59 protein-coding genes (2 of these 59 running past the window's edge) are annotated in these 57671 nt (G+C 42.0%); 33 read left to right on the forward strand and 26 right to left on the reverse strand.

Annotation, left to right across the window (positions count from 1 at the left end; all coding sequences use genetic code 11):
- The 5 genes from A391_RS0111135 to A391_RS0111155 form a co-directional block, all read right to left on the reverse strand.
- Positions 1 to 332 carry the 5' portion of an ExbD/TolR family protein gene (locus A391_RS0111135; RefSeq protein ID WP_019899388.1) on the reverse strand. It extends 94 nt beyond the left edge of the window, so 332 of the gene's 426 nt are visible here — the first part of the coding sequence; the start codon lies at positions 330 to 332; its stop codon lies off the left edge, out of view.
- A gap of 29 nt (positions 333 to 361) precedes the next feature.
- Positions 362 to 967, reverse strand: coding sequence for a MotA/TolQ/ExbB proton channel family protein (locus A391_RS0111140; protein ID WP_019899389.1), 606 nt, complete (start codon positions 965 to 967; stop codon positions 362 to 364).
- A 147-nt stretch (positions 968 to 1114) separates the two neighbouring features.
- On the reverse strand, positions 1115 to 2722 hold the full coding sequence (locus A391_RS13990; RefSeq protein ID WP_081621933.1) for a DNA internalization-related competence protein ComEC/Rec2: 1608 nt from the start codon (positions 2720 to 2722) through the stop codon (positions 1115 to 1117).
- 144 nt (positions 2723 to 2866) lie between these two features.
- On the reverse strand, positions 2867 to 3526 hold the full coding sequence (locus tag A391_RS0111150) for a hypothetical protein (protein ID WP_019899391.1): 660 nt from the start codon (positions 3524 to 3526) through the stop codon (positions 2867 to 2869).
- 74 nt (positions 3527 to 3600) lie between these two features.
- A complete protein-coding gene (locus A391_RS0111155; RefSeq protein WP_157261356.1) occupies positions 3601 to 4344 on the reverse strand; it encodes a hypothetical protein in 744 nt (247 codons plus the stop codon).
- Positions 4345 to 4487: 143 nt separating this feature from the next.
- Between A391_RS0111155 and A391_RS0111160 the strand changes: the two genes are divergently transcribed.
- Positions 4488 to 5402 carry a 3'-5' exonuclease gene (locus A391_RS0111160; protein WP_019899393.1) on the forward strand — a complete coding sequence of 305 codons (915 nt, stop codon included), beginning with the start codon at positions 4488 to 4490 and terminating at the stop codon, positions 5400 to 5402.
- A gap of 23 nt (positions 5403 to 5425) precedes the next feature.
- On the opposite strand, the gene A391_RS0111165 is transcribed toward A391_RS0111160, so the two are convergent.
- Genes A391_RS0111165 through A391_RS0111175 form a run of 3 tightly spaced genes read right to left on the reverse strand, consistent with a single transcriptional unit; the run spans position 5426 to position 8216 of the window.
- Entirely contained in the window at positions 5426 to 6265 is an 840-nt protein-coding gene (locus A391_RS0111165; protein WP_019899395.1) for a ComEC/Rec2 family competence protein, read from the reverse strand.
- Positions 6266 to 6268: 3 nt separating this feature from the next.
- Positions 6269 to 6955 (reverse strand): lipoprotein-releasing ABC transporter ATP-binding protein LolD, encoded by a 687-nt coding sequence (lolD, locus tag A391_RS0111170; protein ID WP_019899396.1) that lies wholly within the window; start codon positions 6953 to 6955, stop codon positions 6269 to 6271.
- Complete coding sequence (locus A391_RS0111175; protein ID WP_019899397.1) at positions 6948 to 8216, reverse strand: lipoprotein-releasing ABC transporter permease subunit; 1269 nt, start codon at positions 8214 to 8216, stop codon at positions 6948 to 6950. The genes lolD and A391_RS0111175 overlap by 8 nt, the downstream gene beginning before the upstream one ends.
- Positions 8217 to 8275: 59 nt before the next feature.
- Here A391_RS0111175 and A391_RS0111180 point away from each other — a divergent pair, with 59 nt between their 5' ends.
- From A391_RS0111180 to A391_RS0111210, 7 genes are all read left to right on the forward strand, one after another.
- A complete protein-coding gene (locus A391_RS0111180) occupies positions 8276 to 8938 on the forward strand; it encodes a riboflavin synthase (RefSeq protein ID WP_029144142.1) in 663 nt (220 codons plus the stop codon).
- Positions 8935 to 10056, forward strand: coding sequence for a bifunctional 3,4-dihydroxy-2-butanone-4-phosphate synthase/GTP cyclohydrolase II (gene ribBA, locus A391_RS0111185; RefSeq protein ID WP_019899399.1), 1122 nt, complete (start codon positions 8935 to 8937; stop codon positions 10054 to 10056). Before A391_RS0111180 ends, ribBA begins: the two co-directional genes overlap by 4 nt.
- 5 nt (positions 10057 to 10061) lie before the next feature.
- Positions 10062 to 10643 (forward strand): YqgE/AlgH family protein, encoded by a 582-nt coding sequence (locus A391_RS0111190; RefSeq protein ID WP_019899400.1) that lies wholly within the window; start codon positions 10062 to 10064, stop codon positions 10641 to 10643.
- Positions 10644 to 10660: 17 nt separating this feature from the next.
- A complete protein-coding gene (gene ruvX, locus A391_RS0111195; RefSeq protein WP_051089125.1) occupies positions 10661 to 11131 on the forward strand; it encodes a Holliday junction resolvase RuvX in 471 nt (156 codons plus the stop codon).
- Between the two features lie 140 nt (positions 11132 to 11271).
- Positions 11272 to 11829: a bifunctional pyr operon transcriptional regulator/uracil phosphoribosyltransferase PyrR gene (gene pyrR, locus A391_RS0111200; RefSeq protein WP_019899402.1), complete on the forward strand. Its 558-nt coding sequence runs from the start codon at positions 11272 to 11274 to the stop codon at positions 11827 to 11829.
- Between the two features lie 4 nt (positions 11830 to 11833).
- Positions 11834 to 12796: an aspartate carbamoyltransferase catalytic subunit gene (locus A391_RS0111205; RefSeq protein ID WP_019899403.1), complete on the forward strand. Its 963-nt coding sequence runs from the start codon at positions 11834 to 11836 to the stop codon at positions 12794 to 12796.
- Positions 12793 to 14067 carry a dihydroorotase gene (locus tag A391_RS0111210; RefSeq protein ID WP_019899404.1) on the forward strand — a complete coding sequence of 425 codons (1275 nt, stop codon included), beginning with the start codon at positions 12793 to 12795 and terminating at the stop codon, positions 14065 to 14067. Before A391_RS0111205 ends, A391_RS0111210 begins: the two co-directional genes overlap by 4 nt.
- A 95-nt stretch (positions 14068 to 14162) precedes the next feature.
- Here A391_RS0111210 and A391_RS0111215 read toward each other — a convergent pair whose 3' ends face one another.
- Positions 14163 to 15299, reverse strand: a complete 1137-nt coding sequence (locus tag A391_RS0111215; RefSeq protein ID WP_019899406.1) for a PilT/PilU family type 4a pilus ATPase — start codon at positions 15297 to 15299, stop codon at positions 14163 to 14165.
- Positions 15300 to 15370: 71 nt separating this feature from the next.
- Positions 15371 to 16414, reverse strand: coding sequence for a type IV pilus twitching motility protein PilT (locus A391_RS0111220; RefSeq protein WP_019899407.1), 1044 nt, complete (start codon positions 16412 to 16414; stop codon positions 15371 to 15373).
- 73 nt (positions 16415 to 16487) lie between these two features.
- On the opposite strand from A391_RS0111220, the gene A391_RS0111225 reads away from it, so the two are divergent.
- The 4 genes from A391_RS0111225 to A391_RS0111240 are packed head-to-tail and all read left to right on the forward strand — an operon-like array spanning position 16488 to position 20754.
- Positions 16488 to 17207: a YggS family pyridoxal phosphate-dependent enzyme gene (locus tag A391_RS0111225; protein ID WP_019899409.1), complete on the forward strand. Its 720-nt coding sequence runs from the start codon at positions 16488 to 16490 to the stop codon at positions 17205 to 17207.
- 59 nt (positions 17208 to 17266) lie between these two features.
- Positions 17267 to 18073, forward strand: a complete 807-nt coding sequence (proC, locus tag A391_RS0111230; protein WP_019899410.1) for a pyrroline-5-carboxylate reductase — start codon at positions 17267 to 17269, stop codon at positions 18071 to 18073.
- An 18-nt stretch (positions 18074 to 18091) separates the two neighbouring features.
- Positions 18092 to 18667 (forward strand): YggT family protein, encoded by a 576-nt coding sequence (locus A391_RS0111235; RefSeq protein WP_019899411.1) that lies wholly within the window; start codon positions 18092 to 18094, stop codon positions 18665 to 18667.
- 14 nt (positions 18668 to 18681) lie between these two features.
- A complete protein-coding gene (locus A391_RS0111240) occupies positions 18682 to 20754 on the forward strand; it encodes a dynamin family protein (protein WP_019899412.1) in 2073 nt (690 codons plus the stop codon).
- A 111-nt stretch (positions 20755 to 20865) separates the two neighbouring features.
- Here the strand turns inward: A391_RS0111240 and rng are convergent, their stop codons facing one another.
- Together rng and A391_RS0111250 are read right to left on the reverse strand one after the other, a co-directional pair.
- Positions 20866 to 22317, reverse strand: coding sequence for a ribonuclease G (gene rng, locus A391_RS0111245; protein ID WP_019899413.1), 1452 nt, complete (start codon positions 22315 to 22317; stop codon positions 20866 to 20868).
- A gap of 27 nt (positions 22318 to 22344) precedes the next feature.
- A complete protein-coding gene (locus A391_RS0111250; protein WP_019899414.1) occupies positions 22345 to 22947 on the reverse strand; it encodes a Maf family protein in 603 nt (200 codons plus the stop codon).
- 74 nt (positions 22948 to 23021) lie between these two features.
- Between A391_RS0111250 and A391_RS0111255 the strand changes: the two genes are divergently transcribed.
- From A391_RS0111255 to A391_RS0111270, 4 genes are all read left to right on the forward strand, one after another.
- Positions 23022 to 23654: a YchE family NAAT transporter gene (locus tag A391_RS0111255; RefSeq protein WP_019899415.1), complete on the forward strand. Its 633-nt coding sequence runs from the start codon at positions 23022 to 23024 to the stop codon at positions 23652 to 23654.
- An 82-nt stretch (positions 23655 to 23736) separates the two neighbouring features.
- Positions 23737 to 24180 carry an NUDIX hydrolase gene (locus A391_RS0111260; RefSeq protein WP_019899418.1) on the forward strand — a complete coding sequence of 148 codons (444 nt, stop codon included), beginning with the start codon at positions 23737 to 23739 and terminating at the stop codon, positions 24178 to 24180.
- Between the two features lie 26 nt (positions 24181 to 24206).
- Positions 24207 to 25316 carry a tRNA 2-thiouridine(34) synthase MnmA gene (gene mnmA, locus A391_RS0111265; RefSeq protein ID WP_019899420.1) on the forward strand — a complete coding sequence of 370 codons (1110 nt, stop codon included), beginning with the start codon at positions 24207 to 24209 and terminating at the stop codon, positions 25314 to 25316.
- Positions 25317 to 25331: 15 nt separating this feature from the next.
- Positions 25332 to 25661: a hypothetical protein gene (locus A391_RS0111270; protein ID WP_019899421.1), complete on the forward strand. Its 330-nt coding sequence runs from the start codon at positions 25332 to 25334 to the stop codon at positions 25659 to 25661.
- Between the two features lie 110 nt (positions 25662 to 25771).
- On the opposite strand, the gene A391_RS0111275 is transcribed toward A391_RS0111270, so the two are convergent.
- On the reverse strand, positions 25772 to 26386 hold the full coding sequence (locus tag A391_RS0111275; protein WP_019899423.1) for a glutathione S-transferase N-terminal domain-containing protein: 615 nt from the start codon (positions 26384 to 26386) through the stop codon (positions 25772 to 25774).
- An 83-nt stretch (positions 26387 to 26469) separates the two neighbouring features.
- Here A391_RS0111275 and nadC point away from each other — a divergent pair, with 83 nt between their 5' ends.
- The 6 genes from nadC (at position 26470) to asd (ending at position 33962) form a co-directional block, all read left to right on the forward strand.
- A complete protein-coding gene (nadC, locus tag A391_RS0111280) occupies positions 26470 to 27369 on the forward strand; it encodes a carboxylating nicotinate-nucleotide diphosphorylase (protein ID WP_019899424.1) in 900 nt (299 codons plus the stop codon).
- A 95-nt stretch (positions 27370 to 27464) separates the two neighbouring features.
- Complete coding sequence (locus tag A391_RS0111285; protein WP_019899425.1) at positions 27465 to 29249, forward strand: GspE/PulE family protein; 1785 nt, start codon at positions 27465 to 27467, stop codon at positions 29247 to 29249.
- 172 nt (positions 29250 to 29421) lie between these two features.
- Positions 29422 to 31146: an acetolactate synthase 3 catalytic subunit gene (locus tag A391_RS0111290; protein WP_019899426.1), complete on the forward strand. Its 1725-nt coding sequence runs from the start codon at positions 29422 to 29424 to the stop codon at positions 31144 to 31146.
- Entirely contained in the window at positions 31146 to 31637 is a 492-nt protein-coding gene (gene ilvN, locus A391_RS0111295) for an acetolactate synthase small subunit (RefSeq protein ID WP_019899427.1), read from the forward strand. Before A391_RS0111290 ends, ilvN begins: the two co-directional genes overlap by 1 nt.
- A 262-nt stretch (positions 31638 to 31899) precedes the next feature.
- On the forward strand, positions 31900 to 32916 hold the full coding sequence (ilvC, locus tag A391_RS0111300) for a ketol-acid reductoisomerase (RefSeq protein ID WP_019899428.1): 1017 nt from the start codon (positions 31900 to 31902) through the stop codon (positions 32914 to 32916).
- Between the two features lie 242 nt (positions 32917 to 33158).
- Positions 33159 to 33962: an archaetidylserine decarboxylase gene (asd, locus tag A391_RS0111305; protein ID WP_051089127.1), complete on the forward strand. Its 804-nt coding sequence runs from the start codon at positions 33159 to 33161 to the stop codon at positions 33960 to 33962.
- Positions 33963 to 34166: 204 nt separating this feature from the next.
- On the opposite strand, the gene A391_RS0111310 is transcribed toward asd, so the two are convergent.
- The gene (locus A391_RS0111310) at positions 34167 to 34655 is read right to left on the reverse strand and encodes an RNA pyrophosphohydrolase (RefSeq protein WP_019899431.1); all 489 of its coding nucleotides are present in this window, start codon (positions 34653 to 34655) and stop codon (positions 34167 to 34169) included.
- A gap of 34 nt (positions 34656 to 34689) precedes the next feature.
- Between A391_RS0111310 and A391_RS0111315 the strand changes: the two genes are divergently transcribed.
- From A391_RS0111315 to A391_RS14715, 3 genes are all read left to right on the forward strand, one after another.
- A complete protein-coding gene (locus A391_RS0111315) occupies positions 34690 to 35763 on the forward strand; it encodes a YncE family protein (protein ID WP_019899433.1) in 1074 nt (357 codons plus the stop codon).
- Between the two features lie 188 nt (positions 35764 to 35951).
- Complete coding sequence (locus A391_RS0111320; RefSeq protein ID WP_019899434.1) at positions 35952 to 36488, forward strand: SRPBCC family protein; 537 nt, start codon at positions 35952 to 35954, stop codon at positions 36486 to 36488.
- A gap of 538 nt (positions 36489 to 37026) precedes the next feature.
- Complete coding sequence (locus A391_RS14715) at positions 37027 to 37383, forward strand: pilin (RefSeq protein ID WP_019899435.1); 357 nt, start codon at positions 37027 to 37029, stop codon at positions 37381 to 37383.
- Between the two features lie 258 nt (positions 37384 to 37641).
- Here the strand turns inward: A391_RS14715 and A391_RS0111330 are convergent, their stop codons facing one another.
- Both A391_RS0111330 and A391_RS0111335 read right to left on the reverse strand, forming a co-directional pair.
- Complete coding sequence (locus A391_RS0111330) at positions 37642 to 38727, reverse strand: cyclic nucleotide-binding domain-containing protein (RefSeq protein WP_019899436.1); 1086 nt, start codon at positions 38725 to 38727, stop codon at positions 37642 to 37644.
- Between the two features lie 122 nt (positions 38728 to 38849).
- Positions 38850 to 39632 (reverse strand): 3',5'-cyclic-nucleotide phosphodiesterase, encoded by a 783-nt coding sequence (locus tag A391_RS0111335; protein WP_019899437.1) that lies wholly within the window; start codon positions 39630 to 39632, stop codon positions 38850 to 38852.
- A 96-nt stretch (positions 39633 to 39728) separates the two neighbouring features.
- On the opposite strand from A391_RS0111335, the gene A391_RS0111340 reads away from it, so the two are divergent.
- From A391_RS0111340 to folE2, 5 genes are read left to right on the forward strand one after another with little or no spacing between them, the layout of a single operon-like run.
- Positions 39729 to 40442: an alpha/beta fold hydrolase gene (locus A391_RS0111340; protein ID WP_019899438.1), complete on the forward strand. Its 714-nt coding sequence runs from the start codon at positions 39729 to 39731 to the stop codon at positions 40440 to 40442.
- A 46-nt stretch (positions 40443 to 40488) separates the two neighbouring features.
- Positions 40489 to 40761: an exodeoxyribonuclease VII small subunit gene (locus A391_RS0111345; RefSeq protein WP_019899439.1), complete on the forward strand. Its 273-nt coding sequence runs from the start codon at positions 40489 to 40491 to the stop codon at positions 40759 to 40761.
- Positions 40754 to 41665 (forward strand): polyprenyl synthetase family protein, encoded by a 912-nt coding sequence (locus A391_RS0111350; protein WP_157261357.1) that lies wholly within the window; start codon positions 40754 to 40756, stop codon positions 41663 to 41665. The genes A391_RS0111345 and A391_RS0111350 overlap by 8 nt, the downstream gene beginning before the upstream one ends.
- 35 nt (positions 41666 to 41700) lie before the next feature.
- On the forward strand, positions 41701 to 43554 hold the full coding sequence (gene dxs, locus A391_RS0111355; RefSeq protein ID WP_019899441.1) for a 1-deoxy-D-xylulose-5-phosphate synthase: 1854 nt from the start codon (positions 41701 to 41703) through the stop codon (positions 43552 to 43554).
- Positions 43555 to 43596: 42 nt separating this feature from the next.
- A complete protein-coding gene (gene folE2 / locus A391_RS0111360; protein WP_019899443.1) occupies positions 43597 to 44403 on the forward strand; it encodes a GTP cyclohydrolase FolE2 in 807 nt (268 codons plus the stop codon).
- 96 nt (positions 44404 to 44499) lie between these two features.
- On the opposite strand, the gene A391_RS0111365 is transcribed toward folE2, so the two are convergent.
- The 5 genes from A391_RS0111365 to A391_RS0111390 form a co-directional block, all read right to left on the reverse strand.
- Positions 44500 to 45165 (reverse strand): retropepsin-like aspartic protease family protein, encoded by a 666-nt coding sequence (locus A391_RS0111365; protein WP_019899445.1) that lies wholly within the window; start codon positions 45163 to 45165, stop codon positions 44500 to 44502.
- Positions 45165 to 46337 (reverse strand): MFS transporter, encoded by a 1173-nt coding sequence (locus A391_RS0111370; protein WP_019899447.1) that lies wholly within the window; start codon positions 46335 to 46337, stop codon positions 45165 to 45167. The genes A391_RS0111365 and A391_RS0111370 overlap by 1 nt, the downstream gene beginning before the upstream one ends.
- A gap of 79 nt (positions 46338 to 46416) precedes the next feature.
- Complete coding sequence (gene aroC, locus A391_RS0111375) at positions 46417 to 47505, reverse strand: chorismate synthase (RefSeq protein ID WP_019899449.1); 1089 nt, start codon at positions 47503 to 47505, stop codon at positions 46417 to 46419.
- Between the two features lie 194 nt (positions 47506 to 47699).
- Positions 47700 to 48407: a type 1 glutamine amidotransferase gene (locus A391_RS0111385; RefSeq protein ID WP_019899451.1), complete on the reverse strand. Its 708-nt coding sequence runs from the start codon at positions 48405 to 48407 to the stop codon at positions 47700 to 47702.
- A complete protein-coding gene (locus A391_RS0111390; RefSeq protein WP_019899452.1) occupies positions 48404 to 48958 on the reverse strand; it encodes a pseudouridine synthase in 555 nt (184 codons plus the stop codon). Before A391_RS0111390 ends, A391_RS0111385 begins: the two co-directional genes overlap by 4 nt.
- A 15-nt stretch (positions 48959 to 48973) precedes the next feature.
- Between A391_RS0111390 and icd the strand changes: the two genes are divergently transcribed.
- Positions 48974 to 50230, forward strand: coding sequence for an NADP-dependent isocitrate dehydrogenase (icd, locus tag A391_RS0111395; RefSeq protein WP_019899453.1), 1257 nt, complete (start codon positions 48974 to 48976; stop codon positions 50228 to 50230).
- Positions 50231 to 50340: 110 nt separating this feature from the next.
- Here the strand turns inward: icd and A391_RS0111400 are convergent, their stop codons facing one another.
- Positions 50341 to 50544 carry a cold-shock protein gene (locus A391_RS0111400; protein ID WP_015831543.1) on the reverse strand — a complete coding sequence of 68 codons (204 nt, stop codon included), beginning with the start codon at positions 50542 to 50544 and terminating at the stop codon, positions 50341 to 50343.
- Between the two features lie 346 nt (positions 50545 to 50890).
- On the opposite strand from A391_RS0111400, the gene pilB reads away from it, so the two are divergent.
- Together pilB and A391_RS0111410 are read left to right on the forward strand one after the other, a co-directional pair.
- The gene (pilB, locus tag A391_RS0111405) at positions 50891 to 52615 is read left to right on the forward strand and encodes a type IV-A pilus assembly ATPase PilB (RefSeq protein ID WP_019899456.1); all 1725 of its coding nucleotides are present in this window, start codon (positions 50891 to 50893) and stop codon (positions 52613 to 52615) included.
- Between the two features lie 47 nt (positions 52616 to 52662).
- Positions 52663 to 53883, forward strand: coding sequence for a type II secretion system F family protein (locus tag A391_RS0111410; protein WP_019899457.1), 1221 nt, complete (start codon positions 52663 to 52665; stop codon positions 53881 to 53883).
- 97 nt (positions 53884 to 53980) lie between these two features.
- Here A391_RS0111410 and A391_RS0111415 read toward each other — a convergent pair whose 3' ends face one another.
- The 4 genes from A391_RS0111415 to A391_RS0111430 form a co-directional block, all read right to left on the reverse strand.
- Entirely contained in the window at positions 53981 to 54697 is a 717-nt protein-coding gene (locus A391_RS0111415) for a DsbC family protein (protein ID WP_019899459.1), read from the reverse strand.
- A gap of 76 nt (positions 54698 to 54773) precedes the next feature.
- On the reverse strand, positions 54774 to 55970 hold the full coding sequence (locus tag A391_RS0111420) for an FAD-dependent monooxygenase (RefSeq protein WP_019899460.1): 1197 nt from the start codon (positions 55968 to 55970) through the stop codon (positions 54774 to 54776).
- Positions 55967 to 57136, reverse strand: a complete 1170-nt coding sequence (locus tag A391_RS0111425) for an FAD-dependent monooxygenase (protein ID WP_019899461.1) — start codon at positions 57134 to 57136, stop codon at positions 55967 to 55969. The genes A391_RS0111420 and A391_RS0111425 overlap by 4 nt, the downstream gene beginning before the upstream one ends.
- A 3-nt stretch (positions 57137 to 57139) precedes the next feature.
- Positions 57140 to 57671, reverse strand: partial view of an aminopeptidase P N-terminal domain-containing protein gene (locus A391_RS0111430; protein ID WP_019899462.1) — the end only. The gene runs 773 nt beyond the window's last position; 532 of the gene's 1305 nt are visible here — the last part of the coding sequence; its start codon lies beyond the right edge, outside the window — the gene reads right to left on this strand; the stop codon is at positions 57140 to 57142.

The following is a 57671-nucleotide window of genomic DNA, read 5'->3' on the forward strand; positions in this document are numbered from 1 at the left end:
GCATTAGCATCGGCATTAATGACAATTGTTGGTTCTTCATTGCCTGCTTTAGCTGCAGCCTGTAGGGCCGCGCTAATCGCGGAAACTGACACGTCAGCCAACGGCTTGCCATCAATTAGATATTTACCAGTTGCATCAACAGCCACTTCAATCATTAACGGTTTATCCTGAGGCGCATTTGCCTCGGCTGTTGGTAGATTGATTTGCAGTTCGTTAGTACGTGAAAATGTTGCACTGACGATTAAGAAAATAATAATCACCAACAATACATCTATCAACGGGATAAAGTTGATTTCAAGTTCTTCGTGTTTTTTCCCACGTTGAAAATCCATTTGGTGTTCCCTTTATCTATCGTACTAAATTACTGACGCTCGCCGTGAATGATTTCAACTAACTTAATGGCTTGTTGCTCCATCTCAATCAGTAAAGCATCTACTTTGGTACGGAAATAACGGTAAGCAATCATCGCTGGCACTGCTACAACAATACCTGCAGCAGTGTTATATAGTGCAACTGAAATACCGCGTGCAAATTGAGCGACATCATGTCCTTGCGTAGTAAAAGCGCCAAACAACTCCACCATACCAATCACCGTACCGAGCAACCCCAATAAAGGTGATACTGTTGCAATGGTCCCAAGTGTAGAAAGATAGCGTTCCATCTGATGTGCTACCGCACGCGCTGTTTCTTCAATAGATTCTTTCGTCACTTCACGTGAGTTTTTCGCATTGGCAAGTGCTGTTGCAAACACACGACCCAACAATGAGTGCTGCTCCAAGCGATTAATCGTATCTTTTGTGATACCGCCCTTAGCTAACCATGCTTGTAGCTCTGGTAATAAATTGCTAGGGGATACAATATTTTCGCGCAATGCAAAACTACGCTCACCTATAATTGCTACAGCAATAACTGACGCAATAACAAGTGGCCAGATAGGCCAACCAGCAGCTAGAATGATTTCCCACACAGTGAAATTCCCCTTAAATCAATACCAAATAAAATTCTGTCACAAATGCCATAAATCAGGCCCAGCGATACTTTAGCTTGTCATGTGCTTTTGGGCAAGCTTCGACTACAAATGATTAGCGATTGAATCTTCACTTTCACCGCTTAATTAGAACTTATCATGCCAATATCGCTTGCGTTGAGCGCGCCAATTCGTCACTACTATCTGGGATAAATCCCTATGTTTACTAAAGCTCAACTCTATTGCACCATGATAATCTGATTGATACAAACTACTTCCAATCGATTTATATCTATCAGTCACTTCTGGTCGCGGATGTTTAAATCGATTTAAATATCCCACTGTAAAAATAGCGACGCGTGGGGCAACGGCTTCAACAAAGTCTGTGGTAGATGATGTTTTGCTACCGTGATGAGGTACGACTAGGACATCACTTTTCAATATAGCTGCCTCCGAGCTTGAATTTTCCAATACTAATGAAGTCTCTGCATGACGCTCTATATCGCCTGTCAGTAATAAACTCCCTGACTCACTGGTAATTTTCAGCACACAACTTCGATCATTGTCTTTAATTTCAGTGTTTTCATAATCACTTAGATTTGGATAAAGCATTTCAAAATCAACACCATCCCAATGCCAACTCTGGCCAGCATAGCATTTCATACGCTCTGTATCAGTAGGGATGATCACTGCCTCAGGCATTGAACTGGCAAACCAATCTACTGGCATTAAGGCCAATACAGAATCCATACCACCACTATGATCGTTATCGTCGTGCGTCACGATAAAGCCATCAAGCATTTTAACGCCCTCGCCTTGTAAAAATGGAACAACAACACGACTACCAGCATCACTTTGGGCATTAAATTTTGCACCTGCATCATAAAGTAAGGTGTGTTTTGATGTTTGCACAACAACACTTAAGCCCTGCCCGACATCTAGAATTGTTGCCTTCATCTCACCTGACAATGGTCGAATCGGCGAAATTAACATCATAGGCAAAAAACCAAAAACACCTAACCAGCGTAACGGCACACCTCGGGGCAACAACATCCAAAACACACCAATGATCGCTGGAGCTAATGTCCATAATGCAGGCGCATGTTGTTGCCAGACTGAAACAGGCAATTTATTTAGCCAGTTTAGAAAGACAACACAATGCTCTAGCAGGTAATAAGCAAGATGTAATGGCCAATCAATTGGCAGAAAACTACCAAGCAATGCCAATGGCGTGACAAAGAAACTGATCAAAGGGATTGCAACCGCATTAGCCACAGGCGAGATAATAGAGGCTTGGTGAAACATAATTAATAGCAATGGCAACATGCCTATTGTGACGGCCCATTGCGTTTGTATGGCAACTTTTAACCAATGCGGTGGTGCTACTCGCGCACCCATTGCAAAACTGAGAAGTGCAACTGCACCAAAAGATAACCAAAAACCAGCAGAAATCACAGCCCATGGATCAATTAACACCACAATCAATAAAGCCATGGCTAGCACTTGGGCAATCACAAATCGCCGACCCGACCATAATGCAACACCAAACACCATCAGCATATACAAGGTACGCTGCGTTGGTACAGAAAACCCAGCAATCAAGGCATAAATTAACGCTGTCAATACTGCTGCAAAAGTTGCTGCTTTACGTGTTGGTACTTTATTGCCCAGACCTGGAATACGTCTCCAAGCAAAGTTCACTGCAACAAACATCAGCCCTGACAACATTGTGATATGCAAACCTGAGATGCTCATTAAATACTGTTCGATTTTAATGTGTGGTCTACATACTACATATTGCTTTCGAATACCCAAAACGACCCAAATCAGAATTTCGCGTTTGGGAAATAAGCTCTAATATACCTCCGGTGAATAACATGTTTGTTGTTGTCAGTCTGCCTAATGAATAGTTTTGGCCTCTATATTGACAATAAAAAGAGCTATGTTAGTTCTCGGTAGGTAAGGATTGTCTGTGATATTGAGAATATTTAAGTGATGTTCCTCACCCCCATCTTGCGAAATGAAATCCGCCACTAGAGAAAGCTTCTTGCTTATAGGTAACTCGGTATTTAACAACATGATGCTACTTAATGTCCATTTTGAGTTGGCTGGGTAAAAAGCATTGGCATCATCTAAGCTCACGTAGTTTGCTTCAGTGCCAAATAACATAGCTTTTTTTAAATCCATTAAGTCCATCATATGTGTCCCCATCTGACTTGGAGTTCTGATGACCCCCAACAGAAATGTGAGAAATTTAGTGAGCATGGTTGTTTTGTCAGAAGTCGATTCAGAGATGGTTAACCAATGCATATCACTTCTGGTCAGAATTGTTGCCCTTGCATTATCATCTTCAACGGTAAAGAAACCTATTTTGACCTGATTGGCGTCAATGACTTCAATATGTAGATTAGCATTGGGATCAATTTCATCTCCGAAGGTAAGTAATAGCACATCATCTGATTTGTCTGGATTGACCTTGAGCCAAAGCTCCTGTGTGGTCAAAATAGTTTCGTTGATAAAGTCGGATTGACTCTGGCGAGATTTGATTTGAATATGCACGAACTTCCTTCTGTTTTACTGCTTACTTTGATTTTCTAGTAGTTATTGGTTAGGCAAATATTTCGTGTTTGTTATTACCTTTGTGGCAATATTGAAATCAAGTAGTCATGTGCCTGTCTGGTAGAGTTACCTAAGCCTGAAGGGTGTGGAACCCTATAACTTTTGTACTTACCATACAAATCAAACTCCCAAAAATGGGACCGCAAATGCGGATGTGGTATTAATTGGATTGGTTCTATACATACGTTATTTTCACCTTGATAGGGAAATAGTTGATGTCGGAATTTAATCCCTGCTGAACCATGAGCAAAGATGATTATGTCTGGTTTGAAGTATTCAATTTGAAATTTCAAAAGTCGCTCTGAGTATCGCTTGACCACTTCTTCATGCGGGCACCCAAGCGGGCTTCTTTTTTTCCAAGAGAAACAAAAAAGATTCGCATGTATCAAACCTGACTCACCAGATTTCATTTTCACCTTACGCACAAATTTAAAGTAACTTTGGCCTCTTGATTCTTCCTTCTTATTCAATTCTTTGTAAGAGTGATTTTTGTGCGTAGTTATTGCCTTGTCTATATAAGACTCTAAATTAATTAACTTCTCGTCAGGCTTAAGTACATTCCAAGCGCGCGTTTCACGGCCAATGATCATGATCTTATTACGTGACTGCTCATATCCATCAGGAATGCTTGGAAGAAACATACCAGACAACATGTTATTCCCGCACTTAGTGTTGGGATGGGAGCGATCGAGGTAACTAACGTCGATATCGTTGATTAGCCTCAAATAGCATGAAGCCAAGTCTCTATTGTTAATCATATTTTATGCTTCGTTAAGTGCTTATAATATCTTAACTTACGTCACAGCTTGTGTGGTAATAACCAGCTGCTAAAGTAGAGGCTTATTATTGTCGCTCATCATTTGTATTAGAAATTACACTATTTTTTGAAAGCTTGATTAATATGATTAATGATTCAGCTGTTACCGATGCTGTAACACTCTTAGATGAAAATCCTGATTACAAAGTAATTCGGCGGCTCTCTTCTCGAAAATCATTTGCAGAAAATGACGGGCGACCATTGTTAAGGGGGGTGGTTGTAGATACAGAGACTACAGGTACTAATCCAGACCAAGACGCTATTATTGAGCTTGGGATGGTTTTATTCGAGTTCGACCCTCAAACTGGTGTAGCTTACAATGTTCTGGGTTCATTTGATGAGCTGGAGTATCCTGGTTTTCCTATTCCACCAGACTCTATTTCTGTTCATGGCATTACCGATGAAATGGTTAAGGGCAAAAAAATTGATGATAACAAGGTAACTCACTTTCTTGACGGTGTCAGTATTGTCATTGCACACAACGCTAAGTTTGATCGGGTGTTTCTTGAAAAACGATTGCCAATATTTGAGTCTCTACCTTGGGCGTGTACCTTTGCCCAGATCGACTGGAGTGAAGAAGGCGTAGGGTCAGCTAAACTCGATTATATTGCCTATAAATACGATTTCTTTTACGACGCACACCGTGCTGAAGTAGATTGCTTTGCATTACTTGAAATATTACAAAAGCAGCTACCTAAATCAAAAGAGTTAGTCTTAAAACTCTTACTACAATCGCTGCATCAGAAAAGTTATACCATATCTGCACTAGGCTCACCTTTTGAAACAAAAGATACTCTCAAAGCAAAAGGCTATCGATGGAATGGCGATAAGAAGTGCTGGCATAACACCTTAACCGGAGATGATGCTATTAAGGAGGAAGTAGTTTGGTTGAAAGATAATGTCTATGGCGGTAAGCCGGCTAAAGTTGAAATAGAGGTTCTGAATTGTTTGACACGCTTTTCAAATAGATCTGGTAATCGAGGTGTGAGACAAATATAGGGGATGAAAATTAGTCGTACTTATTAATTCAGGCGTATAGATAAATGCTTTTTAAATATATGTTTTAATAGATAACTAACACTCATCAAATGTGTAATGCCTGTGCGTAAAAATAGCTGCCAATCTTTCACTGAAATCTGGCTATCATCGCCCATCACTAGCGCCTGTATCACCCCGCTATATGGCTGATTAGTCAAAACATCAGCAATACGTTGCTTAACTAACTGACGAATACGCTCAACTATATATTGCGGGCGCCAGACAAATTCATCAAGCAATGTAGGCTTACCTTTAATACTGCCAGTTGCTCGAATATTTTCAGCTAACGACCATGATTCAAAATCGAATCCATGAGGATTTTGAACACTGTGAGGGCGCTTTAAACGGACAACTAGTTGCCATCGCTGACCAGCATTAAGCTCTGAAAATTCAGCTGTTTCGTTAACTTGTGGTTGCTGAGTGCGCTTACGATAAACATTTAAGGAAAGATGCTGAGGCACTGCCGCCTCTTTCGTGAGGACGTGTTCAACAGAAAAGTTAAAGCGTAGGCCTTGTTCCGTCATCACAGGAACGCTGGACACAACACCCACTAACTCGATTGGTTTATTTTGCCAATTGACTGGTAGCGCATCAGCAAGCCTGTATGTAGCGAAAGCCGCAGACCAGAAAAAACCACACATCAGTGCGATTAATAACAACAATTGCACCTGAAACAGGCTTATAAATTTAAATTGCGCTTGACGAAGAAAAACATGAATAAAAACAAAAGGTAAGATTGACAATGACCATGTCAGATCTGGCAACACTGGCATCTGTTGCAGGCAAAAAGCACCTAACACAAAACCCAGTGCAAAAAGAACCATGTTTTACAAAGTCACCAACTTACCGTCAACAAGCTTGTAGCGTCGCTGCATTTTTGCCGCAAGCTCCAAGTCGTGTGTCACCACCACCAAGCTTACATTTTGCGTTTGATTCATTTCTAACAACAAATCAAACACCGCATGCGCGGTATGACGGTCTAGATTCCCAGTAGGCTCATCAGCAAGAATACACTGCGGCGAAGTAACCATTGCACGCGCTAATGCTGCACGCTGGCGCTCACCTCCAGACAGTTCACCTGGCATATGCTCCAAGCGATGTTTTAGACCTACTTTCTCCAACATTTCACCCGCGACTGTGAGCGCTTGCTCTCGTGGAGTACGTCGAATCAGTAGCGGCATTGCTACATTTTCAAGTGCGGTAAATTCTGGTAACAGATGATGGAATTGATAGACAAAACCAAGAGACTGATTACGTAAATCACCTTTTTGCGTTTCAGACAATTGTGCAAGATTATGTTCAAGAATATGCACATTTCCACTACTAGGTACGTCTAAGCCTCCGAGCAAATGCAATAAGGTACTTTTACCCGAACCTGAAGCGCCGACAATTGCCACTTGCTCCCCAGTGTTGACACTAAGATCAATACCATTCAGCACGGCCACATCTAAGCCTTGATAAGTTTTATGCAAGCCCTGACAAGCAATAATTGGCTTTGAAATTTGGCTACTCATAACGCAACGCCTCAGCTGGGTTGATTCTACTGGCTTTAAAACTCGGGTAGAGCGTTGCTAGTAAACTTAATAAAAATGAAACCGAAACAATGGTGACTACATCAGACCAAATTAAATCAGAGGGTAAATCACTGATGTAATACACATCTTTTGCCAAAAACTGCACATTAAAAAGACCTTCTATAAACGGGATGATGGTATCTATATTGAGTGCAATCAAAATACCAAAGAGCGCACCTAATGCGGTACCAATAATGCCAATCAATGCACCCTGCACGATAAATATTTTCATAATACTGCTCGGGCTAGCGCCAAAGGTACGCATGATGGCAATATCCGCACGCTTATCTGTCACGGCCATCACTAGTGTTGAAACAATATTAAAAGCCGCAACGGCAACAATGAGCGTAAGAATAATAAACATCACGCGCTTTTCCATCTGCACTGCGCGGAAAAAGTTAGCGTGCTGCCTCGTCCAATCAGACACATAATAGCTGCCACTTTGATTCAGTTGGCTATTTAATTGATCTGAGATACTGGCGGCCACGACTGGTGCATCAAACAAATCATCAAGCTTTAAACGCACGCCAGAAACGTTTTGCCCCATACGGTAGAGTTTTGCCGCATCTTCTATATGAATTAAAGCCAAGCCAGCATCGTACTCGTACATGCCAATCTGAAAAAGCCCAACTAACGTAAATTGCTTTAAGCGTGGCACGACACCAGTGGGGGTAAACTGTCCTTGGGGTGCCATCAACACAACTTTATCCCCAATTTTCGCCCCCAGCGACAATGCCAGATCAACACCTAAAACAATGCCAAACTCGCTCGCACGTAAATCATCTAAGCGGCCAGCTTTCATATGTTTACCCAAATCAGCCACTTGGTCTTCTGCGCTAGGAATGACACCGCGGACAATTGCACCTTGCACACCTTGATCATAGCTCAACATCGCTTGTGCACTAATATATGGCGCACTTGCCTGCACATTTGGCAATTTTGCAGCAAAAGTTGAAACTGACTGCCAATCTGCAAGCTGATTACTAGCACCAGTCACTTCTAAGTGTGAAGCCACGCCTAAAATACGGGTACGTAATTCTTTTTGGAAACCATTCATCACCGAAAGCACCACGATTAAGGCAGCTACACCAAGTGCTATGCCAATCATGCTAGTTAAGGAAATAAATGAAATAAAGTGATTCTTGCGTTTAGCCCGCGTGTAACGCCAGCCGACAAATAATTCATAGGGTAAATATTTCATAAGGCAGATTTTAGCAGGCTTCTAATCGTTATCTAGTGTTATCTGTTAAAATTCTGGTTATGTTTACAGGAATCATTCAATCAGTCGGCGCAATCACGCAAACCAACCCAGTTGGTGCAGATGTGCATCTTTCAATAGCCAGCGAAGCGCTCAATATGAGCGATGTTAAGTTAGGTGACAGCATCGCTGTCAATGGTGTCTGCCTGACGGTAGTCAACATGTCCACATCGCATTTTGAAGCGCATGTTTCTGAGGAAACATTATCCGTAACGGTCGGACTCAACATGACACACCCAGTGAATCTAGAAAAAGCGTTACGCTTATCTGACAGACTGGGTGGACATTTGGTGAGTGGTCACGTAGATGGCGTTGGTAAAGTGCTTAAATTTGAGTCCTTGGGAGAATGCTGGCAGCTTGATATTCGCGCGCCACACGCAATTTCAAAGTATATCTCTATCAAAGGCTCTATTTGTGTCAATGGTGTCAGCCTTACCGTGAATAAAATTAGCGGTGACGACTTCAGCATCAATTTAATACCGCACACACTGGAAAACACCACTTTAAAATCTTTAAGCGAAGGCAGCACTGTCAACCTAGAGGTTGACCAGATTGCGCGTTACGTAGAGCGCATGACGCAATGGTCTACTGAAGACACCGCCACATTAAACCAAATTAAAAAAGATAATCAAGCATCTCCAGAAATGCAAGGGCAATCGTCATGAATTACACAGAAGCACCTATCAGCAACATCAGCCCAGCCAAAGAAATTATCGAAGAGATTAGGCTCGGGCACATGGTGGTACTTGTTGATGATGAACATCGAGAAAATGAAGGTGATTTAGTACTTGCGGCAGAGTTTGCCACTGCAGAACACATTAATTTTATGGCTAAATATGGCCGAGGCCTAATTTGCTTGACGCTGACAGAAGCACGTTGTCATCAGCTGAACTTAAGCAAAATGGTGCAAAAAAACGGTGCTCGCATGGGTACCAACTTTACGGTATCTATTGAAGCAGCTGAGGGTGTCACGACAGGTATCTCAGCAGCTGACCGTGCCAGAACTATTCAAGCAGCAGTCGCAAAGACTGCAAAACCACAAGATATAGTAAGCCCAGGCCACATTTTTCCGCTTACGGCAATGGATGGTGGTGTACTGGTTCGCGCAGGCCATACAGAAGCAGGCTGCGATTTGGCAGAACTAGCTAACTTAGAACCAGCAAGTGTCATTTGTGAAATTCTAAAAGATGATGGCAGTATGGCGCGACTGCCAGACTTAATGAAGTTCGCGGCGGAACACAAACTTAAAATTGGCACAATAGCGGATTTAATTCATTATCGCGCTGAGACTGAAAGTCTGATTGAACGCTCTGCCGAACGTACGGTGCAAACGCCTTACGGTGAAATGAAGCTGATTGCTTATCAAGACAAAATTGCCAAAGAAACGCATCTAGTTTTAATTAAAGGTACGCCTACACCAGAGCAAGAAGTATTGGTGCGAGTTCACGAACCACTTTCTATTTTTGATCTATTAGATAGCTCAAGCTGCACCCATAGCTGGAATACGCTGCAAGCCATGAAAACCATTGCAACTGCTGAAGCTGGCGTCATGATATTGCTACACCATCAAGAGTCTGGTGAAACCATTGTTGACCGCATTAAAGGTGCGGACGAGCCTATTCGTGTGAATCAAGAGCTTCGCACTTATGGTATCGGTTCGCAAATTCTGCTGGACTGCAATGTCAGAAAAATGAAACTGATGGCTAATCAACGAAAAATGCCAAGCATGGCAGGATTTGGTCTAGAAGTAACAGGTTATTTGGAAGCACCTAAAACTACTTAACGTATATGTCTTTAGATAACATGAATCTCACAGGTCACTTTCTAATTGCCATGCCAAATTTGACTGACCCTTATTTTGCGAAGTCAGTCACGTTCATTTGCACCCATAACCAAGATGGCGCAATGGGCATTGTTATTAACCGTCCGACAGATATGTCGTACGAAACCTTGTTTGAAAAAATCAATATCAAACTAGAGGATACAGCGATTGCAAACGACCCTGTACTATATGGTGGTCCAGTACAACCTGAACGTGGATTTGTGCTACATGAGCCGTTCGGTGACTGGGATAGCTCAATTACCATCAACGACAAAACATCGCTCACCACGTCAAAAGACATTCTAGAAGCAGTGGCAGTTGGTGCTGGCCCAAAGAAACTGATTTTTTCACTAGGCTATGCCGGATGGACACCTAATCAACTTGAGCAAGAGATTGTGCAAAATAGCTGGCTTTCAGTGCAAGCCAAAGATATAGAGACTCTTAATAAAATCTTATTTGATACTCCGCATGAAGAACAACTCAATGCTGCGATCTCACTGCTAGGATTTGATCCTGCCATGCTGTCAGATGTTGCTGGGCATGCTTAATGTCAGTAACATCACACATGCAACTGATTGATAACGAGAAGGTTTACAGCAAAGAACATGTGCAATCAGGCACTGTGCTGGCGTTTGATTTTGGTGAAAGACGAATTGGCATTGCCGTTGGTGAGCACCTATTAGCCAGTGCAACCCCACTCATGACGATTGATAATGAAAGTAATGAAATACGCTTTCAAATCATTACAAAACTTGTGAGCGAATGGCAGCCAAGGCTGTTAGTAGTTGGATTGCCGTTAAGCTTAGACGGAACAGAACACGCAGTGACTCAACTATGCAAAAAATTTGCGCGTCGCCTAAACGGCAGATTTAATTTACCTGTTATGTTGATTGATGAACGCTACAGCTCTGTTGAAGCAAGCCAAAGGTTAAATGAAGCTGGCATTAGAGGCCGAGCTCAGAAAGAAATGTTAGATCAGGTCGCGGCACAGACGATATTACAAAGTTATTTTGATTATGGATCAAAGCAAGATTAAGTTTTGAGTCTATTTAAACTATCAACATCTGATCAATCAACATTTTGATAAGTGCGCTACTTTTACGGACATTCAGTTTAAGTTTAAGTGCATTCAATTAAGAGTTACAAGTAACTAGGAATATTCAGTAAAATAACAACATGACTGATGCTAACACTCCACTAGATAACAGCCAACTGCCAAATGCAGAAACGCTCCTTCACACGCTTGCTACCAAGCTCACGCCATTGCTTAAACCCAATACAGCCTTAGTCGGCATCCACAGTGGTGGCGTATGGATAATGCAAAAACTATTAGTATTGCTAGAAGATGCCATTCAGTTACATCATATTGAACATGGCACTCTAGACGTTTCTTTTTACAGAGATGATTATGCACAACGTGGCTTAAAAGCAGAAAATCGACCAAGCCAAATTCCGTTTGATGTAGAAAACAAACATATCATTCTGATTGACGATGTGTTTTATACGGGCCGCACTACACGAGCAGCGATGAACGAACTATTTGATTACGGCAGGCCTGCCAGCATTACATTAATCGCGCTGATTAACCGTGGCGGTCGTGAATTGCCAATTACCCCACAAGTTGTTGCGGCTGACCTGCTATTAAACGCATCACAACACCTACAGTTAACTCAGTTAGCTGACGGCAGTTTAGCCTTAGACCTTACCCCTCAACACAACAGTGCGAGACCATAACAGCATGAATAACCCTCAACTTGATACTGACGGTCAACTGCGACACTTGCTTTCAATTGAAGGCCTACCAAAAAAAATATTAAACCAAATTTTAGACACTGCGGAATCGTTTGTAGGGGTTGCTGAACGTGAAGTAAAAAAAGTGCCATTACTACGAGGTAAAACCGTATGTAACCTATTTTTTGAAAATAGCACCCGCACTCGCACCACTTTTGAAATTGCGGCAAAACGCCTCTCTGCGGATGTCATCAGCTTAAACGTAAGCACTTCATCTCAATCTAAAGGCGAAACGATATTAGACACGGTGGATAACTTAATCGCCATGCATGCTGACATGTTCGTCGTACGCCATGCTCAGTCAGGGGCCGCTCATTTAATTGCTAAACATGTACCACCGCACATACACGTCATTAATGCTGGTGATGGGCGTCACTCTCACCCTACACAAGGCTTACTGGATGTATTTACCATTCGCAAATACAAGCCAGAGCTACACAACTTAAGAGTGGCGATTGTCGGTGACGTTTTACATTCACGCGTAGCACGTTCAGAGATTCATGGGCTCACCACACTAGGTGTGCCAGAAGTACGTGTGATTGCACCAAAAACACTACTGCCAGCACAAGTGGAGAAACTTGGCGTGCACGTATATCACGATATAGATGAAGGGCTAAAAGATGTTGATGTCATCATGATGCTACGCTTGCAAAATGAGCGTATGAATGGCGCAATGTTACCTAGCTCAGAAGAATACTTTAAAACCTACGGACTCACTCAAGAAAGACTGGCGCTAGCCAAACCTGACGCAATTGTGATGCACCCTGGCCCAATGAATAGAGGCGTGGAGATCGATTCAACGGTAGCCGATGGCAAACAATCCGTGATATTGCCACAAGTGACTTATGGTATTGCGATTCGCATGGCGGTCATGGCAATTCTGGGTGGCGGTGCAGGAGCAACACTATGAAAATCCATATTAAAAATGGGCACGTGATTGACCCAAAAAACAACATCAACGACAAACTAGATGTCTTTATTGCCGCAGGGAAAATCGTCAGTATCGGTGCCATGCCAGATGGGTTTATTGCGACCAAAACGATTGATGCAACCAACCTGACAGTATGCCCTGGCTTAGTTGACCTATCTGCCAGACTACGTGAACCTGGCGATGAGTACAAAGCCAGATTAGCGAGTGAACTACAAGCCGCGGTTGCTGGTGGCGTCACTAGCCTAGCCTGCCCTCCTGATACAGACCCAGTGCTAGATGAGCCTGGCTTAGTAGAAATGCTTAAACATCGTGCAAAACAGCAAGGGTTAGCGCATGTATATCCATTAGGTGCAATGACTAGGCAATTAAAAGGGTCAGCGCTTTCAGAAATGAACGAACTGCATACCGCAGGCTGTGTCGGCTTTTCTCAAGCCAATGTTGCTGTCACTGATACACAAGTATTATGGCGCGCAATGGAATACGCTGCGACTTTTGACTTCACGCTGTTTTTACATGCTGAAGAACCATTCTTAGCTGCAAAAGGTGTAGCACATGATGGCGAAGTCGCCACCAGAATGGGCCTAAAGGGCATTCCTAGCGCTGCAGAAGCACTGGCATTAGCTAGCATATTACGCATCGCCCAAGAAGCAGGTGCTCGCATACATATTAGCCGTTTATCCACTGCGGAAGGCGTTGCGATGATTCGCACCGCTAAAGCAAAAGGCTTAAAAGTGAGTTGTGATGTGAGTGCGAATCATCTGCACCTAACAGAACACGACATTGCGTACTTTGACGCAAACTGTCACTTAAAACCACCACTGCGTACTCAGCGAGACAAAGCCGAACTTAGTGCTGGCCTAAAGGACGGTACGATAGATGCTATTTGCTCAGATCACACACCAGTTGACGATGACGCTAAATTGGCACCGTTTGCCGAAGCCGAAATTGGCGCAACGGGTCTAGAGCTTCTTCTGCCATTGACACTCAAGTGGGCCAAGCAAGAGAAAGTAAGTTTGCCACACGCAATTGAGCGCATTACTAAAGCATCGGCTAATATTTTGGGGGTTGCAGCTGGCGACCTAAGCCCAAACAGCAATGCGGATTTGTGTATTTTTGATGCAAATGAGTACTGGAAAGTTAGCCCTAAGACACTGAAAAGCCAAGGAAAGAATACGCCATTCACAGGATTAGAGCTCGCAGGTAAGGTGAAATTCACGTTGGTGAATGGACAAGTTGTTTATCATGATTAGATAGCATCAGTAGCATCAACTTCAACAAAGTAAATAAAAAAGGGGCTGATTTATCAGCCCCTTTTTTACTACTAAAACTAAACAATTGCCTAAGGTTAAACAATACCTAATGCATCTAGTCCTGCAGATAAATCTTTATTATGCGCACCCTTACCTTCAAGTTTAATTTTGAGACGCAAGTCATTCACTGAGTCAGCATTGCGTAAAGCATCCTCATAGGTAATTGCATCAGCCTCATACAAATCAAACAATGATTGGTCAAAGGTTTGCATCCCTAACTCACGTGATCTAGAAATAATCTCTTTAATTTCATGCACTTCACCTTTGAAAATTAGGTCTGAGATTAATGGTGAGTTAAGCATCACTTCCATTGCCGCAGTTCTACCTTTACCCTCTTTTTTAGGAATCAGTCGCTGTGAAATAAATGCACGTACATTTAGCGACAAGTCCATCAATAATTGGTGACGACGCTCTTCTGGGAAAAAGTTAATAATACGGTCTAGTGCTTGATTCGTGCTGTTAGCATGCAAGGTCGCCATACAGAGATGGCCTGTTTCAGCAAAAGCAATCGCATAGTCCATGGTCTCTCGGTCGCGAATCTCACCAATCAAAATGACATCTGGTGCCTGACGTAAGGTATTTTTCAAGGCAATGTGCCAATTATCAGTATCTACCCCCACTTCGCGCTGGGTAATAATACAGTTCTTGTGCTCATGTACGAATTCAACAGGATCTTCAATCGTAATAATATGCCCGTAGCTGTTTTGATTACGATAACCAACCATTGCCGCTAAAGAGGTTGATTTACCCGAACCTGTGCCGCCTACAAAAATAACTAAACCACGTTTAGTCATGGCAACATCTTTGAGTACAGAGGGTAAGCCCAAGTCTTCGAACTCAGGAATTTTAGTAGTAATCGTTCTAAACACTAATCCAACAGAACCTCTTTGAATGAAAGCATTTACGCGGAAACGTGCAACACTTGGTATCCCAATGGCAAAGTTACATTCATTGGTAGCATCAAACTCTGCAGTTTGCTTATCATTCATAATCGCGCGTGAAATTTCACGCGCCTGCTGAGCTGATAACACCTGACTGCTGAGTGGCGTTACTTTACCATCCACCTTAATTGCAGGTGGAAAACCAACTGTAATGAACAAATCAGAAGCATTTTTAGCTAACATTAGCCTTAATAAGTCGAACACAAACTTTTCAGCTTGTCCTTTTTCCATTTGTCCTTGCACGATGACTCCCTTTACTAAACCCGATATTAATGCGATTACCTAGATAAATACAAAGTTACCTAGCCCATAATTGCATCTTTGTTTGCCGCTTTGGAGCGTGCTTCACTTGCTGAAACCACACCGCGTTTGACTAGATCCTGTAAGTTTTGATCTAAGGTCTGCATCCCTACATTTTGGCCTGTTTGAATCGCTGAGTACATTTGTGGAATCTTATTTTCACGAATCAAGTTACGAATCGCAGGTGTACCAATCATAATTTCATGTGCAGCAACGCGCCCTTGTTCATCTTTTGTTTTTAGCAGTGTTTGAGAAATCACTGCGCGCAAAGACTCAGACAACATTGAGCGTACCATTTCTTTTTCTGCTGCGGGAAACACGTCAATAATACGGTCTACCGTTTTAGCCGCAGAGCTTGTATGTAAGGTACCAAACACCATATGCCCAGTTTCTGCTGCAGTCAGCGCCAAACGGATAGTCTCCAGATCACGTAACTCACCAACCAAAATCACATCAGGGTCCTCACGCAATGCTGAGCGTAACGCATTGTTAAATGACAATGTATGTGGCCCAACTTCACGCTGGTTGATTAAGCACTTCTTAGATTGATGCACAAACTCAATTGGGTCTTCAACCGTCAGGATATGTCCAAATTCTTTATCATTAATATAATCAATCATCGCTGCCAAGGTAGTGGATTTACCAGAACCAGTAGGTCCAGTGACTAAACAAATACCGCGAGGTGTGTCTGCAATATCTTTAAAAATAGCTGGGCAATTAAGTTGCTCTAAGGTTAATATTTTTGAAGGAATCGTACGGAATACCGCTCCTGAACCACGGTTATGGTTAAAAGCGTTGACACGGAAACGGGCTAAGTTAGGAATTTCAAATGAGAAGTCACACTCCAGCGTTTCTTCATAAACCTTACGCTGACCATCGTTCATAATATCGTAAACCATATCATGCACTTCACTATGATCCATCGCTGGTACATTAATTTTTCTAATATCTCCGTGAACACGGATCATTGGAGGCAGGCCTGCAGATAAATGCAAATCTGAGGCTTTATTTTTAACTGAAAATGCGAGTAAATCCGAAATATCCACAACCTGCTCCTGATATAATTCCAATGGTTAATTTTCAATTATTACATGCTCGAACTTCTAGGCTTAGTGAATTATGACCACAATTAGCAATCGCTTGCAAGATATTCTAGCAACTATTCAATCGGCAGAAGCTGCCAGCGCTTATCACCAACACGTGGAATTGCTGGCAGTCAGTAAAGCGCAACCAGCGTCTGCAATCAGGGAAGCTTATACAGCAGGGCAAACCATCTTCGGTGAGAACTATAGCCAAGAAGCACTAGAGAAACAAAAACAGTTAACTGACCTAGCCATAGAGTGGCACTTTATTGGACCGATACAGAGCAATAAAACACAGCTTATTGGGCAAAACTTCAGCTGGGTTCATAGTGTAGATCGTCTGAAAATCGCCCAGCGCTTGAATGACGCAAGAGCATCAATCAAAATGCCACTAAATGTCTGCATACAAGTGAATGTAAGTAACGAAGATACTAAAAGTGGCGTTCTACCAGATCAACTGGAAACATTAGCAGAGGCTATCAGCCTATTACCAAACTTGAAACTACGCGGATTAATGGCAATTCCAGCACCTTCAATCGACCCAGCACAACAAATTGCTCAATTTGCGCAAGTAAGAGAATGCTATGATGCGCTTATCCGTAGAGGCTTTGCACTGGACACACTATCCATCGGCATGTCTAACGATTATGAATCAGCAATCAGCCAAGGAGCAACAATTGTACGGATAGGATCTGCTCTCTTTGGCGCAAGAGCCAATGTAAAGAATACTGCTTTATCAACAAACAACGACACCTAACTTATCCGTAAACACTTAATAGAGTAAGATAAATTACATACTAAAATCTAAGGACTTAAATGAAGATTAACTTTATTGGCGGTGGCAATATGGCACGCGCAATCATTGGCGGCTTATCTCAAAATGGTTTTAAGATGTCCGACATTACGATTTTGGAGCTAGACGCTCAAAAACGTATTGAGTTAGCACACGATCTAAATGTTCAAGTTACCGACACTTATGCTGAGTTTCGCAACACAGATGTCATTGTTTTAGCCATTAAGCCACAGCAACTTAAAGAAGTCTGCCATCAATTACGTCCCGTGCTAGAAAGTCAGCTCATTGTATCTATTGCTGCAGGGGTAAGGAGTAAGGATATCTCCGCATGGTTAGGTGAGTACAAAGATATTGTACGTGTCATGCCGAATACACCGGCACAAATTCAAGCGGGTGTTTCAGCACTTTATGCAATGCAGAGCGTGAACCAAACGCAACGTGATCAAGCCAGTACAATACTTGCAGCTGTTGGCAAGACGCTGTGGCTTGATGACGAGACTAAAATGGATGCTGTGACAGCAATATCAGGTAGCGGGCCAGCTTATGTATTTTATTTCATAGAGGCGCTACAAGAAGCAGGCGTGGCACTAGGTCTAAAAGAGGATGAGGCCAAGATGCTCGCATTACAGACATTTGCTGGCGCGAGTTTACTAGCCTCACAAAGCGAAACTGATATTAAAACCCTACGCGCTCAAGTCACATCTAAAGGTGGCACTACTGAGCAAGGCATATTAAGCTTAGAATCTGCTGATATTAAACACATTGTTGCAAATGCCGCCAAAGCTGCAGCCGACAAATCAGTGACACTTGGAGACATTCTAGGTAAGTAATTTACCGGGAAAATAACTATGTTAAATAATGCTATCTTATTCTTAATACAAGCTGTACTAGGCTTGCTCAGCTTTGCATTTTTATTACGGTTCTACTTTCAACTAACAAAGGCGCCGTTCCAAAATCAAATTGCTCAACTGATCGTAACCGTGACTAACTTTGCTGTAAAACCTGTGCGCCGCTTTTTACCTAGTATTGGAAAGTTTGATTTATCAACACTATTGCTCGCATATCTAACACAGATTATTCTCAGCACATGTACTTTGTGGCTAAAAGGCTTTCCCATTCTTGTTGCTGGAAGTACAGTGTGGTTCGTTATTGTTGGCGTAGCCCTCATTGGCATTCTCAATATTAGCCTCTCCATTTTCCTTTATGCTGTTTTAATCCAAGCAATCTTGAGTTGGATTAATCCACATACGCCAATTGCCCCTGTTTTAAATAGCCTGACATATCCCATATTAAATATATTAAGAAAATACATCCCGCCCGCGGGCAACTTTGACCTCAGCCCACTGGTGTTTATCATTACGGCACAGTTATTGCTAATTACTATACTAATTCCATTAGAAAGTAACTTACTTTCCACGTTGTAAGTTAAGATAACATCATGAGTATACCGATATCTAATACTGCACAAGATCAAGCGATTACTGCTGTTTCGAACTTAACTTCGAAAATTACAGAGTACAGCCAGTGGCGAGAAAATCTTATTGCTACGATTGATGAGTATATTGATTGGCCAGGCCATGCTGAATCGCTCAACGCCATTCAAGAGTTACGACTATATGATATTAAGGAAATTTTAAAAAAAGATCAGTTAGTGCTCGCATTTTTAGCAGAGTTCTCGCGTGGAAAAACTGAAACCATTAATGCACTGTTTTTTTCTGACTTTAATCAAAGACTGCTTCCTAGTGAGCCTGGCCGCACTACGATGTGTCCGACAGAGATTTTCTGGAGCGACAAAGAAGAGCCTTGTATTAAGCTCTTACCGATTGAAACTAGGCAGTCAGACGATACACTGAGCTATCTGAAAACAACTCAAGATGTATGGCATAAAATACGCCTAGATATCAATTCTGCTGATGCAATGAAACAAACTTTACGTGCATTGGTTCAAAAAAGAGATGTCGATATTGATACAGCCAAGAAACTGGGATTTTGGAATGAAGACGACTCCAGCATGCAAAGACAACTTGCCGAAAACGGAAAAGTTGAAATCCCTGTTTGGCGTCATGCACTCATCAACTATCCTCACCCCTTACTGAAAAATGGATTAGTAGTTCTGGACACCCCTGGTCTAAACACCATGGGGGCTGAACCAGAGCTCACGCTGAGCATTTTACCTAATGCGCAAGCAATTCTATTCCTGACTGCTACAGATACAGGTATTACCAAATCAGACATGCAGATTTGGACTAATTATGTGCAAAAACGCGTAGCGCATAAATTAGTTGTACTCAATAAGATAGACATTCTTTGGGACGGTCTAGAGTCAGATGCTGAAGTTGAACTCTTAATTCAAAAGCAAATAAGAAACACAGCGCATGAGCTTGGCTTAGATTCACAAAATATTTTTGCCATTTCAGCACAAAAAGCATTAGTAGCAAAAATCAGAAAAGATCCTGCCCTACTTAAACGTAGTGGAATCAATGGGCTAGAAAACTCCCTCGCCGAGCAAATGGTGCAATCAAAACACGAAATTCTTGGTAGAGCCGTGGTCACTGAGTGCTCAAACATGATTAGAGCGTCTCGAAAGCTTGCTCAGATTCGAGTAGACAGCGCAAAAAATCAACTTGCTGAATTGCGTGAACTTCAGCACAAAAGCCATGATGCTTCTAAAGAAATTTTAGCTAAAGTAGTGGCAGAACGGAAACGCTACGAGTCGTCAATTCTTACCTTTAACCAAGGTAGTGAAAAAATTAAACGATTAAGCAGCAAACTATTGCGCCATTTAAGTCTTGGCTACTTAGATACAACGCTAGCTCAAACCAAACAAGATATGGGCGACAGTTGGACAACTGTTGGACTGAACCGCAACATTCGAGAAATTACACGCCTTGCAATCAATCTTGCTGAAGAGATTAGTATTGAAGGCCAGATTATTAAAAAACATGCGGATGATTTATATCAGCTTTTTTCAAGTAAACATGGCTTTGAGAAAACAGAAGCGGTCGAACTCGACATGCGTCACTTTATTGAAAATATTCAAGCTTTAGAGAAAGTGACCGAAGAGTTTTGTACGAGCCCAGTCAACCTGCTAACAGAAAAAAATTTCTTAATTCGTAAGTTCTTCTTAGGCTTAGGTGTGCAAATCCAAGCTATTTTCGAACAAGCCCATTTAGACTGCACCCGCTGGCTCAATCAAGTCATCGGGGAGTTAAAAGATCAAATCAGTGTGCACAAAAGCGCGCTTGATCAACGTGCAGAATCGCTGATGGAATCACATAACAATGCAGACAAGGTGATTAAAAACATAACGAATGCTGAAAAAGACTTGATTAAATTTCAAGAGCAATCTAATCAGCTGGACGCTACGTTACTCAAACTCATGCGTAGCGTTAAGTTCAATACCGATCTATCAGCAGATGGTAAGGTAGTGCAATTAAATATGGGTACTGCAAATCTAACGGGCAGCAGCAACCAGAAGCCGACTACAAAGTTTGATGCACCGTTTATATAGGTATTTAAATAATATGCAATTTAAGTTCGTAGCTCAATGCAAAGCAAAATGATGAAGGCTAGATATAGACACCACTGAAGTTAAGTCTATATCTGGCAGTTAATCAATTAACTACATCAAAATAATATCAAATGACTCTTGCCCATAGCTAGTTTCAACCTGCAATGAAATAGGCTTAGCGATAAAATCCGATAGGTTCGCTAAACTCTGCGACTCTTCATCAAGTAGCATCTCAATTACTTTAGGTGCGGCAAGCACACGCAACTCACGCGCACTAAACTGGCGGGCCTCCCGCAGCAGTTCACGTAAAATTTCATAACATACCGTTTGCGCAGTTTTTAATTCACCACGGCCTTTACATGTAGAGCATGGCTCACAAAGAATATGCGCCAAGCTCTCACGCGTTCTTTTACGCGTCATCTCCACCAATCCTAGCGGCGTAAAACCATTAATGCCAGTTCGCGCCCGATCACGCGAGACTGCTTTTTGTAGCTCTTCGAGCACAGCTGCGCGCTGAACATCTTCATCCATATCGATAAAATCAATAATGATAATGCCACCCAAGTTTCTGAGCCGCAATTGACGTGCAATAGACTGTGCCGCCTCGAGATTGGTCTTGAAAATCGTGTCTGATAGATTCTTACCACTGACAAAACTACCAGTGTTTACATCGACAGTGGTCAACGCTTCAGTCTGGTCAAAAATCAAATACCCACCAGATTTTAGCTCTACCTTACGTGACATTGCCTTTTCAATTTCCTGCTCGATATTATATAAATCAAACAGTGGCCGCTCACCTTGGTAATGCACCAGTTTATCAAGTGCTGCGATTGCATATAAATTAGAAAAATCTACTAACTTTTGATACGTCTCACTCGAATCGACACGCACAACTTCTGTATCAGCACACAACACATCACGCAAGACTCTCATCGGTAAATTCAGATCTTGAAATATCAAGGTTCGCTCTGGAACCGTAATACTCTTGCCTTTAATATGCATCCAAGTTTTATTTAAATAGTCTATATCTGCTAATAACTCCTCATCGGTAGCCGCCTCAGACATAGTGCGAATAATATAGCCTCCAACGCGCTCTGCAGGCAACAAACCTAGCAACCGTGCTTTTAAAGACTCTCGTTCTGCCTCAACTTCAATACGCTGAGAAACACCAATATGCTCTTGTTGAGGTAAGTACACCAAGAAGCGCCCAGCAATACTAATTTGCGTCGTCAAGCGCGCACCTTTGGTGCCGATTGGCTCTTTAATCACCTGCACCATCACAGACTGACCTTCATGCAACACTTCTTGTATCGGCCGTTTCAACTCTGCATCACCGCAAGCCAAAACATCTCCTGCATGCAAAAAAGCGGCTCTTTGCAAACCAACTTCAACAAAAGCAGACTGCATGCCTGGCAAGACTCTGCATACCACGCCTCTGTAGATATTACCCACTAAACCTAATGATGAACTACGCTCAATTTGCAGCTCTTGCACCACACCATTTTCCATCATGGCAATACGAGTTTCTTGCGGCGTTACGTTAATTAATACTTCTTCGCTCAATTTATACTCACTTCATTCATTAATCGTTTAAATCGTAATAATGCGATGTTTTCTTAACAAAGCTGCTGTTTCATAGATCGGCAAACCCATCACGCCAGTATAACTTCCTTCAATTTTTTTAACCCAAGCACCCGCTAGGCCCTGAATGCCATAGCTGCCTGCTTTGTCTCGATGATCTCCGGTGGCAATATATTGTTCAATTTGTTCCGCCGACAACGTCATCATTTCAACATTAGTCGAGCTCAATAACACCTCAAGCTCACCATTAAAACTCAGCGCTACTGCCGTATGCACTTGATGCGTGCCAGCCGATAACTTGCTTAGCATATCACGCGCATCGTCGTCATCTACAGGCTTACCTAGTACAAGGTCAGATAAAGCCACCGTTGTATCTGCGGCCAAGATAGGATAATTAAGATACTCTGTTGGTAGCATAGATGCACAAGCAGTTGCTTTCTCCTGAGCCAACCTCAGCACATATTGCACTGGCGACTCATTGGGCAATTGAGACTCATCGATATCCGCTGGATAGATTTCACAATCTAAGCCAATCTGCTTCAGCAGTTCCACGCGACGAGGGCTGCGTGATGCAAGAATAATGGTTGAATTTTTATGATTATTTTTCCACATATAGGCACTTTAATTTACTATCTAAGAATTAACAACGCGTTAATGGCATTAGATTGCATGAAATGGGAATGAATATGATCGATTGGCCAAGTTTATTTAAAATCAGCCTAGGCTTGTTTGCTATTGTCAACCCTATTGGCAGTGTCCCTATTTTCATTAGTGCGACGAGTGGCTGGAGCCACGCAGAAAGAGCACAAACCGCTAAAACGGTAGCTTTTTCAGTATTTATCATTCTGATGGTGTCGTCACTCATGGGGGATCAAATCTTAGACTTCTTTGGGGTTTCTATCCCATCGTTTCAGGTCGGTGGTGGTATCCTGTTGATGTTAATCGCAATTTCAATGATGCACGGTAAACAAAGTGGCACCAGCCAAACACCAGAAGAAGCCCAAACACTTGCTGAACGGGAAGTTATCGCGATTGTGCCGCTCAGCATTCCATTGCTTGCTGGACCAGGAGCCATCAGTAATATGATTATTGCCGCTCAAAAAAACGCTAGTCTGATAGGCCATCTTTCACTCATCATTCCCATATCTCTTGTCTGCCTGACCATATGGCTAGTACTGAAGCTATCAGTCAAAATTTCGTACAAGCTAGGCACTATCGGCATTAATGTTGTCACAAGGTTAATGGGGTTAATTTTAGCTGCCATGGCTGTTGAATTTATTGCACACGGCTTAACTGGACTTTTCCCTGCGCTGGCATGATATACATTAACTCCTGAAGAGATATTTCAGTAAATGGCATGCTTCAGAGTAAAATAACGTTACATTAACTTAAGACATCATTATGCAATGGAAGCCACATGCCACAGTCGCGGCAATTATCGAAGAAAACGGTAAATTTTTACTGGTAGAAGAAACGACGGATCGCGGAAGCCGATTCAACCAGCCAGCTGGACATCTTGAAGATAACGAAACTTTGCTGGAAGCAGTAATACGCGAAACCTTGGAAGAAACTGCTTATACCTTTCATCCAACCAGTTTACTGGGTGTCTACCACTGGAAACATGAGCACAATGACACAACTTACTTAAGGTTTGCATACATAGGCAGCGTGAGTAATCACCAACCAGCGCTTGGTCTAGATGACGGCATTATTCGCACAGTCTGGATGTCGGCTGAGGAAATTCGCAACAACGCCATGCTCATGCGTAGCCCACAAGTCATTACCTGCATTGAAGACTATCTGAGTGGACAGCATTTTCCACTCTCAGTCGTGACGCACTTATAATCCAAAATACCTGATGAATTTGAATCATGAATTTAAATAAAGCTCAAAAAAAGAAAATAGTGGTCGGCCTTTCCGGCGGCGTAGACTCCTCAGTGACAGCCCTACTGCTCAAGCAACAAGGTTATGAAGTGACAGGTCTTTTCATGAAAAACTGGGAAGATGACGATACTGACGAATACTGTTCAAGCAAGCAAGATTTAATCGATGCTGTTTCCGTCGCAGACAAAATAGGCATCGACATCGAAGCTGTTAACTTCAGTAAAGAATATAAAGACCGTGTATTTGCAAATTTTCTGAGCGAGTATCAAGCTGGTCGCACGCCTAACCCAGACATTCTCTGCAACGCTGAAATCAAATTCAAAGCGTTTTTAGATCATGCCATGAGCATGGGTGCAGATTTAATTGCCACTGGCCACTATGCACAAGTGCGTGAGAACCCACTAAAACCGGGTTTATTTCAACTTATGAAAGCAGATGATGGTAGCAAAGACCAAAGTTACTTTTTATACCGCTTAAATCAAGCCCAATTATCTAAAACATTATTCCCATTAGGCCAACACCTAAAACGCGAAGTACGTGAAATAGCACGTAATGCCGGGCTAATTAATGCAGAAAAAAAAGACTCTACTGGCATTTGCTTTATCGGCGAACGTCCATTTCAGGAGTTCCTAAGTAAATACCTGCCACGTGAGCCAGGTGATATAAAAACGCCAGAAGGCAAACTCGTCGGCCGCCACGAAGGCTTAATGTATTACACATTAGGGCAACGTCAGGGCTTAAAAATTGGGGGGAGTCGCGAGAGTAATGGCGAGCCTTGGTTTGTTGCAGCTAAAGACATGGAAAAGAACGAACTCATCGTCGTGCAGGGCCATGAACACCCATTACTACTTAATGATGGCCTAAAAGCAAGTCAACTTCACTGGATTAGTGATGAAAACCCAATCACTAACTGGGTTTATGCTGCAAAAACCCGTTACCGCCAGCCTGACGCGCCATGTGAAATTGATAGCATCAGCAGCAATGAAGTGGAAATTAAATTTGGACAAAAACAATGGGCAATCACCCCAGGCCAATCAGCTGTCGTTTATGAAAGCAATGTATGCCTTGGTGGCGGTATTATTACTGGTGCAATATAAAATAAGGAAGACATCATGGCATATGTACTTAAAAACCACTTAGGCCAAATTGTCGCATCCAGCGCTACTGAAAAGCTGAGTGACGAATGGGTAGAGATTGTTGCCACAGATAAAGCCTACATTGATTTCTTAGAAAAATCACTGGCTGAAAGTGATCCATTTCGTGAAAGTGACATACATTTAGCAAGGGTATTAGAGGACTTAATTTCGCTACTGATTGAGCGTAACGTGATACGCTTTACAGACCTGCCAGAGCATGCCCAAAAACGCCTGAATCAAAGGCAGTCTATGCGTAGCAAATCACACCTTGCTGGCATTCTTGATGATAGTAGCGAGCTCTTTTAACCGTTAACAAAACCTTAGTTTCACTAAAGTTTTGTTGCTCAATAAATACTGTGTATATTATCAGCAAATATCGAGTGGCATATCTGCTAAACAATACACAATTACTGTCATTAATTAGCCACTGGTAAAGTATCTTTAAATGACTGACGTTGTAGCAAAGTTAACTGCAAGCGCTCCAAGTTTGCATAGTCTTCCGCTAAATTAATCTCTTGGCTAAACCTGAGACCAAGATAACCCAAGGTACAACCTACTGCAATATCAGCCAAACTAAAGGTGTCATCCACACACCATTTATTTTGGCCTAAATCATTATTTAACACAGCTAGGCCACGCGTCACTTTATCCATTTGCTTTACAATAAACGCAGGATCCTGCATTTGCGCTGATTTTCTTTGTTCTAGCATTACCGCAACAGCTGCATCACAAACTCCATCAGCCAAGGCTTCCCATCTACGTACAGCAGACTTAGCACCATTATCTTTCGGAATTAAATGTGCTAACGGTGTCCGGTTATCTAAATATTCGGCAATCACACGAGAATCGTACAAACTGTCACCATCACTTAAAATCAACACGGGGACTTTACCTAAAGGGTTATAGTCTTTAACAGGACAGTCTGGTGCTGACAACACCACCTCTTGTAATTGGACCTCAATATGTTTTTCTGCCGCAACAATACGAACTTTGCGTGCATATGGACTATTTACTGTGTATAAAAGCTTCATAATATTTACTGATGACAATGTTGATGTTTATAGATTCTTTGTTAGCATTATAATTCAATCACAGGCCCTACTTACGATAACTTATGAAGCAAAATAACGAATACCACCCAATCGGGCTAAAAAACCTCAACGCACAAACTGATTTCAACTCAATGGTGCAGTCGCAAGTCAAAAGCGCACTGGCAGAAGACATCGGCAGCGGCGATCTTACTGCCTTATTAGTGCCCGCTAGACAAACAGCTAAGGCAAAAGTGATTGTACGTGAGCATGCTGTTATTTGCGGTATTGATTGGTTTAACGAATGCTTCAAACAAGTCGACGCTAATGTGAAAATTGATTGGCTTGTAACAGAAGGAGAACGGGTTCAACCTAATCAGACATTATGTAACATGACAGGCTTAGCTCGCTCACTATTAACTTCAGAACGATGCGCACTTAATTTCCTGCAAACACTATCTGCGACAGCGACCAAATCTGCTAAATATGTAGATGCTATTGCTGGCACATCTGCAAAAATTCTAGACACTAGAAAAACTATTCCTAATCTGCGATTAGCGCAAAAGTATGCAGTCACTGTCGGCGGAGGCCATAATCAGAGGCTTGCACTATATGACGGCATATTAATTAAAGAAAATCACATTGCGGCAGCTGGCAGTATAAGCAAGGTGATGCAACAAGCTTTTGCACTTAAATGTGATAAAAGCATACAAATTGAAGTCGAAAACTTACAACAACTACAAGAAGCACTGGAGGCCGGCGCTACCAGCATCCTTCTAGATAATTTCAACCTTGATCTACTCCATGAAGCCGTGAGATTGAACAACTCGGCTGTTAAAAAAGCGATACTGGAAGCATCAGGAGGTATTACGTTAAACAACGTTCTCGAGGTTGCCAAAACAGGGGTTGACCGCATATCAATTGGCGCAATCACCAAAGATATCAATGCGATTGATTTATCAATGCAAATCATACCCAATACTTAAAGCTCATCACAAAAAAGAAGTACATGCTAAGATACAAACGAGTTCCTTATATTGCATTTATGTTAAAAGGTCACTTCTAGTTTAAAAGGCAAAAAATGAGTAAAGCTGCAATATCAATCAAACCCACGGGTCGCCTAACGCTAGGTGATACGCTACGTATTTTGGTTAACGATGGCATACTAGATAAAGAGCAAGCTGAAAAACTATACAAAGACCGTAAACTAGATAGCTCCAACCTGCATCCACTGGTAGTGATTGGTGAACAAAAGTGGAAAAGCCTGAACACACCACACAACGCGATCACAGTAGAATGGCTTTCATCATGGCTTGCTACCCATGCTGGCTTAGATTACTACCATATTGATCCACTCAAGTTAGATTTTGGTTCTGCGGCCCAAATTGTTTCCAAAGGATATGCAGAGCGCCTAAAAATCATGCCAATCGCAGTGAAGGACGGCATGGCAATTATTGCCACTACTGAGCCTTTCAATACGGACTGGATCGAAGATCTAGAGCGCGTCCTTAAAATGAAAGTGAAGCTGGTATTTGCCAACCCGCTGGAAGTAAGCCGCTACCTACCAGAAATGTACAAGCTAGCCAGCTCAATGAACGCAGCCAATCTAGCAAAAGCAGGACAGATTGTTGGCGTACAGAACTTTGAGCAGCTAGTTGAACTGGGCAAAGATAAAAATCTAGATGCCAATGAACAGCACGTAGTCAACATCGTTGACTGGCTATTTAAATATGCCTTTGAGCAACGCGCCAGCGATATTCATTTAGAACCTAGACGTAATATGGGCATGATGCGTTTTCGAATCGACGGTGTGCTGCATCAAGTCTATCAACTGCCACCTAACATTATGAACGCCATTACTAGCCGAATTAAGCTACTAGGGCGTATGGATATGGTTGAAAAGCGCCGCCCACAGGATGGCCGCATCAAAACGCTCTCTGCTGAAGGCCAGGAAATCGAGTTGCGTTTATCCACCATGCCTACCGCGTTTGGTGAAAAGCTAGTCATGCGTATATTTTCACCAGATATATCTGGCAAAGACTTTCTCACACTTGGGTTTTCGAAAGACCAAGCAGAGAAGTGGAACTCATGGACCAAAGCACCAAACGGCATTATTCTAGTGACGGGTCCAACTGGCTCAGGAAAAACAACCACCCTTTACTCCACATTAAAACTACTTGCTACTTCAGAAGTCAACGTATGTACGGTCGAAGAGCCTATCGAAATGGTTGAACCTGCATTCAATCAAATGCAAGTGCAACAAAACATAGGTCTAGGCTTTGCTGATGGCATACGCACCCTCATGCGCCAAGACCCAGACATCATCATGGTTGGTGAAATTCGAGATCTTGAAACTGCAGACATGGCAATTCAAGCAGCATTAACAGGACACTTAGTCCTATCAACCTTACACACAAATGACTCTCCATCCGCGGTGACACGATTACTAGACTTGGGCGTACCATCTTACCTCATACACTCCACAGTGCTGGGGATCATGGCGCAACGACTAGTTCGGACACTTTGCCCAAGCTGCAAGACAAAAGAACCGATTGAACAAAGTAAATGGGATGCTCTCGTTGGCAGCTTCAATATTCCAAAACCTGCACACATTTATAAAGCCGTTGGTTGCCTAGAGTGTCGCAATACAGGATTTAGAGGACGTAGCGGTATTTATGAAATGCTTACGATTACTCCAGCACTAAGAAAACTCATCACACCAGAAACAAACTTAGCAAAACTGACTAAATTAGCGCAACAAGAAGGTATGCAACCATTAATAATCAATGGTGCAGAAAAGATAGCAGCAGGACTCACCACCATTGAAGAACTACTCAAGGTAGCGCCCCCGCTAGAACTTGAGTAAAAGCCTTGTTTTTATGATGGTTTTTTTAAAAATCACTTACAAAGTAAAATACAGCGACTTTAGTTAATTTAGTCAATTAAATATGCGCGCTTAACACTTTCTTCCTTGACCAAACACGCTCAAACCGTTATCGTGTAGGGTTACAAATAAATTATTAAAATCAAAAAGATTTATGGCAGAGACTACTCATCCGCATCAAATCACAGGCGCAGAAATTGTTATCCGTTGCCTAGAACAAGAGAATGTAAAGTTCGTGTTCGGCTACCCAGGTGGTGCCGTTCTGCACATTTACGACGCAATTTACAAGCAAGGTCACTTTAAACACATTCTCGTTCGCCACGAACAAGCTGCCGTGCATGCTGCAGATGCATTTTCACGCGCAACTGGTGAAGTAGGTGTTGCACTTGTCACATCGGGCCCGGGCGCAACTAATGCGATTACCGGCATTGCAACGGCCTACATGGACTCGATCCCTCTTGTTGTCATCAGCGGCCAGGTGCCAGTGCCAGCAATTGGTCTAGACGCATTCCAAGAGGTAGACATGGTGGGTGTTACGCGACCATGCGTTAAACACAACTTTTTGGTTAAAGATGTAAAAGACATTGCGACAACACTGAAAAAAGCATTCTATATTGCAAAAACTGGCAGACCAGGCCCTGTGGTTGTCGATATTCCGAAAGATATTACGGCACACTTAGCTGACTTTGTTTACCCTGAGTCAGTTGAAATGCGCTCATACAATCCAGTGACCAAAGGCCATAGCGGTCAAATCAAAAAGGCAGTTAAGTTACTGCTTGAGGCTAAACGCCCGATGGTATACACAGGTGGCGGCTTAGTATTGGGTGACGCATCAGAGTTATTAGTTAAACTTGTTAAAGCCCTAGGCGTACCTGTCACTAACACCTTAATGGGTTTAGGTGGCTACCCTAGCACTGATAAACAGTTCTTAGGCATGCTTGGTATGCACGGTACGTATGAAGCAAACATGGCGATGCAGGACTGTGATGTGCTATTAGCCGTAGGCGCTCGTTTTGACGACCGCGTAATCGGCAACACTGATCACTTCTACAGCAAAGATCGCACTATTATTCATGTGGATATCGACCCATCATCAATCTCTAAGCGCGTCAAAGTGCACGTGCCTATCGTAGGTGATGTTAAATCAGTCCTAGCCGAAATGAACGAACTCGTTGCACTTGAAAAGCCGACGCAATCACCAGCGTTAAAAGCATGGTGGACACAGATTGAAAGCTGGCGCGGTAAGCTTTGCCTAGACTACAACAATAGCAACGGCCTGATCAAACCACAATATGTGATTGAGAAGCTTTGGGAAGTCACTAAAGGTGACGCTTATGTCACATCTGACGTTGGGCAGCACCAAATGTGGGCAGCACAGTACTACAAATTTGACAAACCACGCCGCTGGATTAACTCTGGCGGCCTAGGTACGATGGGTGTCGGCTTACCCTACGCAATGGGCTGTCAATTTGCCGATCCAACTGCACAAGTAGCATGCGTGACAGGTGAAGGCAGTATTCAAATGAATATTCAAGAGCTTTCTACCTGTAAACAATACAGCCTACCAATTAAAGTGATTCTATTAAACAATCGCTACCTAGGCATGGTGCGCCAATGGCAAGAATTCTTTTATGAGAATCGCTACTCAGAGTCATACATGGACAGCTTGCCTGACTTTGTAAAACTTGCAGAGTCTTACGGCCATGTTGGTATGCAAATCACCAAACCAGAAGATGTTGAAGGCGCGCTAAAAGAAGCTTTTGACATGAAATCACGCTTTGTATTTATGGATTTCATTACAGACCAAAAAGAAAATGTATTCCCTATGATTCCTAACGGCAAAGGGTTATCTGAAATGATTCTGGCGGAGGACTTATAATGCGTCATATTGTTTCACTATTGATGGAAAATGAAGCAGGCGCATTATCTCGCGTCGCAGGACTTTTCTCAGCACGCGGCTACAACATCGAGTCTTTAACCGTGGCGCCAACTGAAGACCCAACATTATCACGCATGACAATTGTCACCTCTGGCTCTGACGACGTGATTGAACAAATCATTAAACAGCTTAACAAGCTGGTAGATGTAGTTAAAGTGCTTGATTTGAACGACGGTAAATTTATTGAACGTGAGCTGATGCTGGTTAAAGTAAAGGCGACAGGCGCGTTCCGTGAAGAAATGAAGCGTATGTGCGACATTTTCCGTGGTCGAATTATTGACGTAGCAGATGGCACATTCACCATTGAGCTAACTGGTTCTGGCCACAAGCTAGACGCGTTTATTGAAGGGTTAGACAACGCTGCGATTTTAGAGACCGTACGCACTGGCGCATCCGGTATCGGACGTGGTGATAGAATTTTAAAAGTATAGATTTTGCAACACGAACAACACTACCTACTAGACGCATATGATACAAAAATGTGCTGATAATCACTCAATTTAGATATTGTTCTAAATTTAAGTGCTTCTCAAAGGTAAGTGTTTCTAAGGTAAGTGTTTGATAGACAAATTGTAGTTTTCTTAAACAATGTAGTTGGTAGTATCAAAGCAACAGTGGCAACGAAAGTAACTCAGATGATTTTTCTCTGTGAGTGCAACGTTCTCTGTAGCAAATATTTTTAGAGGAAAAGAAATGAAAGTTTATTACGACAAAGACGCTGATCTTGGCCTAATCAAAGGCAAAAAAGTAACGATCGTTGGTTACGGTTCACAAGGTCACGCACATGCTGCAAACTTAAAAGATAGCGGCGCAAATGTTACTATCGGCCTACGTAAAGGCGGTAGCTCATGGGCTAAAGCAGTTGCAGCTGGCCACAACGTACTAGAAATCGCAGAAGCAACTAAGCAAGCTGACGTTGTTATGTTGTTATTGCCTGACGAAACAATGCCAGAAATTTTCCACGCAGAAGTTGCTGCAAACCTAAAACAAGGTGCTGCTTTAGCTTTCGCACATGGCTTCAATATTCACTACAACCAAATCACACCACGTGCTGACTTGGACGTCATCATGATCGCACCCAAAGGCCCAGGCCACACAGTACGTTCAGAGTACTTAAAAGGCGGCGGCGTACCTTCATTGATCGCTGTTTATCAAGACAAATCAGGTAAAGCAAAAGACATCGCACTTTCATACGCTGCTGCAAACGGCGGCACTAAAGGTGGCGTAATTGAAACTGACTTCCGTGAAGAAACAGAAACAGACTTGTTCGGCGAACAAGCTGTTCTATGTGGTGGCGCGGTTGAATTGGTTAAAGCGGGTTTCGAAACATTGGTTGAAGCAGGTTACGCACCAGAAATGGCGTATTTTGAGTGCTTGCACGAGTTAAAACTGATTGTAGATTTAATGTACGAAGGCGGTATCGCGAACATGAACTACTCAATCTCAAACAATGCTGAGTACGGCGAATACGTAACTGGTCCTAAAGTGATTAACGATGAATCACGTTACGCAATGCAAGAATGCTTAGCGAACATCCAAAATGGTGAATACGCTAAACGCTTCATCTTAGAAGGTCGCACTAACTACCCAGAAATGACAGCGCGTCGTCGCTTGAACGCAGCACACCCGATTGAACAAGTTGGTGGCCAACTACGTGCAATGATGCCTTGGATTGCTAAAAACAAACTAGTTGACCAATCTAAAAACTAGATTTAGCTTAGCTAGTTTTCATTTTAAAAAATTTAAACTAGCTTAAAATTAAAAGGGCAAAACGTTTAACGATTTGCCCTTTTTTATTAGCAGTGTATATAGCACTTTGATAGCCTGATACATTGCATTAAATATCATGCATATTATGTATTGAGTTTAAAAGAATAACGATTATTGGAATTATCGTGCAAACTAACATCACAGTACTCACGCAATATTTATTACCTAAACAAGTAATCACAATGATTGCAGGGAAACTTGCCCATCTAAAGGGAGGCAAGACAACCACTGCAGTTATTCGTTGGTTTGTTAAACGATATAACGTCAATATGAGCGAGGCGGCCAATCCAGACATTTCCTCATACAAAAGCTTTAATGAATTTTTTACTCGCCCGCTAAAACAGAATGCCAGACCGCTCGCTAATGCAGATTTTATTTGCCCTGTTGATGGTGCAATCAGCCAGCTTGGTGACATCGAGCAAGATCAGATCTTTCAAGCAAAAGGCCATTATTACACCACCGCAGCATTGGTAGGTGGCGATACAACGACTGCTCAGCAATACGAAAATGGGCTATTTGCATGCCTATACCTCAGCCCTAAAGACTACCATCGCATACATATGCCATGCGATGGCCGCTTACTAAAAATGACTTATGTACCAGGGGACTTATTCTCGGTTAACCCAACGACGGCACAGGGCGTACCTAACCTATTTGCAAGAAATGAGCGTGTCGTTTGCGAATTCTCTTCTGAACAACATGGAAGTTTTGTGATGGTGCTGGTTGGTGCAACTATTGTTGGTAGCATGGCAACCGTTTGGCACGATGCTAAGGATGGCATTATTAACCCACCTCGCTTGCCTAGTATTAAAACCTGGTCTTACACAGACAAAAACATTTGTCTAAAACAAGGTGAAGAAATGGGTAGATTTCTACTTGGCTCGACTGTCGTCATGCTATTCCAGAAAGACAGCATAAAGTTCAATGCATCATGGAAACCATCCCTGACAATCATGCTCGGTGAGCACATGGGTACAAAAGTGTAAGACGTGAGATAAACCAGGTTGCCTTGCACTTCAAGGCAGCTGAAGCAATATGAGAGTTGTTTAAAAAGGTTATTAATGAGCTGATGCAAGCAAACAAATAGTTAAACAATACGTTAAGGCACAGCTCTAGTGATGAACAAACCTTAACTATTCAATTATTCAGACCATCTCAGCGAACTACTAATTACATTAGTAGCACATCCATTACTTATGAGCACCTTTGTGGTACAAATTCGGCGCCAACTCATTCAATGCCGCCTCATAGACACCACGCTTAAACTCAATCACATCTTCTAAAGGCACCCAGTAGTCATTCCAGCGCCAAGCATCAAACTCTGGATGACTAGTTGCCCTTAGCGAAACATCACTGTCTCGCCCCATTAAGCGCAACAAATACCAAATTTGCTTTTGCCCACGATAGCTACCGCGCCACTCACGCTTAACCCAGCTAGTTGGCACTTCATAGCGCAACCAATCTTTAGTGCGCCCTAAAATCTTAACATGCTCAGGTTTTAGGCCAACCTCTTCCATCAGTTCGCGATACATTGCCTGCTCTGGACTCTCGCCAAAGTTAATACCACCTTGTGGGAACTGCCAAGCATGCTCACGGATACGCTTACCCCAAAATACCTGATTATTAGCATTACATAAAATAATGCCAACATTCGGGCGAAACCCGTCACGATCTAACATAGCATAAACTGCCTAAATAATACTGTTATAAAATATGATGCAATTTTTTCATATTTCCAGCATTATTGAAAGCAACCATTTGCTTGATACTGAATTAATATTAAATCTAATGAAAACTAAAATTAATAATTTTACAAAAATCGGCATTTTTATTGCCATGAGCAGCTTTAGCTTATCCATAAGCTCATGCTCAGCAGACACGAACACCCATCATCGCGCTTATATCACTAATCAAGGAGAGCACACGGTATCCGTTATCGACACAGGTACCAATAAGGTCATTCATACAATCAATGTGGGCAAAGCTCCTGTTGGGATTGCTGTCGCATCACGACTGAATAGAGCTTACGTTTCAAATGTTGAAAGCCAAGATATTTCCGTCATTGATACTCAAAACAACACCTTAGTTAACAGGATTAAAGTCAATGGTGCTCCAGTTGGCCTAGCAATATCCCCAGATGAAAAAACGCTATATGCTGCAGACTGGTTTAACAACCGTGTAATAGCGATTAGCACAAACTCTACACACACAGTACGCGAGCTAAGCATCGGCGACGCACCTGCTGGGCTTGTCGTCAGCCCCAATAATCGAACGCTATACATTACCAACAGAGATAGTAACGACATTGCGGTCATCGATACAGAGACTTTCACTATTAAACAACGGATAAAGGTCGGAAAACATCCTTTTGGTATTGCCTTAAGCAAAACAGGAAAGCTACTGGCTAGCGTCAACGTACAAGATGACACAATCAGCATCATCAATACAGAATCAAATGTCATAGAAAATATGAAAGTAGGCTACCACCCCTATTGCGCGGCATTTAGCGCTGACGAAAAAACGCTTTATGTCACCAATACGCAAGATGACAGCGTCACAGTACTCGATATTGCTAACAAAAATACACTCACCACGATTAATGTAGGCAGCACCCCTGAAGGCATCAGCATAGATGATACAAACCATCAAGCTTATATCGCTAACTGGGGTAGTAATAATGTAAGTGTCATCGATACAAAAACCAACCAGCTACTCACCACCATCAAAACTGGTGAAAAAAGCCGCGCATTTGGCCAATTTATTTTAAGCCCTACAATCGGAAATTAAAATTAGCTAGCAATCAATCGAACTCAATCACACATCAATGTCAACCAAGCCAAGTTCACATCGTTGAATAGATCACAAACCACCTTACAATTGCAGATTCGGGTTCTCATAAGTTCTGTTTCTACTTTATAATGTATTGTTGTTTTTGAACAATCCCTCTCATTACTGAGATTTTTGGAGAAAAGTGAATGAAAAAAATTCTAGCGTTAATCGCACTCAGCTTAACTACAAGCTTAGTTTCTGTATCAGCATCTGCACACGGTCCAACCCCAATCAAAGTTGACAAATCAATCACCATCAAAGCTGAGCCAGCTAAAGTTTGGGCATTGGTTAAAGATTTTGGCAATATGCAAAAATGGCACCCTGCTGTCACGAACACTAAGTTAGAGAAAAAAGGCGAAGACACATTCAGAACGCTAACACTCAAGGATGGCGGTACAATTCTTGAGAAATTACGTAGTGTAGATGAAGCAGACATGAAAATCCGCTATGAAATCGTTTCAAGTGGCTTGCCATTTACAGATTACAACGCATTCATTGTAGTTAAAAAAGGTGCAAACGCTGGTGAGTCAACTGTACAATGGGTAGGTCGCTTTTACCGCCTATACAAACTCAACCCACCTATCCCTGCTGGTCAAGATGATGAAACCGCAACAAACACTGTTAACGGAATTTACGATGCCGGTTTAGCAGGTCTAAAAAAAGCAGCTGAATCGTCAAAGTAGGTAACCGCGAAGGCTCTCAAAACAAAGCCTCTACAAATTGGTCACTAATGCAATGGCTACGTGACCTTTTTTGACAGTTTGAGCGGTAGAAAATACAAAAAATTGTCAGTCAACTAAAAAACGGAGCTTAAAGCTCCGTTTTTTTGCAAAAAAAATCTTTACGATACACCTATAAAATTTCACTTTTACCCATTAAAGTTGAAACATTTAAGCTAGTGACACCTACCCGCCACCACTGCGAACATCACACCCCCACTAAAATGGGATTCAATTTAAGCAATTGATTTAAATATACTTTTCATTTCGTTAAAATGGCTGATTATTGGTCACTCAATAGATAAAATTACCTCCATCGACTCATGCAAATGCTTATCAGTTATAAAGATAAAGTAATATTGAACGTACTAAGCACCGTGTTATATTGAGCAGGAAACACGTCCACCTAAAACTCTGGCACGGCTATTGCTTGTTTAAGCGCGAGCACCACTATTTAAGATTTAGTGTAAAACATATAAAACTTTTAACAAAGGAAACTAAAATGAAACAAGTACAAAAAGGCTTTACCTTGATTGAGTTGATGATTGTTGTTGCGATTATCGGTATTTTGGCTGCAGTTGCATTGCCGGCCTACCGTGATTACACACAACGTTCTGCTAATAGTGCATGTTTAGCAGAAGCTAAAGCGTACATGAATACCGCAGTTGCTGATGCTGCAGACAATCGAGACCCTGCAGCAGCTCCAACCGTTTCTTGCGCCACATCACCAACCATGACACAAGCCAACTATGCAGCCAATGCTTCACTAACTTACATTCCTAGAGTTCGTGGCAATTCAACACTCCTAAGAAACGTAACATGTATTTCAGGTAGCGGCTCTTGTACATTAGCACCTTAATAAGGTGAGCTTGACATTAGTCATGTATTTGACTAAATACTCCTAAAAAAAAGAGGCCTAATTTAGGTCTCTTTTTTTATAAGTCATCTTAAAACTCACAATCTCATAACTTACATGTGAATAGATTATTTCTTTAGTCTATTACTAATAAATCATTTACCATTTTCGCCACGATTTAGCCTAGTGGCATAGATAGTTTAAAGATTTTCAATTGTTGCATTGCAGGTAAACTGATAATCTAATTTTTTATAACCAATACTAAGTAATTGAATTCACCCGCGTACCACCTTTTAGTACCACAACATCAAATCCATTTTGAACTAATATAAAGGCAGTAGCAGAACTACGTCGACCAGTTTGACAATAGACTACGTAATCTTTTTTACGGTCTAGTTCCGACATTTTTTGACGAACCTCATTTAATGGTAAGTTAATTGCACCATCGATATGGTCATACTGATACTCAGACGGCAATCTTGCATCCAACCAGATTGCGCCCTGAGCAATTCTAGCGTCAGCAATATCTCTTCTCACCTGAGTTAACATTGGCTCTTTTAACAGCTCAACAAAATCATGTTTATTTAGCCTTAGTAGCTGGCCATCAGTTCTTGCAGTCACGGTAGCATTACGCTTATTATCAGAAACTAAAGCCTCCTCTCCAAACGCATCCCCAGCATGCAGTTCTGCAACTAACATAGAAGCCGCATTGATACCATCAGCTCTGCTGACTAGCAATGACCCATGCTCGACTAAGTAATAGTAATCACCCACTGCACCTTGCTGAATAATCACTTGGCCTGCAACAGTACTGATACGTTCCATCCGCTGAAACATCGCTTCTATATTAGCAACAGGCACTTTACTAAACACCCCAGATTGCAATTTTTCCACGCTAAACACGCTTATATCACGCATCCATTCAACCGGGGTTCTGTTGGGTTTTTTATCGCCTGATTTATGACGCAGATTTTTAAGGGCCTGTTCATCAGTAGACAATTGATCCCATGTCATCATGATATCTAACAGATCATTGTCTATTCTTAAAATTTCCACATCAGTCAGTGCGATGCTATCCACTAAGTTATCATCACAATTAATAGGATGTTTTGCCGCAGGGCCCTCTCCGCGCAATAGTACTTTGCCATTTTTAGCGAACTTTAACTCTAGCTCACCTTTGATTAAATAGACAGCCTGTTTTGCATGCGTTACATTCATGCGCAGGGGATTAACACCCTTGCTTACTTTTTCTACAAAACACAATTTAGCTAACTCCTGCTTACGTCCCTCGGAAAGCTTAGCAATAGGTTCAATCGTGTTTAATATGGTGAGTGCGGCTGTTGTCATGTTAAGCGTCAGTATCTAAATATAGTTAGGATGATATATCTTTTACACTAAGTGTCGTCATCTGGCATGACCATTTGTCAATCATGTTAGTTTTGATAGTGCTAGTAATTTTATTAATTAGATTACAACTCAAAAATCTGATATCGATTTAGCGCTGATATGGACAAACCAATCTCTACATCAGCTATTTCGCGCATGATGCATTCATCTTCGCCCGGCTTTAAGTGGGTAATATATACTTTAAGCTCGCTTGTAAAGTGAGCTTTATCTAATTTAGCTAATTCTTGCATAAGCATTGAAGGGCATAGGTGCTTAGATAAAATTGCTAGCTCCAACTCACTATTGCTAAACGCTGTTTCCACAATCAAATACTTAAGCTGGCTTATCTTATTTATTTCGTGCCAAAGCGCATCACAAATCGTCGTATCGCCAGTATAAACCAAACTGTGAAACGCGCCTTTGATATGATAGCCAACAGCAGGCACCACATGATGCACAGGCAATGCGGTAATTTCTCGTTGACCAAGCACCATTTTCTGCCCCAGCATTATTTCTTGATAGCGTAAAAAAGGCATATCAAGATTAGGTATGGCATTAAAATCTGGCCATATCTTCCAATTAAAGATATGTTCTTTAAGAATAGTCAGCGTTTCCCTAGTTGCATAGACGGTAATGGGTTCCGTACGAATCCCCATTACCGTGTCAATTAACAGAGGAATGAACGCAATATGATCCAAGTGCGAGTGTGTCACAAATATGTGGCTAATTTTCAGCAATTCCTCCATGGACAAATCACCCACACCGGAGCCGGCATCAATTAATACGTCTTGATCCAGCAACAGTGATGTTGTGCGGCAATCACCACCTATACCGCCACTACACCCTAGCACTTTGAGTTGTGTCATTTAGACATTCACCTTAATTAAACTATTATCATACTTACTCATCAATGAAAGCATATGCAGGCTGTTTTGAGTACAATGTCACGATAATCAACACAAATGCAAATGTCTACATCAATTATGACTTACCAGCAACCACTTGAACTAAGCCTTCATGCGTCAAACAACAGCAAAATCAATGCCAGCATTATCTGGCTTCATGGCCTTGGTGCAGATGGGTATGATTTTGAACCTCTTGCTCAGCTTCTTTTAAAAATCCCATTATTTAACCAGATACGATTTATATTGCCACATGCACCAGAAATGGCTGTCAGCAGAAACAATGGGTACGTGATGCCAGCTTGGTATGATATTTACGGCAACATTCCCATTACGCATGAAGATGAAGAAGGCATTAGAGCAAGTCAAGAGTACATTAACTCTTTGATTGAGAAAGAGATTAACAAAGGAATTTCATCTGAGCGAATATTACTTGCAGGGTTCTCACAGGGTGGTGCAATTGCGTTACATACGGCATTACGTTACCCACATAAATTAGCTGGCGTATTGGCACTTTCTACTTACTTACCCTTACATTCACTATTAAGTAGCGAGGCCAGCACAACCAACGCTAACACTCCAATTTTTATGGCACATGGTATTTTTGATGACATCATTTCATTGGAAATGGCAGCAAAATCGCGCGATTTACTACAAAACTGTCGATATTCTGTCAGTTGGCATGAGTACGACATGGCACACTCGCTTTGTGATCAAGAAATTATCGACATTCAAAGCTTTTTAAAACAAGTTTTGTCCTTAGATTTATCTTAAGATTTGGTAGAATAGCGAATTGATTAATCTTAGCCACTGAGACTTGATGTCTGCATCCAAAACAAAATCCAATACTGTCGCTAGCGATGAAGGCACTCTTGAACCTACGCTTAGCTTTGAACAAGCGTTTAGCGAGTTAGAAAACATCGTGGCGCAAATGGAATCTGGGCAGATGCCGCTAGAAGCTTCACTAGAAGCTTATAAACGCGGCAATTCACTGCTAACGTTCTGTCAACAATCCCTTGCTGATGTTGAGCAGCAAGTAAAAATACTGAACGAGCGCCAACAACTTGTTACGTTCAATGAAAACAATGACTGACGCCAACATGACAGACAAGTCGACGACTGACTTTTTAATATGGGTAAAAGATAAACAAGACCATATTGAAATGGTACTTGATGAAGTGTTGCCTAGTGAGACAAGTGCTCCAGAAAAACTACATGAGGCGATGCGTTACAGCATACTTGGCGGAGGTAAGCGCGTTAGAGCCCTACTCTGCTATGCAGCAGCAGAGCTATGCGCGACAACGGCAACTGCAGCTGATGCGGCGGCCTGTGCTGTAGAAATGATTCATGCATACTCATTAGTACATGACGATATGCCTTGTATGGATAATGACGACTTGCGCCGCGGCAAACCTAGTTGCCACAAACAATATGATGACGCTACCGCACTACTAGTTGGTGACGCTTTACAAAGTCTGGCATTCGACGTGCTATCCACGCCTACACTTTGTGAAAATGCAAATCAACAAATATCAATGCTCAACATTTTAGCAAAAGCATCAGGCTCATCAGGTATGGCAGGTGGTCAAGCCATTGATTTAGCATCGATTGGCAAGTCATTGACACAAACTGAATTAGAAACTATGCATCAGTTGAAAACAGGTGCACTCATTCAAGCAGCTACATTACTGGGTGCTTCAGGCGGCTCGCACGAGCAAATGTCTGCTGTGATGTCTTATGCAGAACATATAGGCCTCGCCTTTCAAGTCGTAGATGATATTCTAGATGTTGAGGCAGACACTAACACGCTAGGAAAAACAGCTGGTAAAGATGCAGAGAGCAGCAAACCTACCTATGTCACCATTCTAGGTTTAGATCTAGCAAAAGAATTGGCGGATCAACTTTATCAAACAGCAATTTCAGCATTAATACCATTTGGTGAAGATGCAAAACGTCTGCGCGAGCTAGCTGGTTTTATTCTACATCGTAGCTTTTAACATTAACTATTATTTGAATTAACAACACTCTGCTCGTGACTCCACTATTAAATACGATTAACTACCCTGAACAATTGCGACTACTAGAACGTAGGGAATTGGCTCAGCTCGCGCAAGAGTTACGTTTATTTTTGGTGGATAGTGTCGCTAAAACAGGTGGGCATTTAGCATCTAATCTTGGCGTAGTTGAGCTCACCATTGCATTGCACTATGTATTTAACACGCCGGAAGATAAGCTAGTTTGGGATGTTGGGCATCAAACTTACCCACATAAAATACTGACCGGGCGTCGCGAAGCTATGCAAAATTTACGCATGCCTCAAGGTATTGCAGGCTTTCCAAGACGCAACGAAAGTGAATATGACACTTTTGGTACGGGACATTCCAGCACATCAATTTCTGCAGCATTAGGCATGGCCGTTGCCGCACAAAAAGCAGGCAGCGAGAGACGTGCTGTCGCTATCATCGGTGATGGGGCAATGACTGCTGGCATGGCCTTCGAAGCGCTGAATAACGCCGGAAACATGAATGCCAACCTGCTAGTTGTACTCAACGATAACGACATGAGCATTTCTAACAATGTCGGTGCACTGAACAACTATCTAGCCAAATTACTGTCCAGCCGCTTCTATGGCACAGTGAGAAAATCTGGTAAAAAAGTCTTATCAGCATTACCTCCAATGATGGAGTTTGCAAAGCGAGCAGAAGAACATGTAAAGGGCATGGTCACCCCTGGCACTTTGTTTGAAGAGTTTGGCTTCAACTACATCGGACCAATTGATGGTCATGATATAGATACGCTTATTGACACTTTACACAATATTAAACAGCTCAGCGGACCTCAGTTCTTGCACATTGTGACGCAAAAAGGTAAGGGATTTGAGCCGGCTGAAGAGAATCCAAATAAATTCCATGGCGTAGGTAAGTTTGATCCATTTAATGGCAACGCTATCAGTGCAAAATCAGCAAAGTCTTACACAGAGGTTTTTGGTGACTGGCTTGTTGACATGGCAAGCGCTGACGAAAGACTTATCGGCATCACGCCAGCAATGTGCGATGGTTCTGGCTTAAATGCTTTTGCCAATAAATTCCCTGAGCGTTACTATGATGTAGGTATTGCAGAACAGCACGCACTTACATTTGCCGCAGGGATGGCTTGTGATGGATTAAAACCGGTTGTCGCTATTTACAGTACTTTTTTACAACGCGCTTATGATCAATTGATTCATGATATTGCATTACAAAACTTACCCGTATTATTAGCGATTGATCGCGCTGGTCTGGTTGGTGCAGACGGCCCTACGCATGCTGGTAGCTTTGATTTAACGTATATGCGCTGCATTCCCAACATGGTAGTCATGACCCCAAGTGATGAGCACGAATGCCGACAAATGCTCACAACAGGGTTTCTTCACAACGGAGTAGCCGCAGTACGCTACCCTAGAGGCAGTGGTACTGGGGCAGAAGTGAGTGGCACACTTGAGCCGATAGAAATTGGTAAAGGCATCATCGTACGTCGAGGTGAAAAAGTGGCAATTCTAGCGTTCGGCTCAATGCTTGCGCCTGCTTTAGAAGCTGCTGAAACACTCAATGCCACCGTCGCTAATATGCGTTTTGTTAAGCCAATTGACTCAGCACTAATCGCAGAGATTGCACAAAAATATACTGTTATTGTCACCATAGAAGAAAATTGCATTATGGGAGGCGCCGGTTCTGCTACGATGGAAGCGCTGCAACTTATACAAACCAATATCCCTCATGCGATTAAAACACTGTGTCTTGGCTTACCAGACCAATTTATAGAACATGGTGTACATGAAACTATGCTTGCTGATTGCGGTCTAGATGGTAAAGGAATAGTTTCTGCAATTGCGAAGCTAATAACCTAGTGATATACTCAACTAATATTTGTAAAATTTAAGAAAATATACATGGATCAGACTACGCATAAAACCCCGATTGAAGACGTACAAAACACGGTAGATACCCGCCATTTGGCCATTGATAAAGTTGGTATTAAGGCGATTCGCCATCCAGTTGTTGTAAAAGACAAAACTGGTGGTGATCAGCATACTGTTGCCATGTTTAACATGTATGTACATTTACCACAGCAGTTCAAGGGCACGCACATGTCTCGTTTTGTTGAAATTCTCAACATGAATGAGCACGCAATTTCTGTAGAGTCTTTTGAAACCATTCTACGTGAAATGGTAAAACGACTTGAAGCGGAATCTGGTCATATTGAAATGACATTCCCTTACTTTGTGAACAAAGCAGCACCAATTTCTGGTGTAAAAAGTTTATTAGACTATGAAGTCACTTTTATTGGTGAGATTCATCATGGAAAATTTGAAATCACGGTAAAGGTATTGGTACCTGTAACGAGTTTATGTCCATGTAGCAAAAAAATCTCTAGTTATGGTGCCCATAACCAGCGCTCACATGTGACAGTAACCGCACTCATTAATGACTTTATTTGGATAGAAGATATTATCGACTTAGTAGAGAAGCAGGCATCATGTGAGCTTTATGGACTACTGAAACGTCCGGATGAGAAATATGTTACTGAGCGCGCTTACGATAATCCTAAATTTGTTGAGGACATGGTACGTGATGTTGCCGCTCAACTAAACGCAGAGAAACGCATTATTGCCTACACTGTTGAATCAGAGAACTTTGAATCTATTCATAACCATTCAGCATACGCATTAATCGAAAAAGACAAGCGTCAAAATTAAGAAATAAAAAAGCCACTTAAGTTAAGTGGCTTTTTTTTATAAACGCCAACTTTTGTTAGTATTTAATGACAAAAATTTAAATGTTTACTCTATTGTTCAGTACTTTTTAGTTAATGTCATGGCAATATCATGACGCTTCATTTCCATTCTATTTAATGCACTCATTCCCATAAGAACGACTGAAGGTGATCCGCCTTCTAAAACACTTCCCTCAACCTGACTCAATGTAATGTTACCTATCTTTAAAGTTGCAATTGTCACACGATACGCTGTGACAACCCCATTAGCTGTTCCAACTAAGACAGGCTCACCTTTTTTATAATCAATATTAGCAAATTTAGCGTCGCCACTATTAAGTGCGACAGTGGTTGCTCCAGTATCAATTAAGAACTTTAGTGGTGCGCCGTTAATTTTACATTCAGAAATAAAATGTCCCTGTGGATTAGCGTATAACGTCACACTAGGGTTACTACTAGCTGAAGCATCCCCAACTGAAGCTGCCTGCCCCATGCTTAATTTTTTTATCTTACCTTCAATTAAGAGCGTCGCAGAGCTACTATCTGCGGCTATTAATTTGACACCGTCAACCGTCTGTCCAGCACTCAAGGTTCTGGGTTTAGCATCATTTATGATCATCACAGCTTTACCGCTAAATAAACCTACAATATTCACTTTCGTATTTGCTGTTGCAACACCCGACAATAAACACAAAGAAATGGTGAATGTAAGAAATAAAGATCGATGTGGTCGCACAGATGGCATTATTTGAACATTCCTTGTTGAGCTGGATGTTGCTGAGTAAGATTTAAACCCCATGCTATCACAACCAGACCTAATAACGGGAAAACAGCTGCAAGCATAAAAGTTTGCTGCCCACCCAAATATTGCAAAGCATAACCACCAGCAACACCACCCACTGTACCGCCGACACCATATGCCACACTATTGTAAATGGCCTGACCTTTTGCTTGATGTCGTCCATTAAAAAATTGCGTTATCACTTCAACTGAAGCAGCATGAAAACTACCAAATGTAGCAGCGTGTAAAGTTTGTGCCAAAATAAGCAACCACAAGCTATCCACAGCAACGCCAATCAGAGCGAAGCGAATCACAGCCAATACCAAGCTGACGAGTAAGATTACTTTTAAAGTGAATCTCCTCAAAATCTTAGGCATTAACATAAAAATAAGAATTTCACAGATGACGCCTATCGCCCACAGCAAACCAATCATGCCCTTGGTGTAACCATGTTCACTCAGATAAATAGAATAGAAGTTATAAAGTACACCATGTGCGGTCACCATTAAGGAACAACCAACCAACAATGCAACCACATTAGGTTGTCGTATTACTTGCCAAATTGAGAAATGATCATGTGGATGTGCGGCAAGCTTTGGCTCTGGCAATGAGTAAGTGAGGGAAAATAACATCACTTGGACTGCGAGTAAAAACCACAGCAAACTGGAGATACCAGCATAGTCTATTAAAAAACCTAACACTACTGCCGCCACAATAAACCCTGAGGACCCCCACATACGAATACGGCTGTAGTGTCCATTGGTAGTAGCAAGATGCGCTAAGGTAAGCGACTCTGCCAATGGCAAAGTAGAACTGGTAAATAAACTCAATGCGGCCATCACTAAGAACATCCAGAAAAAACCATGCGCCCAAAACACGGCCACAAAGCCGCACAGTCCTAAAAATGCAGTGAGCTTGATCCAAGGGGTGCGCTTACCTGTGTGGTCAGCAAGCCAGCCCCAAAAATTAGGTGCAAAAATGCGGCTAATTTGGAATAAAGACATCAATATTCCAATATCAGTTGCTGAAAACGCTTCAGATTTTAAATACAACCCCCAATATGGAACAAATGCCCCCACAAAGAAGTAATAGATAAAATAGAATCGTGATAATCGATAATGTAACGCTGAATGCATATGGGTATCATACCGATAAAAAAAGTCGGCCAAGGCCGACTTTGAAATTAATATTTATTTCCGAGTAATCACGAAAAATTTAGATAATTTTAGGGGTATTACACAAGACATCTGCATTTTGCCCACGATTACGTAGCACATGGTCCATCAACACCATGGCCAACATTGCTTCCACAATAGGGGTTGCTCGCACACCAACACATGGATCATGACGTCCAGTCGTTTGCATCGTCACAGCATTTCCGCTTTTATCAATTGAACGGCGCTCTTGTGGAATACTAGAAGTTGGTTTTAGTGCCACATTCACGCGAACTTCTTGGCCAGTAGAAATGCCACCCAAAATACCACCCGCATGATTCGTCACAAACCCTTGCGGCGTCATTTCATCAGAATGCACACTACCTCGCTGCGCGATGCTAGAAAAGCCAGCACCAATCTCAACGCCTTTTACCGCATTAATACTCATCATGGCATATGCAATTTCAGCATCTAATCGATCGAAAATCGGCTCACCTAGACCTACAGGTACATTTTCTGCAACAACAGTAATCTTTGCGCCTACAGAATCACGCTCCGCACGGATTTTATCTAAATAAGTTTCCAGTTCTGGCAAGATGGTTGTATTAGGCGAGAAAAACGGATTGCTATTCACCACATCCCAATTTTCAAATGGAATGTTAATTTCACCTAACTGGCTCATATATCCGCGCACGACTACACCAAAACGCTCTTTTAACCATTTTTTTGCAATTGCTCCAGCAGCGACACGCACTGCGGTTTCACGCGCGCTCGAGCGACCGCCACCTCGATAATCACGTACGCCATATTTTTGCGTATAAGTATAGTCTGCATGCCCTGGACGAAATGTATCCATGATTTTACTGTAGTCTTGGCTACGCTGATCTGTATTGCGAATCAGCAAACCAATCGGCGCACCAGTGGTTTTTCCCTCAAAGATACCAGACAGAATTTCAATAGAATCTGCTTCTTGGCGTTGCGTCACATGGCGTGAGGTACCTGGCTTGCGACGATCCAAATCGATTTGCAAATCTTCAGCACATAAAGCCAACCCTGGTGGGCAGCCATCTACGACCCCACCAATTGCTGCACCATGCGACTCACCGAATGATGTAAAGGTAAAAAGTTTGCCAAGTGTATTGCCAGACATGATACGACCTCAATTAAAGTTAGGTGATTTTAACATACCCAAGCAACATGTTAAGGACGCCTCTAAAAATTCAAATGCCGAAGCCAGGCAAGGCACGAGCAAAAAATTGCGACGCCGCATATGCCTGATAGGTAAAGAGTAATTTTTTGTGAGCAATGCCGCTTAGCAACGGAAGTTAGATTTTGGAGGTGTCATTAATTAGCCAAGCCTTTAATCCATTGTTGATACACCTGATTCGCCACTTTATTCAGAAAAAAGCAATGCAATGGTAAAGTTTGCTGAATGACATCAGGGCGCTGAACCGCTGGACTATCCAAAGCAGACGCGATTTCATCTGCGCCAACAATACACCACTCGCTTACCATGTCTGCGGTCATTTCTATATGACATTGCAACGCTAGATGTTTACCAATGGCATAAGCTTGATTCTCACAAAATGGGCTCGCTAACAAATGCACAGCACCCGATGGCAAACTAAATGTTTCGCCATGCCAATGAAAAGCATTAAAACTCTCTAACTCGCCAAACCAATTTTGAGCAGTATTATTTTGACTTACTTTAACTTCACCCCAACCAATCTCTTTGATTACGTTTTTGCTAACTTCAGCCCCCAAAGCTTTACTCATTAGCTGAGCACCTAAACAATGCCCCAATACAGGAACATCGGCATCCACAGCTTGCCTAATCAAATCAAGCACAGCTGCAATCCAAGGTAAATCATCATTGACACTCATTGGGCCACCCATCAGCACCATGCCACTATAAGCATCAATTGAAGTGGGGACAGCATCCCCTTCATCAATCTTAATTAAACACCAAGGTATCTCTTGCTCATCTAAGAATTCAGAGAAGTAACCTGGACCTTCACTGCTAAAGTGACGAAAAATAATCACTGGTTTCATGCTTCTAGTACCTTATATTGTCCAATATCAATTCCATCTATTGTATAACGCCCTATTGCATATCGGACCAACCGCAGTGTTGGGAAACCAATTTTCGCAGTCATCCGCCTTACTTGACGATTTTTACCTTCTGAAATTTTAATTTGTAGCCAAGTCGTCGGTATCGCCTTACGTTCTCGAATAGGTGGATTGCGTAACCACAAACCTTCGGGCTCATCTATGACCGCCACCGTTGCTGGTAATGTCACAAAATCACCCAAATCAACCCCTCGCCTAAGCGGTTGCAAATCATCGTCGGATGGCGCACCCTCCACTTGTACCCAGTAAGTTTTAATTTCTTTATGTTTCGGATGACTTAAACGATGTTGCAATGCCCCATCATCGGTTAAAATAAGCAAACCTTCACTATCAGTATCTAAACGCCCAGCTACATATACATCAGGGATTGGAATAAAGTCTTTTAACGTGGCGTGTTTATTATCAGGATTCGGCGAGTCATGCGGGCTAAATTGGCACACGACGTTAAATGGTTTATTAAATAAAATTATCATCTTAGGAAATTGTGAATGACTTCGAAAATTATCAAACCTAGCACAGGCGAAAAAATATCTGTTAACGCAGACAATACGCTAAACGTACCCAACAACCCCATTATCCCATTTATTGAGGGTGATGGCATAGGTGTAGATATCACCCCGCCTATGATTAAAGTTGTAGATGCCGCAGTAAATAAAGCTTATGCAGGCACTCGTAAAATTTCTTGGATGGAAGTCTTTGCCGGTGAAAAAGCTGTCAACGTATATGGCAAAGATAAAGAAGGTAAAGATACGTGGTTGCCTAGTGAAACGATGCAAGCTGTGCGTGACTATGTAGTATCGATTAAGGGTCCATTAACGACCCCAGTTGGTGGGGGCATTCGCTCACTCAATGTATCGCTACGCCAAGAACTTGACCTTTATGTATGCTTACGTCCAGTGCAATACTTCACAGGGGTACCTAGCCCAGTCAAACATCCTGAAAAAACCGACATGGTGATCTTCCGTGAGAACACAGAAGACATCTACGCGGGTATTGAGTGGGCAGCGGGCACAGATGAAGTAGAGAAGGTCATCAACTTTCTGAGCGATATGGGCATGCGAAAAAAAATTCGCTTCCCTGAGTCATCTGCCATTGGTATCAAGCCAGTATCAGTCGATGGTAGCCAACGCTTAGTGCGCAAAGCAATTCAATACGCGATTGATAACAACCGTAAATCAGTGACCATTGCCCATAAAGGCAATATTATGAAGTTTACAGAGGGAGGCTTCAGAGATTGGGGTTATGAAGTTGCGAAGCAAGAGTTTGGCGCAGTTGAAATTGATGGTGGTCCATGGTGCAAATTGCCGAACGGTATTGTCATCAAGGATTGCATTGCTGATGCATTCTTACAAGAAATTTTATTGCATCCACAAGACTATGATGTGGTTGCCACGCTTAACCTAAACGGCGACTACATGAGCGATGCCTTGGCAGCACAAGTAGGCGGTATTGGGATTGCACCAGGCGCTAATCTTAGTGATACGGTTGCAATGTTTGAGGCAACGCATGGTACTGCACCAAAAATTGCTGGAAAAAACATCGCCAACCCAAGCTCGTTGATACTTTCTGCTGAGATGATGCTTCGTCATTTAGGATGGACAGAAGCCGCAGACTTAGTGCTGAAAGGTGTTGCAAATGCAATTATCAGCAAACGTGTGACTAGTGACTTCTCAAGCCAAATGGATGGTGCCACACAAGTAGGCACCACTGAATTTGGTGACGAAATTATTGCAAATATGCAATAACTGATTTTAAATCTGAAAATAAAAAAGGCTCTATATGTGTTAACGCATATAGAGCCTTTTGAGCATTGGGGACCAGATGTAGGCTAACCCAAATTTAGTTTGGATAAAACTTAAGCTTTCTGAATATTTGAAGCTTGTTTACCTTTTGGGCCTTCAGTTAAATCAAAACTTACACGTTGGCCTTCTTTTAGGCTTTTATAACCTGATTCTACAATCGCTGAGAAGTGTGCGAATAAATCATCACCACCATCATCAGGTGTAATAAAACCAAAACCTTTAGAATCATTAAACCATTTTACGGTACCTGTTGCCATTTCATACATCCTTACATATTACAAAGGGGGGCGCCCCAAAAAGTTTGCCTCAAGAACAGAAGTCGCAGTAACTAAATTAAAGCAAGCTGCAAAAAACTCGAATTCAAACACCTAAGCATATTTATATGTTGCTTTTTCTGACATGTCAAGTAGTTTTTAACATACCCCTATACGGATGACTGTCTGAATACGTTAGACTCATCGTTTTAATTAAAAGATTTATAAAACGAGTGAATTTTCATGATAAAAGACGTAAAGTCTTTACAAAAAAAAACGTAAAGTGCATTATTGGTCTGAATTAATTAACAGAAATTGCTAGTAAGCTCATTTAACCACGACAATCAATATGGCAACTGCAACCTCACAAACAAAACTAAGTGGTCTAGCAAGAACATTAATTCAAGAAAAACTGCTTTCTGAGGATGAAGCGAGGGCGGTAGAAACTCAAGCCTCCATCGCAAATGCTTCATTTATTTCGCAACTTATTCAAAGTAAAAAACTGAGTGCCTTAAGTATTGCTGAGACCTCAGCTAAAGCGTTTGGATTTCCTTACTTTAACCTTGATTCATTTAATCCAGACTATCTGCCTGCAAAACAAATTGATAGCAAACTGGCAATTAGTAATCGTGTTATAGGTCTACAAGCACGCAATAACGTACTTTATGTAGCTATCTCAGATCCCACCAACATCCTCGCATTAGATAGTGTTCAATTCCAAATGGGCATGAACATTTCACCAATTGTAGTAGAAGACGACAAACTCGGCCGCTGGATAGATAAAGTCATTCAATCAAAAGATACTAGCCTGAAGTCGCTTGATGTTGGACACGACGATGATTTCGGCTTTAATGACGACAATGCGCATGTAGTTGAAGACGAACAGGTAGAAAGTGAAGTTGATGATGCACCTGTCGTACGCTTTCTTAATAAAATGTTGTTAGATGCGATTAACATGGGCGCATCTGATCTACATTTTGAACCGTATGAAAAATTTTACCGCGTGCGTTATCGGGTTGATGGCGCACTTCGCGAAATTAGCCAACCTCCTCTTGCCATTAAGGAAAAGTTGGCATCTCGTATCAAAGTAATTTCAAGCATGGATATCTCTGAAAAACGTATCCCGCAAGATGGCCGCATGAAGCTAGTCTTATCAAAAACACGCACCATTGATTTCCGTGTTAGCACCTTACCCTTAATTCATGGGGAAAAAATTGTGATGCGGATTCTAGACCCGGCTAGCGCATCACTCGGTATTGAGGCGTTAGGCTATGAACCCATTCAAAAAGAGCGTCTGCTTAATGCGGTCAGTAGGCCTTATGGTTTAGTACTGGTGACTGGCCCAACGGGGTCGGGTAAAACAGTTTCACTCTATACGTGTTTAAATATCTTAAACAAACCAGATGTCAACATTTCAACTGCGGAGGATCCATGTGAGATTCCACTTGCAGGCATCAACCAGGTGAACGTGAATGACAAGCAAGGACTGACATTTGCGGCTGCATTAAAGTCTTTCCTGAGGCAAGATCCTGACATCATCATGATTGGTGAAATTCGTGACCTAGAAACAGCAGATATGGCAATTAAGGCTGCATCTACTGGACATATGGTACTTTCTACGCTACATACGAACGATGCACCATCTACATTAACTCGTTTGTTGAATATGGGCGTTGCACCATTTAATATCGCATCAGCAGTTTCTCTTATTACCGCACAACGCTTGGCTAGACGCTTGTGCAAGAATTGTAAAACACCTATCAACATCCCTAAAGAAGCACTATTGAGCGTTGGTTTTATTGAAGAGGACTTTAATGAACCTTGGCAGCTTTATGGGCACAATCCAGATGGCTGTGAACTCTGCAATGGTGGTTATAAAGGCCGTGTAGGGATTTATCAAGTCATGCCCGTGACAGACGCTATTAGCCGAATTATCATGAAAAATGGTACAGCTCACGATATTGCTGACCAAGCAAGACTGGATGGGGTGAATGATTTGCGCCGTTCCGGCATACTGAAGGTAATACAAGGCTTAACTTCAATAGAAGAAGTCGAGGCATGTACTAATGAATAACACTTTGAAATACACTCATACAACAGCAAGATACTCAGGGAATAATTATGGCAGCTAATCCTAAGGCCACAAAAGAAGTTATTTATTCTTGGGTAGGTAAAGATAAAAAAGGCAAAATCATTAAAGGTGAAATGAAAGCCTCTGGAGAGTCTTTCGTGAGTGCCACGCTACGCCGACAAGGGGTTACTGTCACTAAGATTAAGAAACAAAGTGGATTTAGTAGTGCAGGCAAAGTGTCTGATAAAGATGTAACGTTATTCACACGCCAACTTGCTACCATGATGAAATCAGGCGTTCCCTTATTGCAGACTTTTGATATTGTAGGCAAAGGCCATAGTAACCCTGCTGTATCTAAACTGTTAAGTGATATTAAATCTGATGTAGAAACGGGTAGCAGCCTGAGTGCGGCATTCCGGAAGTATCCATTGTACTTTGATGCACTTTTTTGCAATTTAATTAGTGCGGGTGAGCAAGCTGGTATTTTAGATACGCTACTTGACAGGCTTGCTACCTATAAAGAAAAAATTCTTGCCATTAAATCAAAGATTAAATCAGCGCTTTTCTACCCTGTCTCCATTCTTGTTGTTGCGTTTATCATTACTGCTGTGATTATGATTTTTGTGATTCCGGCATTTAAAGAGTTATTTACTAGTTTTGGTGCTGATCTTCCAACGCCAACTATCGTAGTGATGGCAATGTCCGATATCTTTGTAGAGTGGTGGTGGGCAATTTTTGGCTCGATTGGGTTTGGAGTGTGGTTCTTTTTCTACACATGGAAGCGCTCTGTTTCTTTTCAGGCTACTATGGATAGATTATTGCTAAAAATACCAGTGTTCGGTGATTTAGTTCGTAAAGCAACAATTGCTAGATTTGCACGTACAATGGCGACCATGTTTGCTGCTGGCGTACCATTAGTCGAAGCATTGGATTCGGTAGCAGGAGCATCTGGCAATCGAGTCTATTACGATGCGACAAAAAGAATTCAAAGCGAAATCAGCACAGGAACAAGCTTAACGGTTGCAATGCAAAACACTGATGTCTTCCCTAATATGGTGCTACAAATGACTGCGATTGGTGAAGAGTCAGGAGCGTTGGACTCTATGTTGAGTAAAGTTGCTGACTTCTATGAAGGTGAAGTGGACGATGCCGTAGAAGCGCTATCGAGCTTGATGGAACCTATTATTATGGTCGTACTAGGCGTATTAATCGGCGGTTTGGTTATTGCAATGTACTTACCAATATTCAAACTTGGCCAGATTGTGGGCTAGCTATTAGAGCAAATCATTCTTAACTCTTAAGTAACAAGTTTAATTTAGGTATTAAAAGAGATAACTAATATCTTTTAATACCTGATAAGATTCAATACTATTTTTTTGCAGCTGACAACATACGCTCAATTTCTTTATGTGGTTGCGCACCTAGCATGCGCTTACCATCAGAAAATATTAAGGTCGGCGTACTAGTAACACCAATTTTTCTAGCAAGTTCTCCTACTTTCTCTAGCGGCACATCACAACTGCCAGCACTGCTTGGTAGTTGATCTCTTAATATCCAATCTTCCCAAGCTTTTACACGGTCTTTAGCGCACCAAATTAATTTTGATTTATTTGCAGCATCAGGATGCAACTGTTCGATTGGGTACAGAAATGTATAAATGGTAACGTCAGTAATATTGCTAAGCTCATTACGCTCTAACCTTTTGCAGTACGGGCAATCAACATCAGAGAAAACAACCAACTTACGACTACCATTACCCTTTACAACCTTGATTGCCTGATTCAACGGTAGGGTAGAGAAATCAATTTTAGTCAACTCTTCCAACCGCTCACCAGTGATATCTTTTTTAGTTTTTGGATCAACCAAACGCCCTTCTGCAATCAAAAATGACAATTTTTCATCTGTATAGATAATCTGCCCACCCATAAATACTTCATAAAGCCCAGCATAAGGCGTCTTTGTCACTTTCTCCACTTTAAACTTAGGGTAAGCAGCCTCAACCGCTTTTTTCACACTGGCTTCGTCCGCCACAGCAAACGTTGCAAAAGCGCTTAGCAATGCAATACTGACGATCTTTTTTAACATCTAATTTCCTTTAAGTAATAGTAGGGTAACGCTTCAAACAAATATAAAGAAACAGCTAAGCTAAGTAGATAGCTCATTAAAGTGAAATGGCATTTGCAATTAATATCTTTTTGATTGCCTGCTGGTTTGTCGCAGACAATCCCCAGTTCCTTACATGCTTAACTACAGAATGGGAGCTTTCAAACAAATGATATAGTCCATTTGTTAAAGAGACCATGTTTAGCAAGTCAACTTTTCTTATCCTAGCGTATTGTTTAAGTAAGGCTTTGTCGTTAATAGGCTGATAAGTGTGTTTACTCTCTAACAAATCAAGCAAATCAATCACATCTCTAAAACCTAAATTAACACCCTGACCAGCCATTGGATGAACACGATGAGCTGCATCACCTATCAATATAACTGATGAGGCAACGATCTGATTAGCTTGTTTGAGTATTAAGGGAAAGCTTGCAAGCTTACCTATGGGTGACATAGCACCTAAGCTGCTACCCCCTGACCGCATTACTTCATTGGCAAATACATCAAGAGGTAACTTCATGAGTGCCTCAGCATGTGCTGTAGGTGCGGACCACACAATTGATATCTTATTTTCTGGTAAGGGCAACCAAGCTAGTACGCCACCCCTACCCATTCCGTCATGAGTAAACCATTGCCTTGCTATGTGCTCATGTGGCTTTTCTGTTAAGAAATTTGCAACGATTGCTGTCTGCTCATAATCTTTATGTTGAACCCCAATATCAAGTTGCTGCCGTACCCATGAGTTAGCACCATCTGCGGCAAGCAACAAAGTACTTTCTATTGTTTGCTGATTATCCAAGGTCAACAAAGTTTGCTGTGGAGAGGATTTAATTGCTAAACACTCATGTCCCGTCAACATACGTACATCGCTAGCCTCTATCCATTGTAGAAGCGCGTCTTTTAGTAAGCGTTCCTCTACGATAAAACCTAAGTCATCAGCATTTACATTTTCGGCATGCAACGTTAATGGTTGCGATGTTGTATCGCCCCATATTTCCATCGCCTGCATCTCAGTGATACGGCTTTTATCCATCAGCGGCCAAATACCTAACTGACTTAGCCATTGCATATTGTTAGGACTAATTGCATAGATGCGCTGATCCCAATCATCGGCTGGATAACGCAAACGTTGCTGCGTTTGACTATCGACCAACACAACCTGATACCCAGCTTGAACCAAAGCAACGGTTGCAGCCAACCCCACAAGCCCTGCACCTACAATCGTTACATCTGTTTTTAATTGAGTAGCTGTCATTTACCAAAACTCATTTTACGTACCAAGTGACGCTTAACAGGCTTAACGATATCGAACAAGCCTAAGCCTGTGCTTCTTAATTTGGCGAAGCCTAAAATGTCATTGGAGAAAATATTGACAAGAAAATCTGTAAATAACAGACCATTTTTAGTGTCAGTTTTTCGGCTTGCACGATATGCAGCTAACATTTCTTTAGTGCCAATACCACCTGCTGCCGTATTCAATATTTGTTGCGCTAACACCTCTGCATCACGCAGACCTACATTAAAGCCTTGTCCTGCAACAGGGTGCATTGTTTGCGCAGCATTGCCAATCACGACAAGATGTGGAGTGCTCACCTCTTGCAGTTGCGACAACTTCAATGGAAAAGTCATACGTTTTTCTACGGTTAAGAAGCGTCCGACTCTATCTCCGAATTGGGTATGAAATTGAGTGAGAAACTCAGCATCACTTAAATCAAGCAGAGGAGATATTAACGCTTTCTTTCCTGTCCAAACCAATGAAAAATCTCGTTCACCATTAGGTAATAGCGCCATCGGGCCATCGGAGGTAAAGCGTTCATAGGCAACATTATGATGGGGCAACTCAGCACTAACCTTAGTAATGAGCGCATCGTGCCCGTACTCTTTAGTTTCACGTTTTAAACCAGCGGCTTCTTCCAAACTACGCCCACCATCTGCCAGTACTGCTAACTGGCTATTTAACTGAAAAACCTCAGATTGACGGTTATAGCGTATCGTGGCTTGATTTGCATCATAGGTAATCGCCTCAGCCTGCGCTTCATCAATGAACTTAACCATCGGGAAACGTTGCAATTCTGCATTTAGCACGGTACATAAAGCACCATAAGATAATACGTACCCAAGCGCCTCTTGCTGATAATCAGTCGCCTGCAAAACGCTACGGCCTAGGCTACCTTTTTGCGACACATGAATCGTGTTGATAGCGGTAGCATAGGTAGATAAAGACTGCCAAATACCTAGCTTTTCAAAAATCCGCCTAGTGCCATAAGACAATGCAAGCGCACGTGTATCTTGATTTGCTGCGCCTTGCTTACGCACTTCAAGCACAGTACTGGCAATATCATTCTTAGCCAACAGTAACGATAGCACTATACCAACTGGCCCACCGCCTACAATCACAATATGTTCTGATGTCGATATCATTCGTTAACCACGCATCAGCGCTTCAATATCAGCAATAGATTTTGGCGCATCTACCGTTAAAACTTCACATACACCATCTGTCACCAACACATCATCTTCTATGCGAATACCGATATTCCAAAAATGTTCTGGCACATTATCTGCTGGCCTAATGTAACAACCAGGCTCCACTGTGAGTGTCATACCTGCCTCTAACTTACGCCAATCGCCCGCTTTATCTTTATATTCGCCAGCATCATGCACATCTAAACCTAGCCAGTGCCCAGTTCGGTGCATATAGAACTGACGATAAGCGCCACTTTCCAATACAGCATCTTTACTACCTTGACACAGTTTCATGTCAATAAAGCCTTGCACCAAAACATCTAACGCAGCCTCATGCGGTGAGTTCCAATGATTTCTTACTGTGACTTGTACAATTGCCGCTGCTTGTGCAGCTAAGACTAAATCATATACATCTCTTTGCGCTGCACTAAACTTACCATTCACAGGAAAAGTGCGCGTTATGTCCGAAGCATATCCATCCAACTCACAT

Source organism: Methylotenera mobilis 13 (assembly GCF_000384255.1).
Lineage (GTDB): Bacteria > Pseudomonadota > Gammaproteobacteria > Burkholderiales > Methylophilaceae > Methylotenera > Methylotenera mobilis_B.

What these genes read in the sequence shown, in the direction of transcription:
- A391_RS0111330 (WP_019899436.1), bottom strand. Translation starts at nt 38,727, where the DNA reads ATGACAACAGCCGCACTCACCATATTAAACACGATTGAACCTATTGCT.
- A391_RS0111290 (WP_019899426.1), top strand. Translation starts at nt 29,422, where the DNA reads ATGGCAGAGACTACTCATCCGCATCAAATCACAGGCGCAGAAATTGTT.
- A391_RS14715 (WP_019899435.1), top strand. Translation starts at nt 37,027, where the DNA reads ATGAAACAAGTACAAAAAGGCTTTACCTTGATTGAGTTGATGATTGTT.
- folE2 (WP_019899443.1), top strand. Translation starts at nt 43,597, where the DNA reads ATGGATCAGACTACGCATAAAACCCCGATTGAAGACGTACAAAACACG.
- A391_RS0111175 (WP_019899397.1), bottom strand. Translation starts at nt 8,216, where the DNA reads ATGAAATATTTACCCTATGAATTATTTGTCGGCTGGCGTTACACGCGG.
- ribBA (WP_019899399.1), top strand. Translation starts at nt 8,935, where the DNA reads ATGAATTACACAGAAGCACCTATCAGCAACATCAGCCCAGCCAAAGAA.
- mnmA (WP_019899420.1), top strand. Translation starts at nt 24,207, where the DNA reads ATGAATTTAAATAAAGCTCAAAAAAAGAAAATAGTGGTCGGCCTTTCC.
- A391_RS0111180 (WP_029144142.1), top strand. Translation starts at nt 8,276, where the DNA reads ATGTTTACAGGAATCATTCAATCAGTCGGCGCAATCACGCAAACCAAC.
- A391_RS0111315 (WP_019899433.1), top strand. Translation starts at nt 34,690, where the DNA reads ATGATGCAATTTTTTCATATTTCCAGCATTATTGAAAGCAACCATTTG.
- nadC (WP_019899424.1), top strand. Translation starts at nt 26,470, where the DNA reads ATGAAGCAAAATAACGAATACCACCCAATCGGGCTAAAAAACCTCAAC.
- A391_RS0111410 (WP_019899457.1), top strand. Translation starts at nt 52,663, where the DNA reads ATGGCAGCTAATCCTAAGGCCACAAAAGAAGTTATTTATTCTTGGGTA.
- A391_RS0111400 (WP_015831543.1), bottom strand. Translation starts at nt 50,544, where the DNA reads ATGGCAACAGGTACCGTAAAATGGTTTAATGATTCTAAAGGTTTTGGT.
- proC (WP_019899410.1), top strand. Translation starts at nt 17,267, where the DNA reads ATGAAGATTAACTTTATTGGCGGTGGCAATATGGCACGCGCAATCATT.
- A391_RS0111240 (WP_019899412.1), top strand. Translation starts at nt 18,682, where the DNA reads ATGAGTATACCGATATCTAATACTGCACAAGATCAAGCGATTACTGCT.
- A391_RS0111310 (WP_019899431.1), bottom strand. Translation starts at nt 34,655, where the DNA reads ATGTTAGATCGTGACGGGTTTCGCCCGAATGTTGGCATTATTTTATGT.
- A391_RS0111250 (WP_019899414.1), bottom strand. Translation starts at nt 22,947, where the DNA reads ATGTGGAAAAATAATCATAAAAATTCAACCATTATTCTTGCATCACGC.
- A391_RS0111275 (WP_019899423.1), bottom strand. Translation starts at nt 26,386, where the DNA reads ATGAAGCTTTTATACACAGTAAATAGTCCATATGCACGCAAAGTTCGT.
- A391_RS0111205 (WP_019899403.1), top strand. Translation starts at nt 11,834, where the DNA reads ATGAATAACCCTCAACTTGATACTGACGGTCAACTGCGACACTTGCTT.
- A391_RS0111415 (WP_019899459.1), bottom strand. Translation starts at nt 54,697, where the DNA reads ATGTTAAAAAAGATCGTCAGTATTGCATTGCTAAGCGCTTTTGCAACG.
- A391_RS0111160 (WP_019899393.1), top strand. Translation starts at nt 4,488, where the DNA reads ATGATTAATGATTCAGCTGTTACCGATGCTGTAACACTCTTAGATGAA.
- pyrR (WP_019899402.1), top strand. Translation starts at nt 11,272, where the DNA reads ATGACTGATGCTAACACTCCACTAGATAACAGCCAACTGCCAAATGCA.
- A391_RS0111270 (WP_019899421.1), top strand. Translation starts at nt 25,332, where the DNA reads ATGGCATATGTACTTAAAAACCACTTAGGCCAAATTGTCGCATCCAGC.
- ilvC (WP_019899428.1), top strand. Translation starts at nt 31,900, where the DNA reads ATGAAAGTTTATTACGACAAAGACGCTGATCTTGGCCTAATCAAAGGC.
- asd (WP_051089127.1), top strand. Translation starts at nt 33,159, where the DNA reads ATGATTGCAGGGAAACTTGCCCATCTAAAGGGAGGCAAGACAACCACT.
- A391_RS0111215 (WP_019899406.1), bottom strand. Translation starts at nt 15,299, where the DNA reads ATGGAAAAAGGACAAGCTGAAAAGTTTGTGTTCGACTTATTAAGGCTA.
- icd (WP_019899453.1), top strand. Translation starts at nt 48,974, where the DNA reads ATGACTTCGAAAATTATCAAACCTAGCACAGGCGAAAAAATATCTGTT.
- A391_RS0111420 (WP_019899460.1), bottom strand. Translation starts at nt 55,970, where the DNA reads ATGACAGCTACTCAATTAAAAACAGATGTAACGATTGTAGGTGCAGGG.
- A391_RS0111285 (WP_019899425.1), top strand. Translation starts at nt 27,465, where the DNA reads ATGAGTAAAGCTGCAATATCAATCAAACCCACGGGTCGCCTAACGCTA.
- A391_RS0111190 (WP_019899400.1), top strand. Translation starts at nt 10,062, where the DNA reads ATGTCTTTAGATAACATGAATCTCACAGGTCACTTTCTAATTGCCATG.
- pilB (WP_019899456.1), top strand. Translation starts at nt 50,891, where the DNA reads ATGGCAACTGCAACCTCACAAACAAAACTAAGTGGTCTAGCAAGAACA.
- A391_RS0111335 (WP_019899437.1), bottom strand. Translation starts at nt 39,632, where the DNA reads ATGACACAACTCAAAGTGCTAGGGTGTAGTGGCGGTATAGGTGGTGAT.
- A391_RS0111165 (WP_019899395.1), bottom strand. Translation starts at nt 6,265, where the DNA reads ATGGTTCTTTTTGCACTGGGTTTTGTGTTAGGTGCTTTTTGCCTGCAA.
- aroC (WP_019899449.1), bottom strand. Translation starts at nt 47,505, where the DNA reads ATGTCTGGCAATACACTTGGCAAACTTTTTACCTTTACATCATTCGGT.
- A391_RS0111390 (WP_019899452.1), bottom strand. Translation starts at nt 48,958, where the DNA reads ATGATAATTTTATTTAATAAACCATTTAACGTCGTGTGCCAATTTAGC.
- A391_RS0111385 (WP_019899451.1), bottom strand. Translation starts at nt 48,407, where the DNA reads ATGAAACCAGTGATTATTTTTCGTCACTTTAGCAGTGAAGGTCCAGGT.
- A391_RS0111350 (WP_157261357.1), top strand. Translation starts at nt 40,754, where the DNA reads ATGACTGACGCCAACATGACAGACAAGTCGACGACTGACTTTTTAATA.
- ruvX (WP_051089125.1), top strand. Translation starts at nt 10,661, where the DNA reads ATGCAACTGATTGATAACGAGAAGGTTTACAGCAAAGAACATGTGCAA.
- A391_RS0111370 (WP_019899447.1), bottom strand. Translation starts at nt 46,337, where the DNA reads ATGCATTCAGCGTTACATTATCGATTATCACGATTCTATTTTATCTAT.
- ilvN (WP_019899427.1), top strand. Translation starts at nt 31,146, where the DNA reads ATGCGTCATATTGTTTCACTATTGATGGAAAATGAAGCAGGCGCATTA.
- A391_RS0111225 (WP_019899409.1), top strand. Translation starts at nt 16,488, where the DNA reads ATGACCACAATTAGCAATCGCTTGCAAGATATTCTAGCAACTATTCAA.
- A391_RS0111260 (WP_019899418.1), top strand. Translation starts at nt 23,737, where the DNA reads ATGCAATGGAAGCCACATGCCACAGTCGCGGCAATTATCGAAGAAAAC.
- A391_RS0111425 (WP_019899461.1), bottom strand. Translation starts at nt 57,136, where the DNA reads ATGATATCGACATCAGAACATATTGTGATTGTAGGCGGTGGGCCAGTT.
- A391_RS0111365 (WP_019899445.1), bottom strand. Translation starts at nt 45,165, where the DNA reads ATGCCATCTGTGCGACCACATCGATCTTTATTTCTTACATTCACCATT.
- A391_RS0111320 (WP_019899434.1), top strand. Translation starts at nt 35,952, where the DNA reads ATGAAAAAAATTCTAGCGTTAATCGCACTCAGCTTAACTACAAGCTTA.
- A391_RS13990 (WP_081621933.1), bottom strand. Translation starts at nt 2,722, where the DNA reads ATGAGCATCTCAGGTTTGCATATCACAATGTTGTCAGGGCTGATGTTT.
- A391_RS0111345 (WP_019899439.1), top strand. Translation starts at nt 40,489, where the DNA reads ATGTCTGCATCCAAAACAAAATCCAATACTGTCGCTAGCGATGAAGGC.
- A391_RS0111155 (WP_157261356.1), bottom strand. Translation starts at nt 4,344, where the DNA reads ATGATTAACAATAGAGACTTGGCTTCATGCTATTTGAGGCTAATCAAC.
- A391_RS0111235 (WP_019899411.1), top strand. Translation starts at nt 18,092, where the DNA reads ATGTTAAATAATGCTATCTTATTCTTAATACAAGCTGTACTAGGCTTG.
- lolD (WP_019899396.1), bottom strand. Translation starts at nt 6,955, where the DNA reads ATGAGTAGCCAAATTTCAAAGCCAATTATTGCTTGTCAGGGCTTGCAT.
- A391_RS0111210 (WP_019899404.1), top strand. Translation starts at nt 12,793, where the DNA reads ATGAAAATCCATATTAAAAATGGGCACGTGATTGACCCAAAAAACAAC.
- A391_RS0111340 (WP_019899438.1), top strand. Translation starts at nt 39,729, where the DNA reads ATGCAAATGTCTACATCAATTATGACTTACCAGCAACCACTTGAACTA.
- A391_RS0111255 (WP_019899415.1), top strand. Translation starts at nt 23,022, where the DNA reads ATGATCGATTGGCCAAGTTTATTTAAAATCAGCCTAGGCTTGTTTGCT.